Below are 57,333 nucleotides of genomic sequence, written 5' to 3'. Positions count from 1 at the left end.
CGGAGTCGCCGACCATCTCCGCCACCGCCCGGTCGTGCACCGGGGAGAACGGGCAGACGCCGCTGGCCAGTGCCGAGATCGACGACCGGTAGTAGGCGGACCAGCACTCCTCCCAGCTCGCGTCCCGGCAGGTCACGAGCGCGGTCACGGCCCGGTGGAACTCGTCGACGGTGTGCAGGACCCCGGTGGCGAGCAGGTCGCGGGCCATGGCCGGGATCAGCGCCTCGCTGACTTCGTCGTCGTCGAGGTCGTGCCCGATCCGCACCCGACGGTCGTCGGCGATCACGGTGAACGCCCCGAAGCGCCGGCCCGGTCCGCCCCGGATCGCCGAGATCGTCCGGCTCGTCCCGCGGGTCGCTGTGGTCTCCATGGGGGCAGACGGTAGGGCGAGCGGGAGGTCCGCGGCGAGAGGATTCAGTGGATTCCGGCAGGTCGAACGGGTCCGGCCCTGCCCGGTCGGGCAGTGGCCGCACGCGATCGGCTCGGGCCGGCCCGCGTGCAACGTTGCTGCAACCCCGCCGCGCATAGTGTCCTACATCACAGCGACGACCACGGGGGTCGCGCGGAGGAGAAGGAGGGGCACGATGCCCGTTTTCGCACAGCCCGGCGCCGATGGTTCGGTGATGTCCTACAAGAGCCGCTACGACCATTTCATCGGCGGCGAGTGGGTGGCACCCGTCAAGGGCGAGTACTTCGAGAACGTCACCCCGATCACCGGCCAGGTCTTCTGCGAGGTCGGCCGCGGCACGTCCGAGGACATCGAGGCGGCCCTGGACGCCGCGTGGGCCGCCGCCCCCGGGTGGAACGCCACCTCCGCCGCGGAGCGCTCGCTGGTCCTGCTCCGGATCGCCGACCGGATGGAGGAGAACCTCGAGGCCATCGCGCTGGCCGAGTCGTGGGACAACGGCAAGCCGATCCGCGAGTGCCTGGCCGCCGACATCCCGCTGGCGATCGATCACTTCCGCTACTTCGCCGGCTGCATCCGCGCCCAGGAGGGCGGGATCTCGCAGATCGACGAGGACACGGTGGCGTACCACTTCCACGAGCCGCTCGGCGTGGTCGGACAGATCATCCCGTGGAACTTCCCGGTCCTCATGGCGGTGTGGAAGCTCGCCCCGGCCCTGGCCGCGGGTAACTGCGTGGTGCTCAAGCCCGCCGAGCAGACCCCGGCGTCGATCCTGTTCCTCATGTCCGTGATCGGCGACCTGCTCCCGCCCGGCGTCGTGAACGTGGTCAACGGATTCGGCACCGAGGCCGGCAAGCCGCTGGCCTCCAACCCCCGCATCCGCAAGGTCGCCTTCACCGGTGAGACCACCACCGGACGCCTGATCATGCAGTACGCCTCGGAGAACCTCATCCCGGTGACCCTCGAGTTGGGCGGCAAGAGCCCCAACATCTTCTTCGAGGACGTCATGGACGCCGACGACGACTTCCGTCAGGCCGCGCTCGAGGGCTTCGCGATGTTCGGCCTCAACCAGGGCGAGGTGTGCACGTGCCCGTCACGCGCGCTCGTGCAGAGGTCGGTCTTCGACGAGTTCAGCGAGCTCGCGATCGAGCGCACCAACAAGATCACGCAGGGCAATCCGCTCGACACCGACACGATGCTCGGCGCGCAGGCCTCCAATGACCAGTTGGAGAAGATCCTGTCCTACATCGACATCGGCAAGCAGGAGGGCGCGGACGTCCTCACCGGCGGCGGACGAGCGGAGCTCGAGGGCGATCTCGCGGGCGGCTTCTACGTGCAGCCGACCGTCTTCCGCGGCCACAACAAGATGCGGCTGTTCCAGGAGGAGATCTTCGGGCCCGTGCTCTCCCTGAGCTCGTTCACCGACTTCGACGACGCCATGATGATCGCCAACGACACGCTCTACGGCCTGGGCGCCGGCGTGTGGTCGCGCAACGGCACCACCGCCTACCGGGCCGGTCGCACCATCCAGGCCGGCCGGGTGTGGACCAACACCTACCACCAGTACCCGGCCCACGCGGCGTTCGGCGGCTACAAGCAGTCCGGCATCGGGCGCGAGAACCACCGCATGATGCTCGACCACTACCAGCAGACCAAGTGCCTGCTGGTGAGCTACTCGGGCAAGCCGCAGGGCTTCTTCTGAGCCGCGGCGGATCAGAAGAGGAGGGACCGGTCATGGACGACGTCTGCGGGCTCCCCTCGGGCGGGAGCGTGCCCATAGCGGCGCGCGCCCTCCCGCCGGAGGGGGCGCCGCCCGGTCTCCCGCCGCGTGTCGTGGTCACCGAGCCGGCTGCCGAACTCATCCGTGAGCTCGTCGGCCGGCACGGCCCGGTGATGTTCCACCAGTCGGGCGGGTGCTGCGACGGGTCGGCCCCCATGTGTTACCCCGACGGTGAGTTCCGCGTGGGACAGCGCGATGTGCTGGTGGGGGAGCTCGACCTCGGCGCGGACGGTCCGTCCGGGACCGACCGGTCCGAACCTCCGGGCGACGACGACGAGGCGCGCACGCCATCCTCGTCGTCGTCGACCCGGGTGCGCGTGTGGATCTCGGGCACACAGTTCGAGACGTGGAAGCACACGCAGTTGGTGCTGGACGCCATCCCGGGCCGGGGCTCGGGGTTCAGTCTCGAGAACCCGACCGGCAGGCGGTTCCTGTCGCGGGCCCGGATGTTCGACGCGGCCGAGCAGGAGGCGTTGGCGGCGTTCCCGCCGCGCACGGGGGCGGACCTGGAGGACTAGGAGACTGCTGAACAAGCTGTGATCTTGGCCGCGAGAGCGGTGGGCGGGGTGGGGGCATGGCGGTGTGGCTTTTTCGCGGCTGCGGGGGCTGAGGTATCTGGTCCGGAGATGGGATCTGGCCGGTGGCCGCGGGTCGTGTTCGGCGGTCTGCCGCGGCGGGAGTCCTCGCCCGGGCGGGCTGGTCAGGCCAGGGCCCAGGTCCCGTTCTGGTTGGTCAGGCCCATCGAGAGCAGTCGGCGCAGGTTGAGGGCGGCAACGCGGTGGTGGAGCCAGTTGTTGTTCTTGTCGACCCCGCGGTACGGCACGCGGCGAGCGCCTCGGGTCAGCCAGGCGATCGAGCGTTCCACCATCGGTCGGTGCTGGCGATAGACGGTTTGGAAGTCCTCGCCGCTGGCGCGTTGGCGGTGCTGGCGTTGCAGCAGGTGGTGCTCACCGAGTTCTACTTTGCGGCCGGCGGCTGAGGTGGTGCATCGCTGGCGCAGGGGGCAACCACGACACGCCACGCCGAACGTGGCGTTGCCCTTCGCCGAGAGCCGTCGCGTGATGTTGCCGGGACAGGTCAGCGTGCCCGCCGCCGCATCGAAAGTGAAGTCATCGAGGGTGAACCCGCCCTCGACCGCGGGCCGTAGCGGCCACGGCTTAACCAGGGGCAGCCATCCTTTACCGGCGAGGGTGCCCAGCATGTCGCCGCTGGCATAGGCGGAATCGCCGAGCACCTCGATCTGCTCGCCGGCGCCGATGGTGGGATCGGCGGTGACCAGCCCCGCACCGACCGCAGCATCCGAGTTGGCCGGGCCGTTCGTCTTGGTCAGCGAGCACATCGTGGTCAGGCCGGTGTCGGGTTCGACCACGATGTGGGCCTTGAACCCGTCCTGGCGGCGTTGTCGGGTCTTGTGGGCGTGCCGGGCATCGGGGTCCACGGTGGAGATCACCCGATCCGGTGCGGTGCGGCGGGCGATACGCCACCGCCCGTCAGTGCCATCAGAACCGTCGGCCGGCTCGACGTCCTGGCCGGCCACCAACGCCAACAGCGCCACCGCCTCGGCCGGTCTGCCGCCGGCGGCGGTGATCGCCTGGGCATCCAGAGCCTCAAGCAGTGCCAGAGCATCGCCCACCAGGGCGGAAACGAGCTCGTCCCGGGCAGCCTGGTCATCCCAGGCGATGCGGGGCTTACCGGGCGCGGTGTAGTCCTGCCCGCACAGCGCCGCCAGCCGGGTGCACTCGGTGGAGATAAACTCTCTCGCCCCGGGCACCTCGCGGCCCACCCGGCGGATCTGCGCGATGAGCTGGGCGATCGTGTCCTGACGGGCCACCGCGTCATCCAGGACCGTCGAGTCCAGGGCGCGGCGGGTCTTGGTCTTGACCGCACCGGTCTCGGCGATGACCTGGCGTACCACCTCGAAGATCCGCTGCGGTCGGTCACTGGCGGCCAGCCGGCGCCGCCAATACGTCAACGTCGAGGAGTCGAAACCCTTCGCATCGACCGCGTACCCGCACGCGGCTTTCCACCGCAGGTCGAATGTCAACGCATCGACCGCCTCCCGATCGGAGTGCCCGAACAAGGCTTGCAGCACGATCACCGAGGCGATCACCTCACCCGGGATCGAGGGCCGGCCCCGGCCAGAGGGAAACAGGTCGGCGAACAACTCGCCCGGGAACAGGCGGTCACGATGCTCGGCCAGCAACGCGAACACACTGCCGGGCTCGAGCAGATGCCCCGCCACCGACTCCACATCCAACAGTTCCCGCTGCCGATCCGACTCACCCTGCATGAGACACATCATTTCAATGCCACCCCAACCCCGCGGGCCGGACACGCACTTTGTTCAGCAGTCTCCTAGGCGCGGCGGAAGCCGGTCCTGGTGCCGCAGTTGGTGATTCGCGCAGATGAGATGGGGTCCGGCGGTAGCATCGGGACATGGATACCGACCGTCCGGCACCCGTTGATCCCCTCGACGCCGAGGTCGAGTTCCTCACGCCCGGGCTGCGCTCGGATCTGCTCGAGCGGTGGAACGAACCGCGGCGTCGCTACCACAACGAGACGCACCTGCGCGCGGTGCTGCGTGCGGTCGACGCCCTGGAGTCGGACGGCGAGGCGTTCGACGGGACCGCCGTCCGGCTGGCCGCGTGGTTCCACACCGCGGTGTTCGACCCCACGGAGTCGGAGAACAACGACAAGTCGGCGGCGTTCACCGAGAAGGCTCTCGACCCGGCCGCCCCCGTCGGCGAGGTGGCGCGCCTCGTGCGGCTCATGGGCGGGCACCGGGTCGAGGCCGGGGACCTCAACGGCGCGGTCCTGTCCGATGCCGATCTCGCGGTCCTGGGGGCCGACCCGGAGACGTACGACACCTACACGCAGGACGTCCGCCACGAGTTCGCGCACGTGCCGGGCGAGCGGTTCGTGGCCGGGCGGATCGCGTCGCTGGAGGCGCTACTCGAGCGGAGATCGGTCTTCCTCACGCGGGCCGGCCGCGACGCGTGGGAGAAGCAGGCGCACGCCAACCTCAACCGCGAACTCGGACTGCTCAGGGCCGGCGCGTCGGCGTAGTCGCCGGTCCCCGCGCCCCCGCCGGGCCCCCGCCGGGCCCCGCCCGCAGCCGTCGGGAAGAGCGTTCCGCACACATCGGCCGAGTAGATCTGCGCGGAACGCTCTTTTCGATGGCGGGGCGGGGCGGGGCGGGGAGCAACAGGGGCGGGCAGGAGTGGGCAGGGGTGTGGTCAGAGCCCGGGGGGCGTGTAGGCGGCGGTGTGCTCGGCCGCGCCGCTCGCGGTCATGAGGTCGGCGATCCGGCGGATGTCGGCCGGGCCGGGCAGTCCCCACCCGGGTCGGTATCCGTAGATCTCCGCGAGCGTCGTCGAGTCCCGGGTGCCGTTGGCCAACTCCACGTCCTCGGGCCCGATCAGTGACGGGTGGGGCACGCCGACGGCGCCGGAGATCTTGACGAGATCGCGTCGCAGCGACCGGATGTAGGCCGCGCACCGCACGGCCTTGTTCGTGGGGTCCACTCCTCGGACCAGCCACGGGTTCTGGGTGGCCACCCCGGTGGGGCAGCGGTCGGTGTGGCACTTCTGGGCCTGGATGCAGCCGATGGAGAGCATGGCCTCGCGGCCGACGGCGATCATGTCCACACCGAGCGCGAACGCGACCGCCGCGTTCTCGGGGATGCCCAGCTTGCCGGAGCCCACGAACACCACGTCGTCGGTCAGTCCGGCCTCGGCGAAGACCCGGTAGACGCGGGAGAATCCCAACCGGAACGGCAGTGACACCGCGTCGGTGAAGACGAGCGGGGCGGCGCCGGTGCCACCCTCGCCACCGTCGATGGTGATGAAGTCGACGCCTCGCTGCCGCGGGATCATCGCGGCGGCCAGCTGCTCCCAGAAGTCCAGCTCGCCGACCGCGGATTTGATGCCCACCGGCAGGCCGGTGCGCTCGGCGATCTCCTCCACCAGGTCGAGCATGGAGTCCACGTCGTGGAAGGCGGTGTGCCGGGACGGGCTCGCACACTCGCGGTCGGTGGGGATGCCGCGGATCCGCCCGATCTCCGCCGTGACCTTGGCCGCGGGCAGCAGGCCGCCCAGTCCGGGTTTGGCGCCCTGGCTGAGCTTGATCTCGATCGCCCGGATCGGGTGCTTCTCGGTGAGGGCCACCAGAGCGTCGATGTCGAATCGGCCTTCGGCGTCGCGGACCCCGAAGTAGGCGGTGCCGATCTGGAAGACCAGGTCACCGCCCTTCTGGTGGTACGGGCTCAGCCCGCCCTCGCCCGTGTTGTGCAGAGCGCCCGCGAGAGCGGCGCCGCGGTTGAGGGCCTCGACAGCAGGTGCCGACAGCGCGCCGTAGCTCATCCCCGAGATCGACACCAGGGACTCGGGGCGGAACGCGCGGGCCCGGCCGCGGGCGGCGCCGAGGACCTTGGCCGGTGGGAGTTGGATCTGCTCGGCGGAGTGCGCGTGGGCCGACACCGTCACCCCGGCGAACGTGCGCGGCTTGACGATCGGGTAACCCTCGAGGAACTCGATGTTGTTGTCCGTGCCGAACCCGAACGTGGTGGCCCGTCCCTCCGCCGACTCCTGGATCCAGGCACGTTGGTCCCGGGTGAACGGCCGCTCCTCGTTGTTGCCCGCCACGATGTACTGGCGCAGTTCGGGACCGATGGAGCTCAGGGCCATCCGCGCGTGCCCCAGGACGGGGAAGGTCCGCAGGATCGGGTACCTGGTCTGTCTCAGGTCCGAGGCCGCGACGGCGGCCAGGGCGGCGACGGGGGCGCCGAGGAGCCACTTGCGCATGTCGACCTCCGGGGTCTGTCGGTGTCCCCATCATGGACCACCCGTCACCCGGCGTGCCCGGGACCGCCGCGCGGTGGGAGTACGTCTACAGTGGCCGGACCGTCGCGGGATACCGGAAGGGCGCGACGCGCCCGCCCGGACCGGACACGCGAGAGGACCATATAGATGACCGACCCAGTGCAGGATGACGGCCCGCAACCGCTTCCCCCTCCACCCTCGGCCGGATCGGGCTACTCCACCTCCCGCACGGTGCGAACGGGCGAGGTCGATCCCCTGCGCCGGCTGCGGTTGGACAGCATCGCCCGGTACCTCCAGGACGTGGCGGGCGACGATCTCGAGGCCACCGGTCACGCGCGGACCGACCCGTACTGGATCGTCCGGCGGACCGTGATCGACGTGATCGAGCCGATCTGCTGGCCGGCCACCGTCCACCTCCAGCGCTGGTGCTCCGGACTGTCCACGCGGTGGGCGAACATGCGGGTGCGACTGACGGCGGAGCACCGGGACGGCCCCGACGACGACGGGCCGCGACCCGACGGACTGGTGGAGACCGAGGCGTTCTGGATCAACGTCAACGCCCACGGCGTGCCCGCCCGCATCAGCGACGAGGGCTTCGCCACCCTCTCGGCCACCACGGAGACCCACCGCCTGCGGTGGGCCGCCATGACCACGCCCCCGCCCGCCGGGTCCCCCGGACCGGATCAGCCGGAGGACCGACCCCACATCCTCCGCAGCACGGATTTCGACCTGCTCCAGCACGTCAACAACGCCGCCTACCTCGACGCGGTCGAGGACGAACTCGTCGATCACCAGGACCTGCTGAGGCAGCGCCACCGCATCGTGATCGAGTACTCGCACCCCGTGGTCCCGGGGTCGTCCATGACGATCCGGCGTAGGCGGTCCGGACACCGGTTGCAGATGTGGATGACGGTGGACGACCGCGTCGCGGCGACGGTGACCGTCACGGGTCAGCCGGACGACCGGCAGGAGAGCTAGGCGAGCGGACGATCGTCAGGGCAGGATGCGCGAGACGACCTCCGCGGCCACGTCCTCCAACAGCGCGCCCGCGTTGGCCATCGACCTGGCCAGGTCCGGCTCCCGCTCGGTGAGGGCGGCCGCGGCCGCGAACCCGGCCTCCGCCACGCGGTCGGCACCCAGGTCCAGCCGTCCGCACACGGCCACCACCGGCACGGCGTGCGAGCGACACAGCGCCGCCACACCCATGGGGGTCTTGCCGTGCATCGTCTGGTCGTCGAGCCGGCCCTCGCCGGTCACCACCAGGTCGGCGGCGGACACCACGTCCTCGAGGCCGGTGAGGGTGCCCAGGACCTCGAATCCCGGATCCAGGGACGCGTCGAGCAGTTCGCGGGCCGCGAAGCCCACGCCCCCGGCCGCGCCGGAGCCCGGTGCGTCGGGATCCACCTCGAGTCCCTGGCCGCGCAGTACCTCGACCAGGCGGGCCAGTCCCGCCTCGAGGGCCTCGATCTGGTCGGCGGAGGCCCCCTTCTGCGGGCCGTAGACGCGGGCCGCCCCGAGCGGTCCGAGCAGGGGGTTGTCGACGTCGCAGGCGACCAGGATGCGTGAGGCGCGGACCGCGGGGTCGATCCCGTCCAGGTCGACGCGGTCGAGGTTCACCAGCGCGCCGCCGCCGTCGGGGAGTTCGGTGCCGCAGGAGTCGAGGAAGCGGGCGCCCAACGCGGAGAGCATCCCGCTGCCGCCGTCGGTGGAGGCGCTGCCGCCGATGCCGAGGTGGATGTTGCCGCGACCCGAGCGGAGCGCGGCCAGGAGGACCTCGCCCACACCGCGGCTCGAGGACTCGAGGGGCCGCATCCGGCCCCCGGGGAGTCGGAGCAGCCCACAGGCGTCCGCCATCTCCACGAAGGCGGTGTCCGGGTCGATGGCGGCGAACGAGGTCTCGACCGCCTCCCCGGTGGGGCCGGAGGCGGTCACGCGGACCTCACGGGCGCCACCGGCGACCATCACCTCGAGGCTGCCGCCGCCCCCGTCCGCGACCGGCCTGACCACCACATCGGTGTCCGGGTGGGCACGGCGAGCCCCTTCGGCAGCGTGATGGCATGCCTCGATAGCGGTGAGAGAACCCTTGAAGGCCCCGCATGCCACGACGATCGTCACCCCTGCATCATTCCCCATCGTGTCGGCGGACACACGACGGCCCGGGGTCGTGGCTCTGGAGGAGTCACGACCCCGGGCCGTGGAAGTGCATCCGGGGTGAGGGGATGCGCGCGTGTCAGCCCAGCGAACCGGCGGTCAGGCCCGCGTCGACGCCGACCTCCGCGCCGGCCTCGGCGCCGGAGCTCAGACCCGCGAGCGCGCCGCTCAGCGAGCCGGTGTCGGTGTCGGTGCCCTCGTCGGCGGAGCCGGAGACGGAGCCGGTGTCGGTGCCCTCGTCAGCCGAGCCGGAGACGGAACCGGTGTCGGTGCCCTCGTCAGCCGAGCCCGAGACGGAGCCCGTGTCGGTGTCCCCACCGAGCGAGCCGGTGTCCAGCGAGCCGGTGCCCGCGTCGGTGGCCCCGGCCGAGCCGCTGTCAAGGATGTCGCTGCCGGTGTTCGGGGAGACACCGAGGCTGCCGAACTCGACCGAGCCCGGGTTGGACGCCTCGGCGCCGAGGTTCAGGTTGAAGGCGAGGCTGCCCAGGTCGACGGCGAGGTCCGTGCCGAGATCGAGGTCGGCCAGGCTACCGTCCTCACCCGCGATCTCCGTGAGGCTGCCCGTGTCGCCCGCGAGGCCCTCGAGGCTGCCGCCGGGGGCTTCCTGGGCCGCGGCGAGGCCGGGGAACGCGATGGCGGCACCGATGCCGAACGCGCCGACGGCGGCGATCTTGGCGGTGGTGCGGTTGGTGGTCTTCCGGTGGGTGTTCGTCATGTTCTGAACAGCTCCCATCTTCATTGACCCCGATGTCTCTCATCGCGGACACCTCGATCGGAGCGAGGTGCGTCGGCGACCCTACAAGCGAAGTCCGGCGCTGTCAGGGGGGCGAAATGCTGAGTGTTCCTTGAGGTAACACTCCGGTCACCACAGGCGAGGGGGGCGTATCCGGCCGACTCCGCGGGTCGGCCGCGAACCGTGTCATGCCTGCCTAGGCTGGGGTTATGGACACCCCCGCGGATGCCGACCCGGTGACGGACGGAGGGCCGGCCGTCGTCGAGACGCACAGCGCTCTCATCGTGCTCTATGGTGACGAGGCTCACAAAGTGCGCAAGCGCATCGATCTCGGGTTCCTGGACAACACGTCGGTCGGGGCCCGCGCAGAACAGAGCCGCCGGGAGGTCGAGCTCAACAGCCGCCTGGCGCCGGACGTGTACGACGGTGTGCTCGAGGTGCGAGGTCCCGACGGCGAGGTGATCGACCACGTGGTCCGGATGCGCCGACTCCCCGCCGGACGGAGCCTGGACTCGCTGGTGCGGTCGCGGGCCTCGGGGACCGGCCGCTCCGACGATCCCGACCTCCTGGCGGGGGTGCGGGAGGTGGCCCGGCAGCTCGATCACCTCCACGCCGCGAGTCCCCGCTCGGAGGAGATCGACGCGGTGGGCACCGCGGACGCCGTGGCCGGGTTGTGGCGGGAGTCGATCGGCCACCTGCGGCGTCTGAGTGTGGGCGAGGACGCACCGGTGATCGTCGACGACGTGGAGTGGCTCGCGGGGGAGTATCTCCGCGGGAGGGAGCGACTGCTGCGGGCGCGAGTCGATGCGGGCCGGGTGGTCGACGGCCACGGTGACCTGCTCGCGGCGGACATCTATCTGGAGGACGACGGGCCCCGGGTGATCGACTGTCTCGAGTTCGACGACCGGCTCAGGTTCGGGGACGCCATGCTCGACGCCGGGTTCCTGGCGATGGATCTCGACAGGGTGGGGGCGCGGGACCTCGCCGAGGCCTTCCTCGCGGCGTATCGGGACTTCTCGGGGGATGACGCGCCGTCGTCCCTCGTGCACCACTACATCGGGTACCGCGCGCTGGTCCGGTCCAAGGTCACCGCGATCCGCGCCGAGCAGTCCCGGAGCGGTGGGGCGGACGCGCGGCACGCCCTCGAGCTGGCGGACCGGGCCGTCGACGCCCTCCTGCGCGCCCGCGTCCGGTTGGTGCTGGTGGGAGGGGTGTCGGGGTCGGGCAAGTCGACGTTGGCCGCGCCTCTGGCCGAGTCGCTGGGGGCCGAGCTGCTCCGCTCCGATGTGCTCCGCTCCGACGTGGTCACCCCGGATGTCCCTGCGGGCACGGGCGCCGGCGCCGGCGGCGGCGACGACGACGCCGGCGCGCGCCCGGTCGGCGGACGGTACTCGCATGAGGCGGTCTCCGCCGTCTACGCCCGGATGCTCGACCGGGCCGGGGACCTGCTCGCGCTCGGACGCAGTGTGGTCCTGGACGCCACCTGGCTGGACCCCCGCCGCCGCGCCGAGGCCGAGACCGTGGCCGCCGACGCCCACGCCGAGCTCGTGGAGATCTCGTGCACGGCTCCCCACGGGGAACTGGTCCGGCGGATCGAGGAGCGGGGGCGCGCCGGTGCGGACCCTTCGGAGGCGACCGTGGAGGTGCTCGGGAGCCAGCTCGCGGATCTGGCGCCCTGGCCCGACGCGATCGAGGTGGACACCACAGAACTGGATCCCCGCTCCGCCGACGCCGTGCGGGGCTGGGCGGAGCGGAACCTCGGGCCGCTGCCCTGGGCCTGAGCGGCCGGGGGCCTGAGCGGCCGGGGGCCTGAGCGGCCGGGGGCCTACGCGGCCGCGGACCTACGCGCCCGCGGCGGGTCGGTCCCCGGCCCGTGTCCCCGGCGGACGCGGGATGGACCCCACGAACTGCATGGAGCGGTACGGCCAGCCGGCGGGGCCCGCGGCCGAGTCGTGGGTGTTCCACTGGCTCACGACCACGTGCCACTCCTCGGGGGTGGACCCCGGGACCGGGCAGCCGCAGTAGAGCTGGGCGACGCGTGCCGGACCCGCGGCGGGATCTGAGCCGTCGGACTCGTCGCCCCAGGCACAGCCGTGCAGGAGCGTGGTGTGGGTCGTCACCGACCTGTCCAGTAGGTCGGCGCCGATGTGCGGGAAGGTGAGGCAGTCGATCCGGTAGTGCTCGGCGTCGAAGTAGGTGAGGGTCCAGAAGTCCTCGCACCGCCGCAGGTACATCTCGCCGATGCGGCCCGGAAGCACGATTGTCGTGGGATTGCCCCAGTCCCAGGCGCCCTCGCGGTAGCCCCACGTCTGCCACCCGTTGACGCCGGGATCCGCCAGGTGCTCCTGGCGGACCCGCATGAGGATGACCCCCTTGTCCCGCTGGAACCCGGTCGACATGACGTAGACGAATCCGTCCCCGCCTGTCTCCCACGTCCACAGCTGGCGGTGGCCGCCCTCGAGCCGGGGGGAGAACGTGACACCGGTCGGCTCCCAGGTGCTCCCGTCGTCGACCGAGCGGTGGATCTCGGTCCGGGTGACCGTCCCCAGCCCCTCGTTGACCATGACGTGGAGATACATCGTGTCGCCGAGGGTCAGGACGTCGCCGGGGAGGACGGTGGAACAGCCCCGGGCGTGGACGTAGTCGATGAGTTGCCCCGCGTAGTCCGGCGGGCCGGGACCGGCCGCGCCCGTCCACACCAGGCCCCCGCCCGGGGCGGCGTCGTCGGCGAACAGGCCGACGGGGGACCGCCAGTCGGGGTTGCCCGGCCCCGGTCGCTCGTCGGTGGTGGGGGAGCACTCGGCGATCCCCGGGTGGGGGCGCCCCACGTGGGGGGCTCCCATCCCCGCTCCCGCGAAGGTGTCGCCGAACACGGCGAGCAGGCGTCCGGAGGGCGTCCTGGCGGTGATCCCCAGATCGGTCCCCTCCATACCGAACGCGGTGGTGATCCCGGGTCCCGTGAGGTCGCGGAGCTTCCGGGTGCTGGTCGGCGGGGCCGGGGTCGGCGGGCGCGAGTCCGTCATCGCTCCGACGCTACCGTCACGGACGACGGGTGGAGAGCCGATCGTGGACGCATCACAATTCGGTTAATGCACGGGCGGACCGGGATCCGGCACGCGTATGGTCGTCCGCGTGACACACCCCTTCGCCCGGGCGGGGCGCGAGATCGTCCCCGGCCACTGGTTCGGCCCCGCGGCCGTCGTGGCCGTGGGGTGCGCGCTCGCCTGGACCATCGTGGGGTTCGGTCACGGCGCGGCACCGGCGCTGCTGGTGTTGGCGGTGACCGCGGTGGTGGCTCTGTGGAACTCGCCGCTCAGGGTCACCGGTCACGAGCCCCTGCAGTCGGTGCGCAGCTCCTGCGTGGAGCACGCCGTGGTGGTGTTGTGGCGCCCCGGGTGCCCGTACTCCTCCGCGCTGCGGCGGCGCGCCGCCCGGGAGGGGCTCGAGGTGCACTGGGTCAACATCTGGCGGGACGAGGACGCCTACGAGCTCTGCCGCCGCATCAACATGGGCTCGGAGGAGACGCCCACGGCGATGCTGCTCGACCCGTCGCTCTCCGGACCCGTCGTGATCCCCGCCTCCGTACCGGGCATCCGTGAGGCCACCGCCGCCAGGCTCCCCCGGGGTCGGGCGAGACGCGCGATCTAGGCGGGGGCACCCCCGGTGCTCACCTGACCACCTCGTCGTCGTCCCACCTCGTCGTCGTCGATCCCGTCCCGCTCCTCGCCCGGCCTCACCTGGAGCGCAAGGACCCCCGCACGTCCCCGCACTCCGCCCCGAGCGCCATGTCGGCGATCCGACCCGAGTCACGCAGTTCGACCAACCGCGGCGCGACCCGATCGCGCAGGGCCCACGGGTCGATCGTGTTGACGTAGATCCCGGTCGCCCCCTCGAATCCGGCGGGGTTCGAGATCCGCCACTTGAGCACGATCCGCCACGGCATCGCCGCGCCGACCCCCGGTGGCCGGGTGTGCCACTCCTCGTTGGTGGGCACCAGGGGGCCCGTGGCGGCGTGGCAGGCGTGCAGGAGGTCGGAGACCCCGCGGAGCTCGTCCGGGGAGTGCTCCCAGGGCTCGCTCGCGGCGGAGCGCGAATAGATGACGAGGGCGGGATAGCGGTGCCCCACCCCGACCACCGCCACCGCGTGCTCGTTGGCCGCCAGCACCAGCCCCTCCGAGGCCGCGTGGTCGACCCCGAGCGTGGAGTAGAGGTCCGGCTCCGAGGCGAGGGCGGCCACCTCGCGACCGGTCTTCGCCGGGACCTCGTCGATCGCCACGAGTTGCTTGTGCAGGTGTGCGAACGACGCGCCCGCGGGACGCAGCCAGTTCTGGAACACCGACACGTACCGGGCATGGGGGTTGTCGGTGTACAGGTTCCGCATGGCGCGGACGGTGAAGGCGATGAACTGCTGGTGCTCGTCCGGGTCGAGGCACCCGGAGGAGGCGTGGCGGTCGGAACTCGTGGCGCCGTCGGTGAGGTGGCGGCGGGCCACCACGACGTCGTGGCAGCCACCGAAGAAGCTCTCGGAGTGGGCGGCCAGCTCCGCGGTCGTCATGGACTCGGCGTCCGCCGGATCCCCCTGTGCGGCGGCGATCCTGGTGCGGACCAGAGCGCGGACGTGGTCGGCGCCCTCGTCGGTCCCGAGATAGGCGGTCTGGTGCGCGGCGGCCCGGGCCGGGATCCGGTATCCGTGGACCGCTCTCCAGTAGTCCAGCGACACGATCTCGAAGAGGTTGCCGAAGAGCCGGAACTCAGGGGTCGTGAGGCCGAGCTCGTGCGCGGCCACCCGGTCGAGCGTCGTCCACGTGTCGCCGTCGCGCACCAGCCGTGACTTCTCCGGAGTGGTCTCGCGCAGCCGGGTCACGCAGAACGCGCAGTACGCCTCGGCCGCGTGGGGGTCCACCGGGAGGACCTCGCCTGGCGGATGGTCGACGGGGCGGTGGCCGCGGCCGGGAACCGTCCAGACCTCGGTGCCGGTGAAGGGGTTGATCTGCTTGACGGTCCCGTCCGCCATCCGGCGGAGCGGCTGGCTCCGGAGCGGCCTGTTCAGGGCCGACGGGGAGTCTGGAGCGGTGGTCACCCGGCGAGCCTAGGTGGTCGGGGGGAACTCCCGACGACGACGAGAGGAGTTTTCCGCCGCACCGGTGGAACTGTGACGGAAGTAACACTATCCTGAGATTTCACGATGTGCATATCGAGTAGGAGAGCAAGTGCTAGTGGTCCTTCGGCGGCCTACGGCATACACGACGGAAAGAGGGACGACAATGTCATTTAAGCGTTCGCGTCATCTGAGAATGGCGGCGCTCGCTGGGGCGGTGGCGCTTGCCGCCGTCGGCTCCCCGGCGGTCGCCAATTCCCAGACGGGATCGGCGGATCTCGGTCTAGGTGCCGGTTTGGGATTGGGCCAGAGCTTGGGTCTCGCGCTGGACCTCGAACTTGCGCTGGGCTCGGGAGAGCCCGGGTCTCTCGACGAAGTTTCCTCAGGTTCGGAAGACGTCGGCCTGCCGGCTGGGTCGCTGGGACCTGGTTCCCTCGATCCGGTGTTCGCAGGCTCTGAAGCCGGGTCCGATGCGCTGGAGGGGTCCGTGGAGGGTTCTCTGGAGCAGCCGGGTTCGCTGGATGGTTCCCTGGAGCCCGGGTCTCTTGATCCGGTGTTCGCTGGTTCTGAGGCCGGGTCTGACGCGCTGGAGGGTTCGCTCGGCGGCTCGTTGGAGGGGTCGAGCGAACTCGGTTCGGCTGAGCTGGGTTCGCTCGTTGGGTTGGGCCTGCTGTTGGCGCTCGGGTCGTCGGGCGATGGATCGCTCGGGCCCGGGTCGCTTGACGGGTCTTTGGACGGTTCCCTGGGGCCTGGTTCCCTCGATCCGGTGTTCGCCGGCTCTGAAGCCGGGTCCGATGCGCTGGAGGGATCCGTGGAGGGTTCTCTGGAATCCGGGTCTCTTGATCCGGTGTTCGCTGGTTCTGAGGCCGGGTCTGACGCGCTGGAGGGTTCGCTCGGCGGCTCGTTGGAGGGGTCGAGCGAACTCGGTTCGGCTGAGCTGGGTTCGCTCGTTGGTTTGGGCCTGCTGCTGGCGCTCGGGTCGTCGGGCTCCGAGGCGGGCGACGGGTCCCTCGCCCCCGGTTCGCTTGCGCCGCTCTCGGCCGGGTCTGACGCCGGATCGTTGGAGGGCTCGCTGGAGCCCGGGTCGCTCGCTCCGCTGTCGGCGGGGTCCGAGGCCGGGTCGCTGGACGGCTCCCTCGAGGGCTCCCTCGAGCCCGGGTCGCTCGACGACGGTTCGTTGGAGGGCTCGCTCCCGATGGGGTCCCTGGAGCCGGGTTCGGTGGAGGGGTCTCTCGCCCCGATCGGTTCCCTGATCGCGTCACTCGCCCCGTTGGGTTCGACGGCCGCGTCGGTGGCCGGTTCGGTTCCGATCCTGCTCCCGGTGGTCCTCATCGGAGGCTCGATCGCCGCCGCCCCGATGATCGGGCAGTCCCTGATGGACCTGAACATCCAACTCCCAGAGCTTCCGGGATTCCCCCCGTTGGCAGGTTCGGCCATGCCGGGACCAGCTCCTTTACAGCCCGTCGTCGAGGCTCCACCGGCCCCGGGGCCACCCACCCCCAACGGTCGCGGTGGTGAACCGGGCGCCCAGGGTGGGGTCGCGGTCACCGCCAACGCGGCCATCGTCACCACGGGTTCGCTCGGCGACTACGAGGTGGCGCTGCCGGACGGCGTCACCCTGCCCCCGTTGCCGTTCATCCGGTGATCTGACACCCCAACTGCCCCGCTCCGAGTGGTCCACTCGGAGCGGGGCAGTTGCCATTTCGGGAGCGAGAGTGCCCGTGACCTGAGAGAAATCTCACAGGGTGGAATCCGTATCCCACGTCAGTCCGCGTCGATTGACGAAACCCAATTGTGCGGCTACCCCCTTTTCCCCATATTATTTGCGGGCCAGAGCACCACGGTGATCTGAGTGCGGGTGCTCCAGCCACCACGGAGTCCGCCCGTCGACAAACGAAGGCGAGCAGATGATGACGACTCCCGGCCCCAGAGGCCTGTACCGCCCTGAATATGAACACGATTCCTGTGGTGTCGCGTTCGTCGTGGACATGTACGGACGTCAGTCCCGGGACATCGTCGAGAAGGCGATCGCCGCGCTCGTCAACCTCGAGCACCGGGGCGCTGTCGGCGCCGAGGCGAACACCGGTGACGGCACGGGTCTGATGATCCAGGTACCGGACCGGTTCTTCCGCGAGGTGATGCGCGAGGAGCAGGACCTGGAACTGCCCGAGGCCGGTGCGTACGCGACCGGCCTCTGCTTTCTCCCCCAGTCACGGATGCTGGCGATGGACGCCAAGCGCCTGGTGGAGAGGATCGCCGCCGAGCAGGGCGTCACTGTCATCGGATGGCGTGAGGTCCCGGTCGACGACTCGACGGTCGGCGCGATCTCCCGCGACGCCCAGCCGACCATCCACCAGATCTTCGTCAAGGCCGCGGGTGCCGACGGCGCCCTGCTCACCGAGCTCGCACTCGAGCGCAAGTGCTTCGTGGTCCGCAAGCGGTGCGAGCACGAGCTCGGATCCAAGGGGCCCGGCAAGGGCGACCTGGGCTCGGAGACCGTGTACTTCCCGTCACTGAGCCCCCGGACCTTCGTCTACAAGGGCATGCTCACGGAGAAGCAGCTCCCCGAGTTCTACCTCGACCTGCAGGACGAGCGCGTGGAGTCCGCCCTGGGCATCGTCCACTCCCGCTTCTCCACCAACACCTTCCCGGCCTGGCCGCTCGCGCATCCGTTCCGCTACGTCGCGCACAACGGGGAGATCAACACCGCCCGCGGCAACGAGAACTGGATGCGGGCCCGTGAGTCGCTCATGTCGAGCGAGCACATCGAGGACCTGTCGGCGGCCCTGCCCATCTGCACCCCCGGTGGATCGGACACCGCGCGGTTCGACGAGGCGCTCGAGTTGCTGACCCTGGCCGGCCGCACTCTTCCGCACGCCGTGCTCATGATGGTGCCCGAGGCCTGGGAGCGTCACGAGACCATGGACCCCGCCAAGCGGGCGTTCTACGAGTACCACGCCTCGCTCATGGAGGCCTGGGACGGTCCGGCGTCGATCACCTTCACCGACGGCACCGTGATCGGAGCGGTCCTCGACCGCAACGGCCTGCGCCCCTCGCGGATCTGGGTCACCGACGACGGTCTCGTCGTCATGGCCTCCGAGGTCGGCGTCCTGGACATCCCGCAGGACAAGGTGGTCACCAAGACCCGCCTGCGGCCCGGCCGCATGTTCCTGGTCGACACCGCCGCGGGGCGGATCATCGACGACCAGGAGATCAAGGAGCAGCTCGCCGCCGAGCACCCCTACCAGCAGTGGCTCGACGAGGGCATGGTCCGACTCGGCGACCTCCCCCAGGTCAGCCAGGAGATCATGAGCCACGAGCGCGTGGTGCTGCGGCAGCGGGTCTTCGGCTACACCGAGGAGGAGCTCCGCATCCTCGTCTCCCCGATGGCCGGTGTCGGCGCAGAGGCGACCGGGTCGATGGGTACCGACACCCCGCTTCCCGTGCTGTCCCAGCGGGCCCGGATGCTGTTCGACTACTTCGCCCAGCGGTTCGCGCAGGTCACCAACCCGCCGCTCGACGCCATCCGCGAGGAGCTCGTCACGAGCTACGGGGTGACGCTCGGTCCCGAGGGTGACCTCATCAACCCCGGCCCGGACTCCTGTCGGCAGATCAAGCTCGACAACCCGATCCTGGGCAACTCCGAGCTCGCCACGCTGCGGGCGGCGGGGGAGTCCCGCCCGGCGCTTCGCGCGGTGACCGTCCGCGGTCTGTACAACGTCGCCCACGGCGGGCGGGGCCTGCGCATCGCGCTGGACCGCATCCGGCGCGAGGTCTCGGACGCGATCGAGGACGGTGCCGCCGTCATCGTGCTCTCGGACCGTGAGTCCGACGAGCGCAACGCGCCCATCCCGTCGCTGCTGTTGACCTCCGCCGTGCATCACCACCTCGTCCGCGAGAAGACCCGCACCCGGGTCAGCCTCGTGGTGGAGTCGGGCGACGCCCGCGAGGTGCACCACATGGCGGTGCTGTTCGGCTACGGAGCCAACGCCATCAACCCCTACATGGCCTTCGAGTCGATCGACGAGCTCGTCAAGACGGGCGACCTCGCCGGGATCGACACGGTCGAGGCCTGCGCCAACTACCGCAAGGCGGCCGCCAAGGGCGTGCTCAAGGTGATGTCCAAGATGGGCATCTCCACGCTCGCCTCCTACACCGGCGCCCAGCTGTTCGACATCACCGGGCTGTCGCAGGAACTGTGCGACGAGTACTTCACCGGCTCGGTCAGCCCGATCGACGGGATCGGCCTCGACGAGATCGCCGAGGACGTGGCCCGTCGGCACCGCTTCGCCTTCCTGCCGCGTCCCGAGGAGGCCGCCCACCGCGAGCTCGAGATCGGTGGCGAGTACCAGTGGCGGCGCGAGGGCGAGTACCACCTGTTCAACCCGGACACGGTGTTCAAGCTCCAGCACTCCACGCGGTCCGGCCGATACGAGATCTTCAAGGAGTACTCGCGGCTCGTCGACGACCAGTCGGAGCGTCTCGCCACGCTGCGCGGTCTGTTCGAGCTCAAGAGCACCCGCCCGCCGGTGTCGATCGACGAGGTCGAGCCGGTGTCGGAGATCGTCAAGCGGTTCTCCACCGGGGCGATGAGCTACGGCTCCATCTCCGCGGAGGCGCACGAGACCCTCGCGATCGCGATGAACCGCCTGCACGCCCGGTCCAACTCGGGTGAGGGCGGCGAGTCGATCGCCAGGTTCAGCCCCGACCCCAACGGGGACTGGCGCCGGTCGGCCATCAAGCAGGTCGCCTCCGGCCGGTTCGGTGTGACCAGCAACTACCTGGCCAACTGCACCGACATCCAGATCAAGATGGCCCAGGGCGCCAAGCCGGGCGAGGGCGGCCAGCTGCCGCCGGGCAAGGTGTACCCCTGGGTGGCCGAGGTCCGTGGCTCCACGCCGGGCGTCGGGTTGATCTCGCCCCCGCCGCACCACGACATCTACTCGATCGAGGACCTGGCGCAGCTCATCTATGACCTGAAGAACGCCAACCCCGAGGCTCGGATCCACGTCAAGCTCGTCGCCGAGCAGGGCGTGGGAACCGTCGCGACGGGCGTGTCCAAGACACACGCCGACGTGGTGCTGATCTCGGGCCACGACGGTGGCACGGGTGCCTCGCCGCTGACCTCGCTCAAGCACGCCGGTGGACCGTGGGAGCTGGGCCTGGCCGAGACCCAGCAGACGCTGCTGGTCAACGGGCTCCGCGACCGCATCGTCGTCCAGGTCGACGGGCAGCTCAAGACGGGGCGCGACGTGATCGTGGCGGCGCTGCTCGGTGGCGAGGAGTTCGGGTTCGCCACCGCGCCGCTCGTCGTGGCCGGCTGCGTCATGATGCGCGTCTGCCACCTCGACACCTGCCCGGTGGGTGTGGCCACCCAGAACCCGGTGCTGCGCGAGCGGTTCAACGGCAAGGCCGAGTACGTGGTGAACTTCATGGAGTTCGTCGCGGAGGAGGTCCGCGAGTACCTCGCCGAGCTGGGCTTCCGGTCCCTCGACGAGGCGATCGGACACTCCGAGTGCCTCGACAAGTCCCGTGCGTTCGCCCACAACAAGCGGGCGGCCAAGCTGGACCTCGAGCCGGTCTTCGCCCAGGCGGACTCGCCCTTCATGCACCAGGACCTGCGCTGCACCAAGCAGCAGGACCACAAGCTGGAGGGAGTGCTCGACCGCACGCTCATCGAGGACTTCCGTTCGGTGCTCGTCGACCCGTCGTCCGGCCCGGCCACCGGTCGGTACCCGATCTGCAACGTCAACCGCTCGGTCGGCACCATGCTCAGCCACGAGATCTCCAAGGCGCACGGGGCCGCAGGCCTGCCGGACGGGTCCATCGACCTCACCTTCACCGGTTCGGCGGGCAACTCGTTCGGGGCGTTCCTCGCCGCCGGCGTGACCCAGCGTGTCTTCGGTGACGCCAACGACTACGTGGGCAAGGGACTGTCGGGTGGTCGGATCGTGGTCCGGCCCGCCCTGGACGCGGCCCCGGACTTCGTGGCGGAGGACAACATCATCGCCGGCAACGTGATCTGTTACGGCGCGACCAGCGGTGAGATCTACCTGCGGGGAATGGTGGGCGAGCGCTTCTGCGTCCGCAACTCCGGCGTCACCGCTGTGGTCGAGGGCGTGGGTGACCACGCGTGCGAGTACATGACGGGTGGCCAGGTCGTGGTGCTCGGGTCGACCGGGCGCAACGTGGCCGCCGGCATGTCGGGCGGTGTCGCGTACTTCTACGACCCGGACGGGCAGCTGCCCGTGAACCTCAACGACGAGCTCGTCGAGATCGAGGAACTGCTGACGGAGGACGTCGAGTTCCTGCACCGGATCGTCGAGCGGCACGCCGCCGAGACCGATTCGACCCGGGCGCGGGAGATCCTGTCCGGTTGGGCGCAGAACGTGAATCACTTCGTCAAGATCATGCCGCGCGACTACAAGCGCGTGCTGCTCGCCATCGAGCAGGCGGAGAAGGACGGACGCAACGTGGACGAGGCGATCATGGAGGCCGCAAATGGCTGACCCGAAGGGCTTTCTCAAGCACACCGAACGGGAGCTCCCCGAGCGTCGTCCGGTGGATCTGCGGATCATGGACTGGAAGGAGGTCTACGAGTCGACCACCCTCCCGGAGGACGACCTGAAGACCCAGGCCAGTCGCTGCATGGGCTGCGGCATCCCGTTCTGTCACCAGGGGTGCCCGCTCGGCAACATCATCCCGGAGTGGAACGACCTCGTGCACCGCGGGCGGTGGGACGCGGCGGTGGATCGTCTGCACGCCACCAACAACTTCCCCGAGTTCACGGGGCGGCTCTGCCCGGCCCCGTGTGAGGGCTCCTGCGTCCTGGGCATCAACCAGCCGGCGGTGACGATCAAGCAGATCGAGGTGGAGATCGCCGAGAAGGCATGGGAGGACGGTCCCATGGATCCGGTGATCCCCTCGTTCCGCACCGGCCAGTCGGTGGCGGTCGTGGGTTCCGGCCCGGCGGGGTTGGCGGCCGCGCAGCAGCTCACCCGCGCCGGGCACTCGGTGACGGTCTTCGAGCGCGATGACCGTATCGGTGGTCTGATGCGCTACGGGATCCCCGAGTTCAAGATGGAGAAGGAGATCATCGACCGGCGCCTCGCCCAGATGGAGGCGGAGGGCACGGTGTTCCGCGCCGGCGTCAACGTGGGCAAGGACATCACCGCCTCGCAGCTGCGCGGCGAGTTCGACGCGGTCGTCCTCTGTGGCGGCGCCACCATGCGACGGGATCTCCCGGTCCCGGGCCGCGAGCTCGACGGGATCCACCAGGCGATGGACTACCTGCCGCTGGCCAACAAGGCCGCGGTCGGTGACCCGGTGGTGGACTCCGACGGCCTGCCGGAGATCCACGCGCGGGATAAGCACGTGATCATCATCGGCGGCGGCGACACCGGCGCCGACTGCCTGGGAACGGCCACCCGCCAGGGTGCGAAGTCGGTCAAGAGCTTCGAGATCATGCCCAGGCCGCCCGCCACCCGTGCCGCCTCGACCCCGTGGCCCGTGTACCCGCTGATGTTCCGCACGGCGTCTGCGCACGAGGAGAACGGCGAGCGGGTCTACAGCGTCTCCACCGCCGAGTTCCTCGGCGAGGGCGGCCATGTGACAGCGCTCAAGGGTTCCGAGGTCAAGATGGTCGACGGGCGCTTCGAGCCGGTGCCCGGCACCGACTTCGAGTACCCGGCGGACCTGGTCCTGCTGGCCATGGGGTTCACGGGCGCGCAGAAGACCGGATTGTGCTCCGACCTGGGCGTGGACTTCAGCGACCGGGGCAACGTCGACAGGGACGACACGTACGCCACCAACGTCGACGGTGTGTTCGTCGCCGGGGACATGGGACGTGGCCAGTCCCTGATCGTGTGGGCGATCGCCGAGGGGCGCGCCGCCGCGGCCTCGGTCGACCGCTTCCTCATGGGGGAGACGGCCCTCCCGTCGCCCGTTCGACCCACGGACGTCGCACAGCGCTGACCGGGGGACGCGCGCCCGGGGGAGCACGGCGGGGTATTGTTTCGCCTTAATAGAACCTAAGATGTGAGGCAATTCGATCCAGGCCACCCCGGCCGCCGTCACGGAAGGCATACATGGTCCGCCGTCGCCCTGCCGCCGTGTCCGGTGCCGTGTTCGTCGGCCTGGTCGTGGCGCTCGTGGTCGCGCTGTGGCTGTCGGTCGCGATGATCGGTGGGCCCGCGGCCTCCGCACAGGGGACCGGCTCCGGGGCGAGGGTCGAGGTGACCGATCTCCCGGTGCTCAGCGAACTCCCCCCGCTCCCGGTGGAGGGGGACTCGCCGGACGCCGGGGACGGCCCGGACTCGTCCTCCCTGGGCATCTCCGGGGTGCAGACCGTCGCGCTGGGCCTGGCCGCCGCGGTCCTCATCGCCGGCGGGATGGGTCTGGCACTGGTCACGAGGCGTGGTCGTGCGGTGCCACCGGAGGAGCAGGCCCCACCCTCTGGTCCCGCCCCCTGACGACGGGGCCGATAGGCTCGGCGGTATGAGCCGCCATATCGCAGGACGCGGACGGGCCGCGCGGGTGACACCGCCGGCCGGTCCACCAGTGGACGACGTCGAATGTGATCTGGGCAGCAAGCTCACGCTCGGCCAGTTCCTCAAGCTGGCCTCGCTGCTCGATTCGGGGGCGGAGGCCAAGGACGCCGTCGCGGCGGGCGCGGTCAGGGTCAACGGGGAGGTCGACGTGCGGCGCGGTCGCGGACTGGCCGACGGCGACGTGGTGGCGTTCGGTGGCCGCGCGGCCCGCGTGGTCGCCCGTGACGGGCAGGGGAGGCCTCAGTGAACGAGATGACGTCCGGCGCCGTGCCGGCCCCGGTGGTGCTGCACGACGACGACCCGGGGGCCCGCCGCTACGCGGACTGGGTGGCGGAGGAGTTCGACGCCCGCAGCTCCCACCACGACGCCGTGGATCCCGCCGAGCTCGTGGTGGCCGGGACGGTGGTCCTGGTGACGGGCATGCGTCCGGGTGGCGGTCTGGGCGGCTCGGGGTTCATCAAGGACAACTGGGAGGCGCTCGTGGAGGCCGGTCGCCGGGTCGCCGTCGTCATGGTGGGCCCCACCCCGGTCACCGACGACGCCCGGATCGACCTGATGTCGAGCGAGTTCTCCGCCGACCAGCTCCGGGACCTCAAGCTGTTCCAGTTGCGCGGCGTGGTGACCCCCGACCAACTCGGGTTCCGGCAGCGGCTGGGGATCAAGACCGCGCTGGCGGCACTGCGCCGCAAACCGGATCTCACCCCGGAGGAGCAGTCGATGCTCGAGCTGGGCGGGCTGGATCTCACCGACCGGGTCTCCCTCGGCCCGCTCCTGCGGTGGATCAGACGCGAGGCATGACCCGTCCGGGGCGCCGGTCGCGGACGGTGTGATACCCGTTACACTTCGTGAGGACAGCCCCACGCCCGGGTGGGGTGCCTACCCGGAGGTTTCCTGACATGCGCACCACCCTGCTCGCCGCGGCGTCGTCCGCTCTGATGGCCACCGCCCTTCTCTCCGGGGCCGGGTCGGCGACGGCGGCGCCCGAGGAGCCGACGGACCCGTTCTGCGTGTGGATCCAGACGATGAACGGCGCCCGGTGCATGTCGGTCGATCCCGCGACCATCGACGCGCTCGGCAGTCTGGGCTACGGCTCCCTCGGCACAGGCTCGCTGATGAACCTGCTGACGACGCTCATCAACACCGGGTCCGTCGTCCTCTCCGTCGACGTGCCCAACTCGACCGGGTCGTACGCGCCCGGGTCGTTGGGCAGTTACGGGCCGGAGGCCTCGATCGGCGAGCTGTCGGTCGGCTCGGTCGGCACCTTCGCGGGCGCGTCCTGATCCGCTGACCGCTCGGCGACCCCGTCGGCCGCCACGCCCCGGCGTGGGGTGCGCGCCGGGGTCAGCGCACCACGATCCCGTCGGAGTCCGCGTAGAGCATGTCGCCGGGGACGAAGTCGACCCCGCCGAAACTCACGGTGACATCCCGCTCCCCGGCGCCCGTCTTGGACGACTTGCGGGGGTTGGTCCCGAGGGCCTTGCACCCGAAGTCCATCGTGCCGATCACCGCGGAGTCGCGGATCGCGCCGTGGACCACCACGCCGGCCCATCCGTTGGATCGACCGAGTTCCGCGATGAGGTCGCCGACGAGCGCCGTGTGCACACTGGCATCACCGTCGATCACCAGGACCCGACCCTCTCCGGGCTCACCCAGAACGCTCTTGAGCAGCGCGTTGTCCTGGAAGCACCGGACCGTGGAGACCGGGCCGAAGAACTCGGTGCGGCCGCCGAGGTCGCGGAACTGGGTGTCGCAACTCCGGACGCCCTCGCCGATCTCGTCGACGAGGTCGGCGGTGGGGACGAATCCGGTGGGGGTGTCGGTCATGGCGGGCCCTCCTGGTCTGAGTTCGGTCTCCCTCCACGCTATCCGGCGACGCTGCCCCGGAAGACCTCGGCCGTGGGGGACAATGACGCCCGAGGGTGTCACAGAAATTTGTCTAGACGTAGGAGGACCGATCCGTGGCCAGGTACGAGCTCCTGATCCACGCCCGCCGCGCCGTGGTCGACGGTCGTATCCAGCAGACGGCGGTCGCGGTGGACGGCGGCGTGATCTCCTCCGTGCGGACCGGGTCCGAGGCACGGGACATCGGGTTGGCGGGTGATCACACGATCGATCTGGGTGACGACGTCGTTCTGATGCCCGGGCTGGTGGACCCGCACGTGAGCACCGAGGACGTCGCGGTGGGCACCCGTTCGGCCGCCCTCGGGGGGATCACCACCGTGGTCGACTACGGGACGAACGGCGACCCGTCGGCCACCGACCCGGAGCAGGTGGACCGGTGGCGGGAGGGGGTGACCGGCGAGTCGTCCGTCGACGTGGGCCTGTGGGGCGCCGCGGTGCCCGGGAACCTCGGACGGCTCGGCGCGTTGCTCGACCGGGGGGTGTTCGGGATCTCCGCCGTGGCGGACGGGAAGGGCGTGGCGGGAACCCCCACCCTGAACAGTGAGGACCTGGCGGCGGCGGCGGAGGAGGTCGCCGGCCGCGGCGGGCTCTTCGCCGCGGACGCCGGCGTCGAGGACCTCCCGGTACTGCTGGACGTCTGTCGCCGGACCGGTGGTCGGCTGCACCTGCGGGCGGTCGCCGACGCCGAGGAGCTGCCGCTGCTGCGGGGGGCCAAGGCCGAGGGGCTGCGCGTGACCGCCTCCACGAGCCCGCACCTGCTCGCCCTGGTCTCGGAGGTCACCCACGGGGGCGCGGCCGCCGCCGACCTTGATCCCCCGATCCGGGACGCCGCCACGCGCGAACTCCTCTGGGACGCCCTCCGCGACGGCACCGTCGACGCGATCGCCTCCGCCCGACTCGGTCTCTCGGTGGTGTGGACGGAAGCACGCCGGAGGGGGTGTGATCTCTCGGACGTGGCCGGCTGGATGTCCGGGACGACGGCCGCGATCGTCGGTCTCGAGGACCGGGGGGAGATCCGGACGGGTCTGAGGGCCGACTTCACCGCCGTCGCGGACGACGAGGCGTTCGTCGTCCTCCCCGGTGCCCGGGAGCTCGGTTCCGCCGACTCGGTGTACGCGCAGAGGGCCCTGGCGGGAGTGGTCCGCTGGACCATGACCGACGGCCGGTTCGTCGATCCCCGCTCCCTGCCCCGGGGCGCCGTCCTGTCCCGATCCGCCACATGAACCCCGCCGTCGACCGACTGGCGTTCCTCCCGTTCCCGGCGGGCGTGACCTCGGCCCTGCTCATCACCGAGTACGCCATCAAGATCCTCGCCCTGGGCATGGTGCCGGAGAATCGGCAGCCCTCCTCCTCTCAGGCCTGGTTGCTGGCGATCCTGTTCATCCCGATCGTCGGCGTGCCGCTGTTCCTGCTGCTGGGAAACCCGTACATCACCGGCCGACGGCACGTCATCCAGGCCGAGGCCAACCGGCTCTACGAGGAGGCGCTGGAGAAGTGGCCCACGGTCCCCGACAGCGTGCGGATCCCGCCCGGGGTGCGGACGGTTCTCGAGATGAACCGGAACCTCACCGCGATCCCGTGCATGTCCGGCGAGTTCGTGGGGCTGTACTCGGACTACGCGGCCTCGCTCGCCACGATGACCGACGCGGTTCGGTCCGCCCGGGACCACGTGCACATCGAGTTCTACGCCCAGTCCTGGGACGACGAGACCGACGAGTTCTTCACCGCCGCGGTCGAGGCGGCGGAGAGGGGGGTGACGGTCCGGGTGCTGGTCGACCACCTCGGGTCCCTGCGGTACCGGGGCTTCAAGGTGCTACGACGGAGGTTGCGCCACTCGCCGGTCGAGATGCACCTCATGCTGCCGATCAACCCGTTCGTCGGGAGGTTCCGCCGGCCCGACCTGCGCAACCACCGCAAGATGCTCATCGTCGACGGCGACCACGGGTTCATCGGCTCGCAGAACCTCATCGCCCGGAACTACGGCAGCCCCCGCAACACCCGCCTCGGCCGGGAGTGGGTGGACCTCATGATGGAGGTCCGGGGTGAGATCGTCCAGGCGATGAACGGGGTGTTCGCGGTGGACTGGTACTCCGAGAGCGGTGAGGTCATCGAGACCTTCGAGGAGCTCTCCCGCGGCACGTCGGTCGGTGCCGGAGGCGCGGGAGGCGACCCCACCGCCGGCGACCCGGTCAGCGCCTTCCAGCTCGTCCCCTCGGGGCCCGGATACCGCACGCAGCCGAACCTGCGCATGTTCACCCAGCTCATCGGCCAGGCCGAGCACAGGATCAGGATCGTCAGCCCGTACTTCGTCCCGGACGAGGCGTTGCTCCACTCGATCACCTCCGCGTCCTACAGAGGTGTCGACGTGGAGTTGTTCGTCCCCGAACACGCGGACCAGTTCATGGTCCACCACGCCCAGCGGTCCTACTACCGTGCACTCCTCGAGGCCGGGGTGCGGATCAACAGGTTCCGCTCGCCGGCGGTACTGCACACCAAGATGATGTTGATCGACGACTACGGCGGTGTGGTGGGGTCGAGCAACATGGACCAGCGGTCGTTCAACCTGAACTTCGAGATCAGCCTGCTGGTGCTCGGCGGGGAGGCGCTGACCGAGATGAACGACGCGGTGGACGCCTACCTCGAGGAGAGCACGCCTCTCGGCCTGGATACCTGGCAGCGCCGTCCCTGGCCGGGGCGGTACGTCGACAACGTCGCGCGACTGAGTTCGGCACTCCAGTAGGGGCCGGCCCCGCGGCGGGGCCCGGCCCGGCAGTCCGGATCGGCCCTGTAGTAGTACGCTTTGCGTGCGTGGGCCGGTAGGGCCCTGCTCATGACGAGAGGCCAGCACAGATGCCCCAGAACCGTGGTTCCGGACTCCGGACCAGGCGCATCGGCGCCGTCGTCGCCGCGACCGCCCTGGCGGCGGTCGCGACCCCGGCTGTGGTGCACGGCCAGGAGGCCTCGGGTTCCGACTCCTCGGTGCCCACCCAGACCGGCAACAGCAGCGTCGACGGCTTGACCGGCCTGATCCCCGAGGAGATCGTGGTCGGCAACCCCGGCTTCGGCGCGGGATCCGAGGGGTTGCGGGACATCGGGAGCGGAGTGGTGCCGGACACCGCGCTGTCCGTCGGCCAGGTCCTGGGCTCGGTGGCGCCGCTCGAGGCGCTGGGGTCGGCGGGCGGATCCGCGGTGGCCTCCGTGGCCTCCTCCGGCAGCCTGCCCGGGTCCGTCTACGTCAACCCGACCGGCTCGATCGGGTCGGGCACCATCGGGCTCGGCTCGCTCTCGATCCCCGAGTACATCTTCCCGGTCCTCAGCGTGCAGTTCGCCGGCGGGTTCTTCGCCGCCCTGGCCGAGCGCCAGGAGGCCGGAGAGCTCTACCCGCACGAGCTGACGTTCTGGAACGACGTGGTGGTGGGCTCGGCCGAGGCCGGCGGGTTCCTCGAGGACGCCGCCGCCGACGCCGGCACCGAGCTCCCCGGCGCACTGGCCGGAAGCATCGACGCGGTGCAGCGTTCCGCGTTGCAGGACCCGTTCGAGGAGAACGAGCGGCGCAGGGCCATCGCGGAGGCCGCCGCGGAGGCGGAGGCCGCGGGCGAGGCGGGGGCCGACACCGACGGGGCCGATGACGCGGCCGGTGCCGAAGGTGCCGGCGACGAGGCGCGCGACGGGATGCCCGCCCTGGCAGACGCCGCGGACACGGGGTCACCCGCGATGCAGGCCCAGCAGGTGCAGGTCCAGCAAGCGCAGGGCGCCCCGGCTCCGGGTGACGAGGTCCCGGGTGCCCGGGCTCAGGCCTCGGGCCCCGCGACCCTGGCCGCCACCGGCGTGGAGACCACCGCGATCGCGGGTCTGGCCACGGTGAGTCTGCTGCTGGGGGCCCTGTTGCTGGCGGGCTCCAGGCGCCGCGGCTGAGCCGCGAAAGTGCCGTGGCGGCTGAGCCGCGAAGGTGCCCGGTGGCTGAGCCGCGAAAGTGCCCTGGCGGCTGAGTCGCGGGCCGGGCTCAGCTCGTCGTCACCGCGCCGCTGTCATCTCCGCGCACCGATCCCACAGGGCCGCCGCCACCGCGCGGTCGTGCGAGGCGCGGGTGGAGTCGACGATCTTCGGGTATCCGCTGAGCTCACCGAAGCCGTCGGGACCCACGTACGCGCCGCCGGGAACGGAGTCGACGGTGGCGGCGTAGAGCTGGGGAAGGGCCCCGCGCTCGGCCGGCTGGACGAGGAACGGGACCTTCTCCGCGACCCGCATCATCAGGTCCTGGACCCGGCTGCCGCTGCGGTACTGGAGATTGGTGGCCGAGTACCCGGGGTGGGCGGCCACGGCCTTCAGCGGTGACCCCGCCGCGTCGAACCGACGCTGCTGCTCGTAGGCCAGCATGACGCAGGCGAGCTTGGTGGCCGCGTAGACCCCCATCGGCGAGTACTTGCGGCGGGTCCAGTCGAGGTCGTCCGGATCGACGGTGCCCCTCTTGTGCATCATCGAGCCGAGCCACACCACCCGATCGGTGAGCACGGGGACGAGCTGCTCGGTGAGCGCGAAGTGGCCGAGCACGTTCACCCCGAACTGCATCTCGTGGCCCTGGGCCGTGCGCGACTGCGGGATGTTCATCAGTCCGGCGTTGTTGATCAGCACATCGGGTCGGTGGTCGGCCAGCACCCGACCGGCGGAGCGGACCGAGTCCAGATTGGCCAGATCCAGCTGGACGACCTCCGCCCGATCCGGGTGCGCCAGGCCGGCCCGGGCGGCCTCGGCGCGGGTGGTGTCCCGGCACGCCATCAGAACCCGGGCTCCCGCCGCGGTGAGCGCCCGGGTGGACTCGAGCCCGAGGCCGGCGTTGGCGCCGGTGATGACGAAGGTCCGGCCCGTCTGGTCATGGATGTCGGCTGTGGTCCATCGACTGGTCATGCGTCCAGGGTACGCACGACCGGCCTCTCGTCGGCCGAGTCGCGCGCCCGGAATGGACCGTCCGGGGCGCGTGACCGGTCGCGATCCGGACGAACACGCAGCGCGATCCGGGAGCGGATCGGTGAGGGACTACCGGGATCAGTCCCACGTGGCGGTGTCGGGGTCCACACCGTGCGCGCGGGCGTCGGCCTCGACAGCGGCTTCGATCCACCCGGTCAGGCCCGGCTCGAGCGAGTCGTACGTCTCGCTGAAGCGAGGGTCCTGCCGGTACATGCGCGCCAGCAGCACCTGCATCGAGCGCGTGCAGTCGTAGAACGTCGAGATCGACGCACGATGCCGCTCGACCAGCTCCGCGGCCCGGGGTGAGGCGGGGTCCACCCCGGCCCGCTTGGCGGCGGCCAGGTCGGCGTTGAGCGAATCCGTCTCGGCCTTGACCCGGCGCCAGTCCTCCTTGGACATCGTGCTCGTGCGCTGTCGCGACTGTTCCCACTGCGGGGTGTCGCCCCACTGCTGCTGCGCCTCGGCCTGCCAGTCCTCGTTCCAGTCGGTGCCGAAGATCTCGGCCCGATCCGCGGGTGTCAGTGGTGTGTTCACGGCGATCGCCTCCTTCAGGCGGTCTACTGCGGAGACCATCTCCTGCAGGTGCGAGATGCGGTCGAGGAGCAGCTCGCGCTGCCGGGACAGGTGGGCGCCCTCGTCGACGTCGGGGTCGTCGAGCAGCACCCCGATCTGCGCCAGCGGGAGGCCCAGCTCGCGGTAGACCAGGATCCGGTGGATGCGCGCGACGTCGTCGTCGTCATACACGCGGTAGTCCGACCACGTCCGTCCACTCGCCGGCGCCAGCCCGATCCGGTCCCAGTGGTGCAGGGTCCGGATACTGACGCCGACGAGGTCGGCGACCGCGCCCACGGTGAGCCCGTCACTGCTCGTCATCGCTCCAGCATCTCTCACATCGACCACCCTGGGCCCTGACGCGACGTCAGGGTCAAGGGCGAGTCGGTACCGCGTCGGCTTACTCGTCGGTAACGTCGGGGCATGAGCCGACCCACGCCCCGTGTCTACGACCGACTCCGCGACCTGGTCGCGATCCCCGAATTCCGTTCCGATCCCTCGAGTCGGGAGTCAGCCGTCATCGAGGAGGTCTTCACCGGCGAGCCGCTCGCCGAGATCCCCGTGGGCACCGCCGACGACGTGCTGGCCGCCGTCGAGCGGGCCCGCGCCGCCCAGATCGCGTGGGCCGACCGCGAGCCCGCGGACCGCGTCGCCGTGCTCAAGCGCTTCGCCTCCCTGGTCATGCGCGATCGCGAGCAGCTCATGGACATCGTCCAGGCGGAGACCGGGAAGAGCCGGGCCTCGGCGCAGGAGGAGGTCCTGGACTGCCTCATCACCGCACGTCACTACGCCAAGACGGCCCCGGGGCTGCTCGCCCCCAAGCGGGTCCAGGGCATGCTGCCGGGCCTGACCAAGGCCGTGGTCCGACGCCACCCCAAGGGCGTCGTGGGTGTGATCGCGCCGTGGAACTACCCGCTCAACCTCGCCGCCACGGACGCACTGGCGGCCCTGGCCGCGGGTAACGCCGTGGTGATCAAGCCCGCCTCCATCACGCCGTTCTGCGCCCTGGCCGCAGCGGACCTGCTGTACCGCGCGGGTCTGCCCCGCGACCTGTTCCAGGTGGTCCCCGGTTCGGGCCGCACCGTCGGCGGGGCGATCGTGGAGAACGTGGACTACCTCATGTTCACCGGCTCCACGGCCACCGGCCGCACGCTCGGTCGCCAGTGCGGCGAGCGGCTCATCGGGTTCTCCGCCGAGCTCGGCGGCAAGAACGCCATGATCGTCGCGGCGGGCGCCGACCTCGACGAGGTGGCCGAGGTGGCAACCCGCGCGTTCTTCTCCAACTCCGGCCAGCTCTGCATCTCGGTGGAGCGCGTGTACGTGGAGAGGTCGGTGGCCCCCCAGCTCATCGAGAAGCTCACCGCCCGCGTCCGGTCCATGAGTGTGGGCCCGGGCTACGACTTCGAGGCGGAGATGGGCAGCCTGATCTCCCGGGATCAACTGGACACCGTGACCGCCCACGTCGACGACGCCGTGGCCAAGGGCGCCCGCGTCCTGGCCGGCGGTCGCCCCCGCCCGGACCTCGGCCCCCTGTTCTACGAGCCGACACTGCTGGCCGACGTCCCGGAGGACGCCACCTGCTTCGGCGAGGAGACGTTCGGCCCGGTCGTGTCGATCTACCCGGTCGACTCGGTGGACGAGGCCGTGGCCAAGGCCAACGACACCGAGTACGGGCTCAACTCCTCGGTGTTCGCCGCGTCGGACTCGGAGGGCGAGGAGATCGCCGCGCGGCTGCGGACCGGCACCGTCAACGTCGGCGAGGGCTACGTCGCGGGCTGGGGTTCGGTCGCGGGCCCGATGGGCGGCATGGGCGCCTCCGGTGTGGGCCGACGCCACGGCGACGAGGGACTGCTCAAGTACACCGAGGCGCAGACGATCGCCACTCAGCGCGTCGTGCACATGGGCGGGCCGTCGTTCCTGCCCCGCACGCGGTGGCAGCAGTTGCTCGCGCCCGCCACCGACGCCATGCGCTTCCTGCCGGGGCGGTAGGCGGGCGGCCGGCGCGGGCGGGTGGCCGGCGCGGGCGGTGTCCGGCCGCCCCGGCCCGCCTCGTGGTGCTGCCGCTCGCCCTCCCGATACAGCCGCGTCCGGGCATGGCGTCTCGCGCGCCCCGAGGGGCAGGCCAGACACCATGCCCGGACGCGGCTGTGGCTGACGTGTACAGGCGCGGGAGCGAGACGCCGGACGGGGGAGCGGCTGCACCGCTTTGCGGGCCCGCCCGTCAGTTACCGCGGCGCAGCAGGACGAACGCGCCGCCGATGAGCAGGATCGCCAGACCGCCGACGACCCAGATCGCGGGATTGATGCCGGTGTCCTCACCCGAGGTCTCATCGGCGACGTCCGCCTCGTCGCCGGCCCCGGTGTCGGACCCGCCAGCCGGGGAGGCGTCCCCGCCGGCCCCGCCCGCCACGGTGAAGACCGATGACCCGCTCACCACGTGACCGTCGGACGAGGTCACCCGGTATCCGACGGTGTAGGGGCCGGGCTCGAGTTCATCGACGTCGACAGTGACGGTCTCGCCCGCCACCGAGGGGTCGCCCACGACCCGGTTGGCCCGGTTCTCCCCGGCGGTCACGGCGACGGAGGCGAAGCTCTGGTTGATCTCCTCGTTGAAGGTCAACACGATCTCGTCGGGCGGGGTGTCCAGCTCGGACCCGTCCTCCGGATCGATGGAGACCAATACGGAGTGGGCGACAGCGACCGGGGCGAGCACCACCGCGGGCGCGGCCGCGCCGCCGACCAGGGCGGCAGCGACCGCCACGGACGCCACGCGCCCCCGCAGTGCCGTCACGCCTTGACGCCCAGGCGGGCGAAGATGTCCTTGTTGATGCGGTCGAGCTCGCCCGAGATCGACGAGTGGATCTCGCGCCGCTGCGCGGTGGGCGTGGTCTCGGCGGTCTCGACCGCGGTCCGCAGGTCGGTGAGCCGGGTCCGGGTGGAGGCGATGAAGTCCTTGACCTCCCGCTCGCTCCCGCGGCTCGTGTCGAGCTGGTCGAGGGTCTGCTCGAGGCGGACGATCCGCACGCCGAGGGCGGCGCCGGGACCGGTGGCGTTGATGCCGGCGGCCTCGAGGTCCACGCCTCCGGGGCCGGAGGGCTTGCCGGCCGATCCCTGCACGTTGGAGACGGCCTTGTAGACCATCGGCAGCAGCACCGGGGTGGCGACCTTGGCCATGCTCAGCCACCGCTGCAGGTCATCCTTGTTGAGCTTGGTGCCCTCGAGCTTCTTGAGTTCCATCTCGGCGAGCTGGTACTCGTGCTTGCGGCCGGCGGAGTCGATCTTCTCGGCGAGCTTGCGGTCCTTGGCCAGCAGCTTGGCCTCGCGCTTGATGGTGGCGCGTTCCTGCTTGGCGTGGACCTTCTCGTTCTTGCGGTTCCGCTTGGCGGATCTGCGGTCGAGCTTGTCACGCTTCTCGGCCCGCTTCTCGGCGCGCCTCGCCTTGCGGTCGGCGTTCTTGCGCTCGAGCTTGGCGCGTTCCTTGGCCTCGGCCAGTTCCACGCGGTGCGCCTCCTTGGCCTTCTTCCGCGTCTCCTTGGCCGCGAGCTTGGCCTCCTTCATGGCCGTGGACTTGAGCGCCGAAGCATGGGCGCGGAGTTCGGCACGCTTGTCGCGGTAGGTCGTCAGCTTGCCCATGGGCGTCGATCCTTCTCTCGTCGCGGACATCAGGTCTCCAGCCTAGGCGAATCGGCCCGCACTGAGGACCGGACCGTCGTGTGGGCCGCGGCTGGGCCATGATGGACGGCGATGGAGGACGCCGGCAGCACCACGTACCGCGCCCCCGATGCGGCGGTGGTGGGGCCGGCCTCGGGGGCCAGATGTCTGCACCGCGTGGCCCGGGAACGTGATGCGCGACCGGGGTGGTGGCGGACGGCGCCGCTCGACGAGGGCGTGCGTCTGCGGGCGATGGCGGCGGCCGATCGACGCGCGGGCCTGCGGGAGCGCGCGTTGCGGGACGCGCGCCCCGACGCCGTGGTGGTGGACGTGGTGGGGGATCACTGGACCGATCTGCCGGGGGACGTACCGGGCGACGACGACGAGAGCGCGACACTCCGGGCCCTGGCCGACGGGGCGACGCTGGTGTGGGGCGCGGCTCTTCCCGCCGATCCGCACGAGGGCCGGGCGGGCCTCCGGTGCACCCTGGCGACCGTGCCCGGCGGCGGGTACGCGCCGGTGCTGGTGGTCAATCACAAGGTGGTCGATCCGCGGCGGGGGAGGAGCGCGTCGACGGCGACGGTGACCCGCTTGCTCGACTGGTCCCCTGCGCCCGACCCCGCTCTCCGGGTGCGGCGTCACCCCGCGGATCTGGACCGGCTCGTCCACGCGTGGCGGCTGCTCGCCGCCGTGGGGCACGCGGCGGAGTCCCCGGTGGGCGCGGTGCTGGGGCTGGGCTCGGCGCGCGCGGTGGTGCACGACCTGGGGCCGGTGCTCGACGCCGCAGACCGCACCCACGCCACGCGGCTGGCGGTGGTGCGCGGTGAGCTCGACACCGAACCCAGCCGGATCGGCGAATGCCGCACCTGCCCCTGGTGGGAGGGCTGGGACGATCGGGACGGGCCCGTCGAGGGCTGCCGTGACCGGCTCGTCGTGGCCGATGACGTCAGTCTCGTCGTCGGCGGCGGACAGGTCGGGTCGCTGAGGGCCCGGGGGATCCGGACGGTCGCGGAGTTGGCGGAGGCCGGACCGGACCGGCCCACGGACTGGAACGGCGAGCCGTTCTCGGACGCGGTCCTGCGGGCGAGGGCACACCGCGACGGTGAGGTGGTGGTTCCCAAGGTGGCGCGGCCGAGCATTCCGCGTGCGGATATCGAGGTGGACGTCGACCTGGAGAGTCACCTCGACGACGGCGCCTATCTGTGGGGGACCCTGCTCACGCTGAGGGACGGGCGGCCCCTGGAGGCCGAGGGCTACAGGCCGTTCGCCACCTGGGCGCGGTTGCCGGATCCGGACGAGGGGCGGTCGTTCGCGGAGTTCTGGCGCTGGCTCACCGGCATCCGCGACCGGGCGGCCGGGCAGGGGCGGTCGTTCCGGGCCTACTGCTATTCACGGTCCGCGGAGAACGGGTGGCTGCTCTCGTCGGCCGGCAGGTTCGGCCCGGCGGGCACCGTCGCCGTCATCAAGGGGGTCCCCTCGGTCGCCGAGGTCCGGCGCTTCATCTCCTCCCCGCTCTGGGTGGACGTCCACGAGGCGGTCACCACCCAGCTCGTCTCCACCTCGGGCCTCGGGCTGAAGGTGGTCGCCCCGGCCGCCGGGTTCGCGTGGCGAGATCCCGAGGCCTGCGGCGAGGCCTCGCTCGGGTGGTACCGCGACGCGCAGGCGGCGCGGGGCGTCGAGCGGGATGCCGGCCGGAACCGCATCCTCACCTACAACGAGGACGACGTCCGGGCCACTCGCGCTGTGCGGGAGTGGATCTCCCGCTCGAGCTGGGGCGGCCACCAGCTCTGAACGTATGTCTACTTCGGCGTTGGACCCCTCATGCGCGGGCATTCTCCCGGTGGTCGCGCGGGGTGTTCACGGCGGAATGATAAGAATTGTTAAGTATCGCCGAAGTGTCGGCGTTTCTCCAGAAAGGAATACTGACTTATGACGAGGCACATCCGCGCCGCCGCGGCCCTTGGCGTCTCCGCGCTCGCCCTGTCCGGTGGAGTGGGGCTGGCGCACGCTCAGTCCTCCGCCCTCGGCTCGGCCGAGGAGGAAACGGGGGTCGTCGACCCCGGACTGATCGACACCTCGGGCTCCGCGCTGCTCGGCGAGCCGACTTTCGGCAGCCTCGCCCCGGTCGTGTCGCAGGGCGTGGGCTCGGTCAACGAGGCAACGGGTTCCGACGCAGTGAGTCCCGCGCCGGGTACCGGGTCGGTGGACACCACCGGTTCCGTCTTCGGTGAGCCCACCTCGGGGTCGCTGACGCCGGCCGTGGCGTCGGTGGGCGGCGCACTGGGCTCCGGTGAGGGTCCGGCGATCGTCATCGGCTCCGATGGCGGTACGGATTCGCTCGGAGGATCCGGTTCGCTCGGGCCGGTGCTGCTCGTCGGCGGTTCCGCCGCCGTCATCGGTGCGGGCATCTACTTCGCGCCGCAGATCGAGCAGGCGTTGGCGGGCGCGGGCATAGCGCTCCCGCCTTTGCCCCGGGCCTGATCGCCTGATCGTCGGCACCTAGTCAGTCAGGCACCACCGCGCGCCGAGCGGGGCTCGCTCCTCAGATTGATGGGGGACCCGCTCGGCGCTCGCAACAGTTCGTGGGGCGAGTCCGAGGCTTGGGTTTTCCCCGCTCCTCCGGTAGTAGCCCTGAGCTCAGTAGTAGCCCTCAGTTCCGTCAGGGCGACTCAAGCGCTGCAAATCCTCGCGCCATAGACGATGGTCACTTCAGGTCATGCATCTGCCGCCCAAGCGGTTATGAGAACACACCCTAACTAATTTTTAATTAAGTTCACGCCGTTCAATGCCTGAAAAGACGGTTAGAGTGTGGCGAGTACGGTCGGGACCGGTCCGCGTAACACTGTTCCGACACCGTCAAGCCCCCCCCGGGGTGGTCCGGCCACGAGCCTCCGCGCCTGGGAGCACTTTCCACACGAGGAGACACAATGACGTTCACCCCCCGCAAGGCCGCTGCCGTCGCCGCCGCCGCTGCTCTGGCCATCTCGGGCGCTACTGGTGTCGCCAACGCACAGTCACTGGGTTCAGGCGAGGATTCGACGGGCTCGGGTGGCACGGGTTCGCTAGCCGCCTACGGCCTTTCCCCCGATTCGGGTTCGCTGCTGCAGCCTGTCGACGCGACCGGTAACGGCTCCCTCGACACCGAGGGGTCCCTCATCGGCGAGCCGACCACTGGCTCGCTGGCGGGTTCGCTTTCCGAGGCCATTGCCTCGTCTGGTGTCAATTCCCTTAGCCCTGCTACCGGCACTGGCTCCGTCGACACCACGGGTTCCGCGTCCATCGGGGAGCCCACCACCGGCTCACTGGCCCCGATCTATGCCCCCGTCGCGGGCTCGCTCGGAATTGACCAGGGGATTACCACGGTCCTGGGTTCGGTCGAGGGCTCCGTCGGGAGCACGGCCGGGTCGCTCCCCGGCGGGTCCCTCGGTGCCGGGTCCCTGCCGGGCACGGGCTCGCTCGTCCCCGTGACCCTCGGTCTCGGCTCGGTCGCCGCTGTCGGTGCGGGCATCTACTTCCTCCCAGAGATCCACGCGTCGCTCACCGCCGCCGGTATCGCCCTGCCCCCGCTGCCGCCGCTGCCGTGGGCCCCGGCCCCCGCCGCCGCACCGGCACCGGCTCCGGCCCCCGGCCCCGCGATCGACAACGGCCGCGGCTGACCCCGGTTCACGCCGACTGATCCAGGCGCAGCACTGAGGCCCGCCCCCGTCGCAGGGGGCGGGCCTCAGTCGTACCGAACCGGGGGCCGGAAGCGGAGTCCGGCCCCCGGGCAGGCTGTTAGCGCGGCGCCATGCGCAGGGCGCCGTCCATGCGGAAGCTCTCGCCGTTGAGGTAGTCCTGTTCGACGATCGCGTTCGCCAGCTGCGCGTAGTCGGACGGGCGGCCGAGGCGCGACGGGAACGGGATCGCGGCCTCGAGAGACTTCTGGAACTCCTCGGTCAGACCCTTCAGCATCGGGGTCTCGATGGTGCCCGGGGCGATGGTGTTGACGCGGATACCGAACTGCGCGAGGTCGCGCGCGGCGCAGATGCCCATCGAGTACACGCCACCCTTCGAGGCGGCGTAGGCGATCTGGCCGACCTGGCCCTCGTAGGCGGCGACGGAGGCGGTGTTGATGATGACGCCGCGCTGGCCGTCCTCGTCCACGGTGTCCTGGGTGGACATGGCCTCGGCGGCCAGGCGCAGCACGTTGAACGTGCCCACGAGGTTCACCGAGATGCAGGTCTGGAACAGGTCGAGCGCGTGCACGCCCTTCTTGGAGACGATGCGTGCGGCCGGGGCGATGCCGGCGCAGTTGACCACCACGCGCAGCGGCGCGGCCTCGGTGGCCTTGGCGATGGCGGCCTTGACGTCGTCTTCGCTGGTGACGTCGGCGGCGATGAGGGTGATGCCCTCATCGATGCCCTGCTCGACGGCCTTGTCGATGGACTGCTGGAGGTCGAGGCCGAACACGACCGCGCCCTTCTCGGCGAACGAACGCGCGGTGGCGTTGCCCAGGCCGGAGGCGGCACCGGTGACGATGACGGAAGCACCCTTGATGTCCACGGGCGATGTCCTTTCTGTTGACGACGCAAGCACTAGGAAGCGCAAGCATTAGCGTCTCCAGTGTCCCAGACCGGTCGTCAGCGCACGTCGAAGGCCGGGCTCTCCCCCCTAACGGGGAACGGGCGCCCGTCGATCCCGCGTCCCGACGCCGTGTACACCACGCGGTACGCGCCGGCCGGGGTGCCGGGCGGGATGTCCCAGGTGACGAGCGCGTTCGTCACGGTGAGCAGGCCCTCGAACACGATCATCGTGGACCAGTCGCCGTCGTCGTGGACCCGTACCCACCGGTCGCCCTCCCGGCGCTCGATCGCGAGGTAGGTGTCTCCGCGGCGCAGGTCGGAGTTGGGGTGGGTCCCGCAGAACCGGACCAGCACGCGCTGGCCCACGCGGTACTCCGCGAGCGGCGGGTCCAGGACGTCGCCGAAGTTCCGCAGCGGCGCGGGGGTGTCGACGAGCGGGTTGCCCAGCGGGGAGACGGGGATCTGCCCGGTGAGGTCCCGCTCGGAGGTGCCGGGGTCCAGCGGGGTCCCGGCCCGCATCGAGCGGGCGAGGTCGGCGGCGACCTGCTGGATCGCCGGCAGAGTCCACGGGCCGAACGCCGTCGCGCCGCCCTCATAATTCTGCGCCGAGTACTCCTCGGGGGTGGTGACGTAGTGCCCGTAGGCGTTGGAGTACCCCTGGACGGTGACGTGGTCCTCGGGGACGGCGAGTTCGGCCGCCAGGGTGCGGCGCAGGCGCAGGCCCGCCACGACGGTCGGCTCGAAACCCAGGCTGAACAGGTAGTGCCCGCCGAGCCGGACGAGGTGGAACGGATACACGCGTTGGATGGCGTGCGGCACAAGACCGACGGGAAGCAGCACGTCCTTGGCGCCGTGCGCCTCTCGTAGCCAGGCGGGGATCACGAGCTCGGAGATGGCTCTGACCTCCGGGTTCCCGCCCCGGTCACCCTCGTTGAAGGGCAGCTCCTCGGCGCCCCCGCCGTCCTCCTGGCTGCCGGCGGCGAACGCCGCGCCGAGGGCCGCCACCGCGGTCCGGTGCGTGCGGCCGTCGCCGGTGAACTCCGGCCGCACGTCGACCGCCGACATGTCGACCCAGCGGTGGCGGACGTCGATCCCGCCACCGAGCGGGCGGACGTTCCGGCCCACCTGGTCGCGCGCGGCGGCGAACTGCCGCTCGCCGTTGATACGGGTGTTGAGCCACTCGTCCGGCGTCGGCCCCCGCCCGGGTTCGAGGTCGAGGTTGGGGCTGACGTCACCGGGGTTGGTCTGAGCGAAGGCGGTCACCAGTGCCGGGGTCCCGCCGGCCAGGTAGTCCTGGCCCGCGGCCTCGCGCTCCCAGTACCAGGCGGCGTACCCCTTGTTGTCCGAGGAGGACAGTGCGTTGGCGGCGGTCATGGACGTGGCGTGCGAGGCGAACCAGTTGATCACCCCGACGAGCCGTTCACCCCTGGTGATCTGCAGGGACTGTGACCGGGGGTCGATGCCGGTGGGGAAGTGCGCGCGTTCGTCGGCGGTGTCCCGGTCGAACGAGCCGCGGGAGCGGTTGACCCCCGCGTCGTACAGGTGGCCCGTGGTGACCCCGACGCTCGACGGGGCGAGGTCGTGGTGCGCCATTCTGACGGCGTCGACGATCCCGGCGCAGTTGGCGTCGAAGGTGACGGGCCGGAACCCGAGCATCGACAGGTCGACCATCGGGTGACCGGACGTCCCGCCGGGTGCGGCGTGGGTGTGCGTGGCCGTGATGACCACGTTCCCCTCGTGATAGGTGTCGCCGAACTCCGCGGACAGGCGTCGCAGGACCTCCTGTTGGATGGACTGGAAGATCAGCCCGATCTCGGCGGTCACGTGGACGAACCTGGGTGACGACGGCGAGTCGGCGAAGACGAACGCCCGGGCCCGCTGCCGCAGATGCAGACCCACGGAGTGCTGCTCGGTGTCGGCATACCCGTTCATCCCGGCCCCGAGGGATTCCCCGGTCATGTCGCCGATGCCCCGCCCCACGTACATCCGGGTGGCCTGCGCGGGCGCGACCGCGGGCAGGACGGAGTGCAGTGCGACCACACTGCCGAGGGCGGCGGCCCCACCGAGGACGGTGCGGCGCCGGATGCCGCGATGACCGGCTCCGTGGCGGTCGGTGACGTGGTGAGACATCGGCATCGGGCTCCCAGGGTGCTCGGGCGGCTGGTGACCTTGGTCACCTCATGGGACGTCAGAGTACCCAACTGGACGCTTGACCGGGGAGGGCCCCGGGTGGACGAGGACGGGTACCCGGGCGACGAGGACGGGTACCCCTGTGAACGAGGACGGGCCCCCGCGCGGCTGCACGGGGGCCCGTTCGTCGTATGGGGGTGGTCAGCTCTTGGCGGCGGCGTAGCGCTCGGCGACGTCCGCCCAGTTCACGACGTTCCACCAGGCCTTGACGTAGTCCGGCTTGACGTTCTTGTACTGGAGGTAGAAGGCGTGCTCCCACATGTCCAGCATGAGCAGCGGGGTCATGTTGATCGAGATGTTGCCCTGCTGGTCGGTCAGCTGCTGGATGATCAGGCGCTGTCCGATGTGGTCCCAGCCCAGGACCGCCCAGCCGGACCCCTGCAGGGTGGTGGCGGCGGCGTTGAAGTGGGCCTGGAACTTGTCGAACGAACCGAACTCGGCGTCGATCGCGGAGGCCAGCTCGCCCTCCGGCTTGTCGCCCCCGTCGGGCGACATGTTCTGCCAGAACACCGAGTGGTTGGTGTGGCCACCGAGGTGGAAGGCCAGGTTCTTGCTGAGCAGCGGAGCCTTGGTGGAGATGGTGCCGTCCTCGCGCGCGGCGGCGAGCTGCTCGAGCGCGTCGTTGGCGCCCTTGACGTAGGTGGCGTGGTGCTTGGAGTGGTGGAGCTCCATGATCTCGGCGGAGATGTGCGGCTCCAGCGCGCCGTAGTCGTAGGCGAGGTCGGGAAGAACGTACTCGGCCATAGTGGTGAGTCCTCTCAGTTGGGTGACGGGCTGCGCGTGGGACCTGCCCATGGCGCCCGTCACGACGTCCGGTTCCCACCATAGTGATCGCACACCGGCGGTGTCGGCCACCGGCGCAGCGGCTCCGTGGGTACCCGCCCGACCTGCCATGATCGGAGGCGTGGATCATTCCGGTTCGACCCCTGTCCGCGTCATCTCCGTCTCCGCGGTGGTCCTGACCCGGCCGGACGGGGCCGTGGTGACCGTGCGCAAGACGGGCACGGACCGCTTCATGCTCCCCGGAGGCAAGTGGGAGCCGGGGGAGTCCCCGCTGGCCTGCGCGGTCCGCGAGCTCGGGGAGGAACTGGGGTTGACGATCGCCCCGGAACTCCTGACCCCGCTCGGGCGGTTCGACACCGCGACGGCGAACGAGCCCGGGTTCAGGCTGGTCTCCGAGGTGTTCGCCGCGGAGACGGAACAGGACATGGAGCCCCGGGCGGAGATCGCCGAGGCCCGCTGGCTGACGTCCGCCGAGGTCCGGGGCGTCGCGCAACTCCCGGAAGACCGTTGCGCGCCATGGGCTCCGCTACTGGTCAGGGTCGCTCGCGAGGGCTTGGCGTGACGGGGTGGCCGCCGATCAGACGGCGAGGATCGCGATGAGTGCGAGGAGCAGCAGGGCGGCGGTGAGGACGCTGACGGCGAGGTTCCGGTGACTGACGTGCTCACTGCACCCCGACCCCTCGAAGGGCTGGGACGAGCCGCGGTCGAGAATGTCGTGCAGCTGCTGTGCGGCGGGCTTTGAAGCGGTCACGTCGAGCTCCCCACTGGTCGATCTGCGGCCCACCCTATCGCGAAGTATGGTGTTCGTCACATCACGTCCGGATCACGCGGCCGCCGCGGGGTTACCCTGGCCCCATGGGCTGGCTACAGGACGCGATCAGACAATCGACGATGCGCACGGCGACCGAGGTGATCGACGCCGACTCGGCTCTGCCGGGCAGATCCGAACCGGTCGCCGTGGCGCCGACCAACATCGTCACCGGCAACCCGATGGTGCCGCCGTTCCCCGAGGGGTACGAGACCATGGTGCTGGGGATGGGCTGCTTCTGGGGTGCGGAGAAGATCCTCTGGCAGCTCGAGGGGGTGTGGACCACGGCCGTCGGCTACGCGGGCGGATGGACACCCAATCCCACCTACGAGGAGACGTGTACGGGGGCGACGGGCCACACCGAGGCCGTCCTGGTGGTGTTCGACCCCGAGGTGTTGCCGGTCGAGCGACTGCTCGCCACGTTCTTCGAGTGGCACGACCCGACCCAGGGCATGAGGCAGGGCAACGACATGGGGACGCAGTACAGGTCCGCGGTGTTCGCCACCACGACCGCGCAACTGGAGACGGCCCGTCGACTGGGGGCCGCCTATGAGAAGGAACTGGACGCGGCCGGCCGCGGGCCCCTGACCACCGAGTTCGGGATGCTCGGAGAGATCCGGTCCGGCGAGTTCGCCTACGCCGAGGACTATCACCAGCAGTACCTGGTCAAGAACCCCGGCGGTTACGACTGCCACGTCCGTAGCGGCGTGGCCTGCCCCATCTGAGGTCCCGGGGCCGGCCTTCTCGGCCCTTTCCGCCCCGCGCCTGCCCCTGCCGTCCCCGCTCGCCCCCTCGGCGGCGGCAGGCGCTCCCGCGGATGATCGCCTCGGCGCGATCCGCTCCCGGGCATGAACTCCGGCGTGAGCCGTGGGGCGGGCCGCTGTTCATGGCCAGGGGCGGATGGCATCCGCGCGCGCGGATGACGGGGAGCAGGGGCGGATGGCAGACACACCCTGTGGTGGGGAGGCGGTCCCGTCAGCGGGTGTGTGCTCGGGACATGCGGAAGGGCCCGGCCGGGATCTCTCCCGGGCCGGGCCCTTCACGTCGATGCGGCGTCAGATCTCTCTGACGTCAGATCACATCGGGGTGATGTTCTCCGCCTGCAGGCCCTTGGCGCCCTGCGCGACGTCGAAGGAGACCTGCTGGTTCTCCTCGAGCGAGCGGTAGCCCGAGCCCTGGATGGCGGAGAAGTGCGCGAAGACGTCGGCGGAGCCGTCGTCGGGGGCGATGAAGCCGAAGCCCTTGTCGGCGTTGAACCACTTCACGGTGCCGGTAGCCATATTGGCGTCCTTTCGAGAGTCGGTACTCCGCTTGTCGGAGTACCAGATGATGCAGCAGAGAGCGTGCTGTGTGTTTCCCTGCGGTGCCGCATCGTTCTCTCGCAAGAACGGTGGATCTACAGAAATACAACGTACGTTTTCAACTACTGAGCAGAACCCTACAGTCTCAGAGCCGGTCCGTCACCCCCACGGGGTGTCCGGCAGGTGAATTCGCCGTTCCACCTCGGTTCCCGGGCGTCCCGACGGGCCTCCGACGGCGAGACTGGGCGGGTGTACTCCGACCTGACCCGCGAACTCGATTCCCTCCTGGGAGACCTCGGCCCCGGCCGTGCCGGACGGGCACGGGACATGGAGCGGGTGGACCCGACCCACCGTGGGGGCGCCCTGAACCTCGTCGACTACGCGACCCTGCGCCGGCACGACCTCCGGGATCTGCAGGACCGACTGCTCGACGCCGGCGTGTCCCCGCTCGTCGGCTGCGAGGACGACGTGGAGGCGGCACTCCGGGCCGCCCGTGCCGCTCTGGCCGCGCTCGGGGGGCAGGACCCGACGCGCTTCGTCGACCGTCACACCACGGCTGCGGCGCGTGCCGCCGGCGACGCGGCGTTGGCGGCCCACGCGGACGCCCTGTTGGGAACTCCCCGCCCCGGCCGGTCGGGGCGGGTGATGGTGACGTTGCCGTCGTCGGCCGCCGACGACCCCCGCCTGGTCCTGGACCTGGCCGTGCGGGGCATGGGGCTGGCGCGGATCAACTGTGCCCACGACGACCCGGCGCGGTGGGAGGCGATGATCGACGGGGTCCGCGCGGCGGAGCGGGCCGTCGGCAGGAGGATCCCCGTCTCCATGGACCTGGCCGGACCGAAACTGCGGACGGGGCCCGTGGCCCTCGGCGCGCCGGTGGGCCGGGCGCGGGTCACCCGGGACCCGGGGGGCGGGGTGGTCGACCCCGCCCGGATCTGGTTCACCCGCCAGGGTCCCGATCCGGACGACACGCCCGCGCCGCCCCCGACGCGTGGCCACCCCCCGCTGTGCGTCCGGGTGGACCCTCGGTGGCTCGCGGCGCGGGCCCCGGGGGACGTGATCGAGGTCCCCGACGCACGACGGCTCAGGCGGCGGTTCGCCGTGGTGTCCGCGGGGGCCGACGGCGTGCTGGCGGAGGGCGACCGCAACGCGTGGGTGCGCGACGGGACGCTGATCGACTGCGACTTCGAGCACACCCGGGTCCGCGGCATCCCCGCTGTGCCGCGCCGGATCCGCGTCCACCGCGGGGACCCGATCCTGCTCACCGTGGACATGGAACCGGTGGAGCCGCCGCGGTCCGGCGAGGAGATCCGACTGGGGTGCGCGCTCCCCGCGGTCGTGGAGGCCCTGTCGGTGGGGGACCGCGTCCTGTTCGACGACGGAGTCATCTCCGCGGAGGTCGTCGCGACCTCGATGCCGGGTCAGGAGGGTGGGCCCTGGGCCCGGCTGGAGGTGGTGCGCTGTCGCGAGGGCGGCCGATGGCTGGGGTCGGAGAAGGGCATCAACGTCCCCGGGCTGGAGGTGGACACCCCTGCACTGACCGACGAGGACCGGCAGTGCCTGCGCTTCGCGTCCCGGCACGCGGACGTCGTGGCGCTGTCCTTCGTGCGGACGAGGGGGGACGTCACCGACGCGGTGGAGGCGCTCCGGGCGGAGCGCGCGGCATCGGGGCGGGAGCTGGGGTTGCTGCTCAAGGTGGAGACCAGGCAGGCCTACCGCGCGCTGCCGGACCTGGTGCTGGAGGCCATGCGCCACGACCGGATCGGGGTGATGATCGCGCGCGGTGACCTCGCCGTCGAGATGGGTTTCGAGTCGCTCTCGGAGATCCCGCGCAACATCACGCTGATGTGCCAGGCGGCCCGCGTGCCGGTCGTACTGGCGACGCAGGTGCTGGAGTCGCTCGCGAAGACCGGGATGCCGTCGCGCGCGGAGATCTCCGACGCGGGCTCGGCGCAGCGGTCCGAGTGCGTGATGCTCAACAAGGGGCCCTACGTGGCGGAGGCGATCGAGACCCTCGACGCGATCCACTCGCGGATGGGCCGGATCCAGCGGAAGGCGTTGCCGTTGATGCGCCACGTCGACAGTTGGGACTGAACTCCGCCAGCCCCACCGCCACGCCGCGACCGCCGGCACCACCACGCCGCGACCGCCGGCACCACCACCGCGGTCGCGCGCCGCACCTGCTGTGCCAGCATGGTCGGCATGACCTCACCGCGGCGGACCGGCCAGTGGCGCTGGGTCGCGCATCCGCCGTGGCGTCCGCCCGTGGAGGGGACGAGACCTCCGGCACCCAGGTACCGCTCGGGACCGGCGTGGGGGGACCGGACCCCGGCCTACCCCGCGACCCCGAGGTGGGGTCTCCCGCTGGTCGCGATCCCTCGTCGGCTCGAGCACCCCGTCCGGCCGGCGCGCCCACGGCTGGCCGCGGCCGCACCCGGGATCGTCGGGGTGGCCGGGACGTGGTTCGCGGCGACCGCCGTGGTCCACGGACTGCGGTACGCGGTGCTCGCGTGGTACGTCGAGCGCCTCGCCCCGTGGTGGGTGGAGGCCACCACCACCGCGCTGGTGTGGGTGGCGGGAGTGGTGGCGATCGCCGTCGGGGTGGCGGCGGCGGTCGCGGCGACCGCGTGGCTCGTCGAGACCCGTCGCCGCGTGTACTCGCCCGCCCCGGACCCGCGGAGTCGGGCGGGGCTCTGGGTGGGATGCCTCCTCCCCGTCGTCAACTGGTTCCGGATCCCCGTCTACCTCGCCGAACTCCGCCTGGCCTCGCCCCGCGCGCCCACCAGGTCCGGACTCCTCCGGTGGTGGGTGGCCGTCGCCGTGAACGGGATCGCGGTCGCGCTCGCACTGTGGCGGGGCACGGGTGAGGGCTCGCAGGCCGCGGCGGACACGGTTCTCCTCACCGCGCTCGCGGCGGCCGCCGCGGTGTGGGCGGCGCGTGAGACCCGGACCGTCATGCGGAGTTTCGATGAGCCTTCCCCGCGGTTCACCCGGCGGCTTCTCCCGCGGGGCATCGTGGAGACGTCCCCGGCTCGAGAGGAGTGAGACGTGACGGTCCCCGCGACCACACATCTGCGGTCCACGGTGTCCACCGGGAGCGGGGTCGTCGCCCACAGAGGGGCCTCGGCCGAGTTCCCCGAACTCACGCTCGTCGCCTACGAGAAGGCCCTCGAGCAGGGCGCAGAGGCGCTCGAGGTGGATGTGCGGCTCACCTCCGACGGTGTCCCGGTGCTCCTGCACGATCCCCGGACCGCGCGCGTGGCGGACCGCGACGTCTGGGTCCACTCCAGCACCCTGGACGAGCTGTCCGCCCTCGACCTGGGCTCCTGGCATCCGGTGCACCGCCGGCCCGAACCACTCCTCACGCTGCGCAGTCTCCTGGTGATGGCCGAGGCGTACCCGCACGTGAAGCTGTTCCTGGAGACCAAGCACCCGGTGCCCACCGGCGGCCGCGTCGAGGTCGCGCTCCGGGACGAGCTGAGGTACTTCGGTCTGGACCGGCCCGCCTCGCACGCCGAGTCCCGCGCGCTCATGATGAGCTTCTCCGTGATGGCGGTGCGACGGTTCAGGCAACTGGCCCCGCAGGTGCCGACCGTGCAGCTCCGCGAGCGCGGCAACGTCCTCAAGTCGTGGCCGGCCGAGGGGTTCGGCGCCCAGTTGATGGGCCCGAGCATCGGCGCGCTCCGGGCGCGGCCGTGGTTGGTCGAGTACTGGAGGTCGCGGGGGATGGGGACCTACTGCTGGACCGTCGACGACCCGGCGGACATGCTCCTGTGCCGCGACCTGGGCGTGGAGTGGGTGGCCACCAACGTCCCGACACGGGCCCGGGGCGTCCTGGACGGGCCCACGCGTCGCGACTGACCCCGCCACGCCCGGCCCGATCCTGGGCCCCCGTGCGATGACGGCACCAGAGTGCGATGTCCGGGGGCGGGCCGCGCGGGCGCACCGTATCGTGGTGCCCGTGGGTAGACGTCAGCGCCATAATGAGCCCAAGTCCGGCGGCAACCGCCAGGCCAAGATCGCCGCTCGCGCGGCCGAGCGTGAGGAACTGAGCACGGAACCCCGGCCGTTCGCCGGGTTCGCCGGTGAGTGCGACATGGTCGCGATGCGCGAGTTCGTGCCGTCGGCGACCGCGCGACTCACCACCACCGCCGAGAAGCGGGAGATCATCCTGGCGACCGTCCTGCCGGGGGCCATCGCCGGCCTGGTGCGCGACGACGAGCTGGGCGGTGAGGCCATGGTGGGTCTCCAGGTGCAGGTCCACGGACCCGATCCGGCGGCCGACCTGGCCTACGCGGTGGACTGGGCCTCGCGTGCCGGGGGAGGGGAGACCCTGACGTCCTCCCACCCGGACGAGTCCACCCCGGCGTTGGAGGACGTCGTGGTCGCCGACGCCCCGCTCGAGATCGCGGTGCACGGCGACTTCTCCTGGTGGCTCGCCGAGGGCGCCCAGGTCAGGCCGGAGATCGCCCAGGCCATCAAGAACGCCAACGAGGTCATGATGCCCTCCGCCCGGGTCGCGGCCGACGGCATCGAGGCGGCCTGGTGGGTCGACGCGGGCGAGAAGGCCCACGTCCGCTGGGTGCGCCCGGAGGACGAGGATGCGCTGTTCGAGGCACTCGCGCGCGTGCACTCCGCCGGCGGCCTCCACCTGGGCGAGGGGTCCCGGTTCGCCGGGTCGTTCCGTACCCACGGGCTGCTCGTGCCGGTGTTCGACCTGGACCCGGAGATGCACCATCAGGAGTGGGCGCCGGGACTGCTGGAGCTCGACGCGCGACTGGGCGAGGCCCTGGCGAAGGACGGTCCGCTCAGCTCCGACGAGCGCGCGTCGCGCGACGGCCTGAGGGCACGTCAGGTCACCCTGCGCTGACCCGGCACCGGCCCCCGACGGGGCCCACGGGCCTCTAGTATCCCCTCGGGCGACCACCGGGTCGCCGGCCGGACGTGTGGCGGAGGGGGTGTGGCCGGCGTGGCCGACCGACCGAGACGGGGCGACGACGACGAGGCGGCGCCCTCCGAGGTGACCGTTCCCCCGTGGCTACGGACCGGGCCGACGCCCGGACAGGAGGCCGCTGCCGCTGCCGCAGCCTCGGAGTCGGCCCCGGCCGCGACAGCCCCGGCCGCGGCGTCGGACCCGGCGCGGTCATCGACATCGGGAGACGGACGCGGCGACGAGGTCCCGCGGCGTGCAGGCGCCGGACCGCAGGGCCCCTCGCGGGAGATCACCCCGAACCGCATCAGGTTGGGTCGGGGAGGGCCGGCCGACGAGCCGGCCCGAGAGCCCACCACCCGGCCCGACGCGGGGAGCGGCGGGCGTCGGTCGCGGGACCTGTCCTCCCTGCCCCTCGGGGCGGACCGGCCGGTCACCGAGCGACCCGTGGGCGCGGGGACCGGACCCACCGCGTCCCCGGGCCACGGCGGTCGCGCACGCCGGGTCGCGGTGTTCGCGGCGGCCGGGGTGGCGGTCCTGGCCGGCTCGGCGGTGATCGGATTCCTCCTCACCCGCGGGGCTCTCTCCCCGACCGGTGAGGAGGCGGCGGACTGCGCCCCGGTCTCCGAACCCGGCCACGTGGTGGGCGACGGCCCGGGGTCGCTGGACTCGCCGTTGGGGACCGTGTTGGCCTTCGATCACGCCTACTACGTCGAGCGCTCGGCCGAGAAGGCGTTCGAGGCGGTCTCGCCGTCGAGCCGGATGACGCCGGACCGGCTGCGCGTCGAGGGGGTGGACCGGGTGCCCGAGGGCACCACCCACTGTGTGGACGCGCGGGAGCTGTCGCCCACGCTCCTCGAGGTGAGCCTCACCGAGTCCCCGCCCGATGCGGAGCCGGTGGTGATCCGGCAGCGTGTGCGGGTGGCGGAGAACCCCGACGGCACCTGGGGGATCGTCTCGATCACGCCCGCGGGATGACCAGCCGGTACCCGTGAGCCGGGGGGCGGGCTCAGGGGCCGGGGTCGAGGTACTCCTGGGCCGGGGTGCGGCCCGAGGCGACCGCGTCGAAGAACCCCGTGGTGCTCGGGCCCCACACGAGGTACGAGCCCACGGAACCGGAGGCCATGCCGTCGTAGGGGGCGGTCACGGTGAGCGGATCGCCCCTGAGCTTCCACATCACCGACGCGAGGTTCCAGATGTGGTCCCCGGAGTCGACCGTGACGGCCTCCGAGGCCGCGTCGACCAGTGACACCGCGGTGAACGGGTTGAGCAGGTTGCCCGGGGACATGGTCTCGCTCATGAGCGCGCCGAGGAACTGCCGCTGGTTGCGGACCCGCTGGAGGTCCTGCTCGGCGAACCCGTAGCGGGTGCGGACGAAGCCGAGGGCCTGCGGCCCCGCCAGGGTCTGGCAGCCGGCGGCCAGGTCGAGGCCGGCGAGCGGGTCGTTGATCGGCTCGTCGATGCAGATGTCCACGCCACCGACCGCGTCGACGATCCCGGAGAAGCCGCCGAACCCGATCTCCGCGTAGTGGTCGATCCGCATCCCGGTCTGCTGCTCGAGCGTGCGGGTCAGCAGCGCCGGACCGCCGAAGGTGTAGGCGGCGTTGAGCTTGTTCTGTCCGTAGTCCGGGATGTCGACCAGCAGGTCCCGCGGGAGGGAGATGAGCATGGTCCGGCCGCTGTCCCGCGGGGTGTAGACCAGCATCATGGTGTCCGTGCGTTTGCCGCCGGCATCGGACTCCGACCCGGTGGACAGCTGGGCCTGTTGCTCCGGGGTGAGTCCCTCGCGGGAGTCGGTCCCCACCAGGAGGGTGATGCTGCCCGGGGTGTTGCCGCCCCGGCCGGGGTAGTCGGGCAGCGCGTCGATCCGCTGGAGCCTGGAGTCCGCCCACAGGACGCTCACCACGCCCAGTGTCAGGATCACCACGAGCACCAGACCCAGGATCCGCATCGGGCCGAGGCGCCGTCTACCGGGTGCCCTGCGGGAGCGGCGATCGCGTGTGGACCCGTACCCCGCCCGCGACGGCCGTCGGGCGGACCGGGGATCGCGCGGGTCGACCGGTTGCCGGCGGGGGTCCCGCACGCCGGATCGTGCCCGGGACGGGTCGCGGCTCGGGTCACGACGGGGGTCGCGGCCCGCTCCCGCCCGTCCCGCGTACCGGGCCCGCTCCTCGGGGGAGAGGGGCTCGGGCTCCTGGCGGGGTTGGTACCCGCCGGGGGCGGCGGCCCGATCGCGACCGGGTTCCACCGGGCGCCGCGGTTCGCGACCGGACGCACGACGAGGATCCGGCGTGCCGCGCGGGTCGCGGCGGGGGTCACGACCCGGCTCTCGGCGCGGTGCGGACTCGCGCGGTACGCCGGGGTCGGCGTACCCGCGGCGCTCACGCGCCCGGCGCCGGAGCTCGGCGGCTTCCTCAGGGGTGAGGTGCCGGCGCCTGGAGTCGTCGGTCATGGGACCGGACTCTACTTGGCCACCGGTCCGGTCGGCGTCCCGCACCACGGCGTCGGAGAGGTCGCCCGAGTCGGAGGGGAGGCGCGGAAGGGCGGCGGGCGCGGAGCGTCAGAGCCACGTCACGTGTGGCGCGAGCAGCGCGTAGCCCACGAAGGCGACCACGTCCAGGAGGGTGTGCGCCAGGATGAGCGGCCACAGTCGACGGGTCCGCATCCACCACAGGGCGAACACGATCCCCATCGCGAGGTTGCCCAGCCCCCCGCCGAAGCCCTGGTAGAGGTGGTAGGACCCCCTCAGCAGCGCTGTGCCGGCCAGCGCGACCACGGGCGGGACACCGAGTTGGCGCAGGCGCACGAGCAGGTACCCCACCACCAGGATCTCCTCGGCGGCGCCGTTGCCCACGGCGGCCAGGACCAGGACGGCCGGGCGCCACCACGTCTCCGTGAGCCCGGAGGCCGCCACCTGCAGGTTGACTCCCGCCGCCACCGCACCCAGGTAGAAGGCGAGACCGGGGATCCCGATCACGGCGGCCAGGCCGAACCCCCAGGCGATCTGTCGGCCGGCCCGATCGCGCACGAGCCCGACCGCCCTCGGCCCGATCCCGGTGTGGGCGAGCAGGACCAGCGGCAGCACCGACCACGCCATCAGCCGCAGCACCCCGAGCACCTGGTAGGCGGCGTCGAGCCACTCGTGGGTGGACCGCGAGGGGTTGAGGGTGGCGGTCTGGCCCGCCAGGGGTTCCGGGGCGAGGAGCGCCGAGGTGAGGTCGAGGACCGAGTAGAGGCCGGCCAGGCCGAAGGTCACCAGGAGGACGACGACGACCTCGACCGTCAGCAGCCGGCGGGTGCGGGGGTCGGTCACCGGGTCGAACCCGGAGGCGTAGCACCGGAACGCCTCCCGCGGGGAGAGCGCCCGACCCACGCGGCCCGCCGCGGGGACGCGGTGCCCCCGGCCGGTCACCCGGGCAACCGCACGTCGCCGACGATCCGGTCCATCCAGCGGGGACCGGGGGTCGATTGCTGGGCCGTCGTCACGTACGCCACCCACCACCGCCGTCCCTCGGACCCGAACACGGCCGCGTAGACCAGCCCACCGGCGGTGGCCTCCTCGGGGTCGTGGGGGACCAGGACGTAGGAGACCGCCACACCCTCGCCGGCCTCGTTGCGGACGTCGGTGACGCGCAGTTCGTCCCGGGTCCCCGAGACCCCCATGAGGTAGAGCTGGATGATCTCCGCCAGCGCGGTGGCGGCACCCTGGTCGTCGGCGATCGCGGCGGCGGCGATCCCGGGTTCGAGCACACCGGCGAGGATCCGGGTGTCGAGTGCGTGGCCGGAGCCCACCGGCACCATCTGGATGGAACCGATCTCCGGTCGACCGACGATCTGCCACCCGATGGGGACGGCGATCTCCAGCCCCGACTCCTCGTCCAGGTGGTGGGCACCGTGCAGCGTGGAGTCCCGGGGCAGGACCGCTGCGGGATTCGTCGCCACCGCCACGATCAGGAGGGCCGCCAGCATCGCCAGGGCCACGTGGATCGTGCGCGGCCCGCGCTTCTCCTCCGGGGTCAGGTGAGAAGCGTCGGGGGCGTCGTCCGGGGCGGGGGCGTGATCGGGGGCGGGGGAGTCGTCGGAACCCATCGGGGGAGAGACTAGCAACGCCGCGGTGTAGACCTGTGATCATGACGGTCTCACTCGAACTGCTCAGCCGCGGTCCCTCCCGGCCCGATCTCCTCGAGGATCTCGTGGTGACCGCGTCGGGTCTCGCGACCACGCTGTCCCGGTGGTCGGTTCCGGACCCGGTCGAGGTGCCCGCGGAACCCGACCCCGGTCTCCCCGTGCCCGACGCCGTCGCCGCGGTGTTGGCGGCCGACACCGCGGCCGTGATCGACGTCGCGCCGGGTCTGGGTGGGCAGGGGCCCGCGGCCGACCGGCTGGTCGATCTGTTGGCGCTGGCCGCCCACTCCGGCGTCGGCTTCGGGTCGGGCCTGATCCCCCGGTGCACGGATGCCGGTCAGGTGTGGGCCCTGCTCGCGGGCGCGGTCGCGGCGATGACGGGCGGAGACGTCCGGTCCGCACTCTCCGCCCCCGACCCGGCTGCGCTCGTCGCCCTGTCGAGGTCCGCGCGGGAGGCGATCCGGGACGTCGTGACGTGCGTCCTGGTGCCGGAGGGCTCCCTGCACGAGGTCTCCGCGGACCTCGCGTCCGCTCGGCGCCGCTGACGCTGGCTAGTCTTGTCGTCGTGGTCACCGTCGCCTACCTGGGCCCGCCCGGGACGTTCACCGATGCCGCGCTGCACCGTCTCCGCGCGGCCGCGCACACCTCGGCGCTGCTCGCCGGCGCCGAGGCCGTCCCGGCCGGCACACCGGACGAGGCGTTGGCGATGGTCAGGGACGGTGCGGCCGACTACGCGTGCGTACCGTTCGAGAACTCGGTCGACGGCACCGTCAACCCCACCGGCGACGCGCTCGCCGCGGGGCGGCGGTTGCAGATCTTCGCCGAGACGGAGCTGGACGTGGTCTTCTCCATCCTCGTCCGGCCCGGCACCGCCGCCGACGAGGTCCGGGTCCTGCGGACCCATCCGATCGCCGCCGCGCAGGTGCGCCGCTGGGTCGGCGTGAACCTGCCGCGGGCCCACATCGAGACCACCACCTCCACCGCGGCCGGGGCCGAGCAGGTGGCGGCGGGTGACGCCGACGCCACCGCCGCGCCCGCGCGAGCGGGGGAGATCAACGGCCTCGTCCCGCTCGCGGAGAACGTGGCCGACGTGGGTGGGGCGCGCACCCGGTTCGTCCTGGTGGGCCGCCCGGGGCCTCCACTCGGGCGCACCGGACACGATCGGACCTGCGTGGTCTTCGGGCTTCCCCACGAGCCGAACTCACTGGTCCAGGCCCTCACGGAGCTGTCGATCCGCGACATCGACCTCACCCGGATCGGTTCCCGACCCACCCGCGTCGAGCGGTTCACCTACCTCTTCCACGTCGACCTCGTCGGGCACATCGACGACCCCGTGGTGGCCGAGGCGTTGGCGGCACTGCACCATCGGACCGCCGACCTCCGCTTCCTCGGATCGTGGCCCGTCGCCGACGGTGTCGGCGCCGGCTCCGCGCCCCCCGACCGATCCGGGGCGCTCGACTGGATCGACGGTCTCCGGCGCGGGGTCGATGAGCACGGGACCGGCGAGCGCGGGACCGGCGACCGGTGAGCGCGCGGCTGCACCTGGTCCGGCACGGTCAGACCCCGTCCAACGTCGCCGGTGCCCTCGACACCGCCCTGCCCGGCGCCCCCCTCACCGACCTCGGGCGGGACCAGGCGCGGACGGTGGGCGCCGAGCTCGCCGCCTCCGGCATCTCGCCGAGCGTGATCCTCAGTTCCGAGGCGGCGCGCGCCCGCGAGACCGCCGGCCTGATCGCCGACGCGACAGAACTGCCCACCCGGGCCGTGCCGGGGGTGTACGAGGTACAGGCCGGACAGTACGAGATGAGGACCGGCACCGAGGCGCTGCTGGCGTACAACCGGCTCGTGCGGGACTGGCTGGAGCACGGTGACCTCTCCTCGTGCCTGCCGGGGGGAGAGAGCGCGCTGGACGTGCAGGAACGCGCGATGCCGTTGGTGACGGAGCTCCGCGAGAGCCACCTCGACAACGGTATCGACGTGGTGCTGGTGGTGCACGGCACCCTCATGCGGATGATCGCGGTGTTCGCCGGCGCCGTCCCCTCACAGTGGGCGCTGGTCAACCGGATCCCCAACTGCGGGGTCATCGAGTTGGCGCCGGACCGCGGTGGGTGGTCCTGTGAGCGGTGGGGCGACCACCTCGGACGCCCGCCGTTCTGACCGGCGGTGCGCCGGGCCGACCACCTTTCGCGCCCCGTCCTCCCCTCTGTTCGTGAACTGACCACTCCGACCAGAAGTCGCGCCCTAGTGTCAGACCCACCATGACCCTCAGCCCCGACATCCTCGCCGTCGCCCTCAAGACCGCGACGTCGTACGTCGTCAACGCGATTGAGGTCCTGCGTTTCGGCGGTCTCCAGACTGACGAGGAGTTCTCGCCGTTCGAGATCGCCACCCGTCGGCCGATGTTCCGGCTGCGCCGCTACTACGCGCCGGTGGCGGGGGTCGCGGAGCACGGACGTGTCGGCGGTGATGCGGAAGAGAGACCGCGCCCGCCGATCGTGCTCGTGCCCCCCATGATGATCTCCGCCGACGTCTGGGACGTCTCCCCGTCGACGAGCGCGGTGGCCGCGCTGCACGCGGCCGGCATGGATCCCTGGGTGATCGACTTCGGCTCCCCGGACCTCGAGGACGGCGGACTCGAACGCACCCTCACCGACCACGTGGTCGCCGTGAGCGACGCCGTCGACCTCGTCACCGCGGCCACGGGTCGCTCGGTGCATCTCGCCGGGTACAGCCAGGGTGGCATGTTCTGCTATCAGGCCGCGGCATACCGGCGCTCGCGCGACCTCGAGAGCGTCGTGACGTTCGGCGCGCCCGTCGACGTCCGCGGTAACGCCCCGCTCGGCGTACCCGAGGACCTGATCGTGAACGTCGCCCGCTTCGTCGCCGACCACGTCTTCAGCGACCGCTCGCTCCCCGGGTGGATGGCCTCAGCCGGGTTCCGTCTGCTCGACCCGATCAAGACCGCGCGTGCGCAGGTGGGTTTCCTGCGTCAACTCCACGACCGCGAGGCGCTGATCGGACACGAGCGGCAGCGCCGCTTTCTCGGCGGCGAGGGATTCGTCGCGTGGTCCGGACCGGCGATCGTCGACGTGCTCCACCAGGTGATCATCCAGAATCGGATGATGGTCGGCGGCTTCGTCGTCGGAGATCACGTCGTGTCCCTGGCCGACATCACCTGTCCCGTCCTCGCGGTGCTCGGGGAAGTCGACGAGATCGGCGTCCCGGCGGGCGTCCGGAAGATCGCGGCCGTCGCCCCCGGCGCGGACGTCTTCGAGTTCCCGGTCCGCGCCGGGCATTTCGGACTCGTCGTCGGCTCGACCGCCTCCTCGCTGACATGGCCTGCCGTCGCCGACTGGATCGACTGGAGAGAAGGCACCGGAGATCGTCCGAAGGGCATCGTCGAGGTCGGGCCCGACTCCGGTGGTGACCCGTCTCCGGGCACGGCGGTGATGCTCGCGACGGAAGGGGCGACGCAGATCGCCGGGGTGGGGGTCGGTGTGGTGCGCGGTGCCGGCCACCTCGCCGTGGGCACTCTGCGGACGACGCGGGCCCTGGGATACGAGGCGCTGCACGCCGCGCCGCGCCTGGTGCGACTGGGGCAGATCCAGACGGGGACACGCATCTCGTTCGCCAAGATCATGGCCGAGCGTGCGCGGACGCAGCCTGATGACGCGTGCTTCCTGTTCTCCGACCGCGTCCACACGTACTCGGCCGTCGACGCCCGGATCACGAACGTGGTGAGGGGGATGATCGAGGTCGGGGTGCGCCAGGGCGACCACATCGGTGTGCTCATGGAGACCCGGCCCTCGGCGCTGGTCGCGATCGCCGCGCTGTCGCGTCTCGGCGCCGTGGCCGTGGCGTTGCCCCCGTCCCGGGATCTGGCCGAACTGTTGACGCTCAGTTCCGTGTCCGAGGTGGTCGTCGACCCGGAGCACGCCGCCAGGGTCACCGACGCCGGGGCGCGGGCGCTCGTCCTCGGCGGCGGCGCGGACCGCGACCTGCCCGGAGACCTCGGCGCAGGGCTGGT

Annotated in this window: 51 protein-coding genes (1 of these 51 running past the window's edge); 31 read left to right on the top strand and 20 right to left on the bottom strand. The window is 71.4% G+C overall.

The genetic code is table 11. The features are described from left to right. Window positions 1-370: the 5' end (the start) of a mycofactocin oligosaccharide methyltransferase MftM gene (gene mftM, locus ABD250_RS12935; protein WP_344392658.1), read on the bottom strand. It extends 464 nt beyond the left edge of the window; only the first 370 of its 834 coding nucleotides appear in the window; it begins with the start codon at window positions 368-370; its stop codon lies beyond the left edge, outside the window. Window positions 371-584: 214 nt separating this feature from the next. Between mftM and exaC the strand changes: the two genes are divergently transcribed. Further along, window positions 585-2,108 carry an acetaldehyde dehydrogenase ExaC gene (gene exaC, locus ABD250_RS12930; RefSeq protein ID WP_179524183.1) on the top strand — a complete coding sequence of 508 codons (1,524 nt, stop codon included), beginning with the start codon at window positions 585-587 and terminating at the stop codon, window positions 2,106-2,108. A 32-nt stretch (window positions 2,109-2,140) separates the two neighbouring features. After that, the gene (locus ABD250_RS12925; RefSeq protein WP_344392654.1) at window positions 2,141-2,704 is read left to right on the top strand and encodes a DUF779 domain-containing protein; all 564 of its coding nucleotides are present in this window, start codon (window positions 2,141-2,143) and stop codon (window positions 2,702-2,704) included. A 182-nt stretch (window positions 2,705-2,886) separates the two neighbouring features. On the opposite strand, the gene ABD250_RS12920 is transcribed toward ABD250_RS12925, so the two are convergent. Next, window positions 2,887-4,476 (bottom strand): IS1182 family transposase, encoded by a 1,590-nt coding sequence (locus ABD250_RS12920; RefSeq protein ID WP_344392651.1) that lies wholly within the window; start codon window positions 4,474-4,476, stop codon window positions 2,887-2,889. A 146-nt stretch (window positions 4,477-4,622) separates the two neighbouring features. Between ABD250_RS12920 and ABD250_RS12915 the strand changes: the two genes are divergently transcribed. Beyond that, on the top strand, window positions 4,623-5,252 hold the full coding sequence (locus ABD250_RS12915) for an HD domain-containing protein (protein WP_179524185.1): 630 nt from the start codon (window positions 4,623-4,625) through the stop codon (window positions 5,250-5,252). A 170-nt stretch (window positions 5,253-5,422) separates the two neighbouring features. Here ABD250_RS12915 and ABD250_RS12910 read toward each other — a convergent pair whose 3' ends face one another. Then, window positions 5,423-6,988, bottom strand: a complete 1,566-nt coding sequence (locus tag ABD250_RS12910) for an FMN-binding glutamate synthase family protein (protein WP_182659029.1) — start codon at window positions 6,986-6,988, stop codon at window positions 5,423-5,425. Window positions 6,989-7,153: 165 nt separating this feature from the next. Here ABD250_RS12910 and ABD250_RS12905 point away from each other — a divergent pair, with 165 nt between their 5' ends. Continuing rightward, window positions 7,154-7,984: an acyl-[acyl-carrier-protein] thioesterase gene (locus tag ABD250_RS12905; RefSeq protein WP_182659030.1), complete on the top strand. Its 831-nt coding sequence runs from the start codon at window positions 7,154-7,156 to the stop codon at window positions 7,982-7,984. A 15-nt stretch (window positions 7,985-7,999) separates the two neighbouring features. Here the strand turns inward: ABD250_RS12905 and ABD250_RS12900 are convergent, their stop codons facing one another. Continuing rightward, window positions 8,000-9,121 (bottom strand): glycerate kinase, encoded by a 1,122-nt coding sequence (locus ABD250_RS12900; protein WP_182659031.1) that lies wholly within the window; start codon window positions 9,119-9,121, stop codon window positions 8,000-8,002. A 115-nt stretch (window positions 9,122-9,236) separates the two neighbouring features. After that, entirely contained in the window at window positions 9,237-9,872 is a 636-nt protein-coding gene (locus tag ABD250_RS12895) for a hypothetical protein (RefSeq protein WP_344392646.1), read from the bottom strand. A 227-nt stretch (window positions 9,873-10,099) separates the two neighbouring features. On the opposite strand from ABD250_RS12895, the gene ABD250_RS12890 reads away from it, so the two are divergent. Beyond that, entirely contained in the window at window positions 10,100-11,671 is a 1,572-nt protein-coding gene (locus ABD250_RS12890) for a bifunctional aminoglycoside phosphotransferase/ATP-binding protein (RefSeq protein ID WP_344392644.1), read from the top strand. 60 nt (window positions 11,672-11,731) lie between these two features. Here the strand turns inward: ABD250_RS12890 and ABD250_RS12885 are convergent, their stop codons facing one another. Then, on the bottom strand, window positions 11,732-12,913 hold the full coding sequence (locus tag ABD250_RS12885; protein ID WP_182658832.1) for a DUF4185 domain-containing protein: 1,182 nt from the start codon (window positions 12,911-12,913) through the stop codon (window positions 11,732-11,734). 109 nt (window positions 12,914-13,022) lie between these two features. Between ABD250_RS12885 and ABD250_RS12880 the strand changes: the two genes are divergently transcribed. Next, a complete protein-coding gene (locus ABD250_RS12880) occupies window positions 13,023-13,538 on the top strand; it encodes a thioredoxin domain-containing protein (protein WP_259845726.1) in 516 nt (171 codons plus the stop codon). An 85-nt stretch (window positions 13,539-13,623) separates the two neighbouring features. On the opposite strand, the gene ABD250_RS12875 is transcribed toward ABD250_RS12880, so the two are convergent. Further along, window positions 13,624-14,904 (bottom strand): DUF4921 family protein, encoded by a 1,281-nt coding sequence (locus ABD250_RS12875; protein ID WP_182618251.1) that lies wholly within the window; start codon window positions 14,902-14,904, stop codon window positions 13,624-13,626. A 526-nt stretch (window positions 14,905-15,430) separates the two neighbouring features. Between ABD250_RS12875 and ABD250_RS12870 the strand changes: the two genes are divergently transcribed. The 7 genes from ABD250_RS12870 (at window position 15,431) to ABD250_RS12840 (ending at window position 24,817) form a co-directional block, all read left to right on the top strand. Beyond that, entirely contained in the window at window positions 15,431-16,633 is a 1,203-nt protein-coding gene (locus tag ABD250_RS12870) for a hypothetical protein (protein WP_344392640.1), read from the top strand. Between the two features lie 262 nt (window positions 16,634-16,895). Further along, window positions 16,896-21,497, top strand: coding sequence for a glutamate synthase large subunit (gltB, locus tag ABD250_RS12865; RefSeq protein ID WP_182658834.1), 4,602 nt, complete (start codon window positions 16,896-16,898; stop codon window positions 21,495-21,497). Beyond that, entirely contained in the window at window positions 21,490-22,962 is a 1,473-nt protein-coding gene (locus tag ABD250_RS12860; RefSeq protein WP_182609888.1) for a glutamate synthase subunit beta, read from the top strand. Before gltB ends, ABD250_RS12860 begins: the two co-directional genes overlap by 8 nt. Window positions 22,963-23,075: 113 nt before the next feature. Continuing rightward, entirely contained in the window at window positions 23,076-23,459 is a 384-nt protein-coding gene (locus ABD250_RS12855) for a hypothetical protein (RefSeq protein ID WP_182609887.1), read from the top strand. Between the two features lie 88 nt (window positions 23,460-23,547). Next, entirely contained in the window at window positions 23,548-23,784 is a 237-nt protein-coding gene (locus tag ABD250_RS12850) for an RNA-binding S4 domain-containing protein (protein WP_338404201.1), read from the top strand. A gap of 5 nt (window positions 23,785-23,789) precedes the next feature. After that, the gene (locus tag ABD250_RS12845; RefSeq protein ID WP_182609893.1) at window positions 23,790-24,335 is read left to right on the top strand and encodes a hypothetical protein; all 546 of its coding nucleotides are present in this window, start codon (window positions 23,790-23,792) and stop codon (window positions 24,333-24,335) included. 98 nt (window positions 24,336-24,433) lie between these two features. Beyond that, on the top strand, window positions 24,434-24,817 hold the full coding sequence (locus tag ABD250_RS12840) for a hypothetical protein (protein ID WP_182609885.1): 384 nt from the start codon (window positions 24,434-24,436) through the stop codon (window positions 24,815-24,817). A gap of 61 nt (window positions 24,818-24,878) precedes the next feature. Here the strand turns inward: ABD250_RS12840 and rraA are convergent, their stop codons facing one another. Next, complete coding sequence (gene rraA, locus ABD250_RS12835) at window positions 24,879-25,361, bottom strand: ribonuclease E activity regulator RraA (RefSeq protein WP_179524199.1); 483 nt, start codon at window positions 25,359-25,361, stop codon at window positions 24,879-24,881. Window positions 25,362-25,495: 134 nt separating this feature from the next. Between rraA and ABD250_RS12830 the strand changes: the two genes are divergently transcribed. The 3 genes from ABD250_RS12830 to ABD250_RS12820 all read left to right on the top strand — a co-directional run bounded on the left by ABD250_RS12830 (window position 25,496) and on the right by ABD250_RS12820 (window position 29,354). After that, the gene (locus ABD250_RS12830) at window positions 25,496-26,662 is read left to right on the top strand and encodes a dihydroorotase (RefSeq protein ID WP_344392635.1); all 1,167 of its coding nucleotides are present in this window, start codon (window positions 25,496-25,498) and stop codon (window positions 26,660-26,662) included. Further along, a complete protein-coding gene (locus ABD250_RS12825) occupies window positions 26,659-28,179 on the top strand; it encodes a phospholipase D-like domain-containing protein (RefSeq protein WP_182610356.1) in 1,521 nt (506 codons plus the stop codon). Before ABD250_RS12830 ends, ABD250_RS12825 begins: the two co-directional genes overlap by 4 nt. Window positions 28,180-28,289: 110 nt before the next feature. Beyond that, the gene (locus ABD250_RS12820) at window positions 28,290-29,354 is read left to right on the top strand and encodes a hypothetical protein (RefSeq protein WP_344392631.1); all 1,065 of its coding nucleotides are present in this window, start codon (window positions 28,290-28,292) and stop codon (window positions 29,352-29,354) included. Between the two features lie 99 nt (window positions 29,355-29,453). On the opposite strand, the gene ABD250_RS12815 is transcribed toward ABD250_RS12820, so the two are convergent. Then, window positions 29,454-30,344, bottom strand: a complete 891-nt coding sequence (locus tag ABD250_RS12815) for an oxidoreductase (protein WP_182659105.1) — start codon at window positions 30,342-30,344, stop codon at window positions 29,454-29,456. Window positions 30,345-30,482: 138 nt separating this feature from the next. Then, the gene (locus tag ABD250_RS12810; RefSeq protein ID WP_182639101.1) at window positions 30,483-31,277 is read right to left on the bottom strand and encodes a MerR family transcriptional regulator; all 795 of its coding nucleotides are present in this window, start codon (window positions 31,275-31,277) and stop codon (window positions 30,483-30,485) included. A gap of 102 nt (window positions 31,278-31,379) precedes the next feature. Between ABD250_RS12810 and ABD250_RS12805 the strand changes: the two genes are divergently transcribed. Continuing rightward, window positions 31,380-32,945 (top strand): succinic semialdehyde dehydrogenase, encoded by a 1,566-nt coding sequence (locus ABD250_RS12805; protein WP_182659104.1) that lies wholly within the window; start codon window positions 31,380-31,382, stop codon window positions 32,943-32,945. 232 nt (window positions 32,946-33,177) lie between these two features. Here ABD250_RS12805 and ABD250_RS12800 read toward each other — a convergent pair whose 3' ends face one another. Beyond that, window positions 33,178-33,747 (bottom strand): copper resistance protein CopC, encoded by a 570-nt coding sequence (locus tag ABD250_RS12800; RefSeq protein WP_182659430.1) that lies wholly within the window; start codon window positions 33,745-33,747, stop codon window positions 33,178-33,180. After that, on the bottom strand, window positions 33,744-34,589 hold the full coding sequence (locus ABD250_RS12795) for a DUF6474 family protein (RefSeq protein ID WP_182659431.1): 846 nt from the start codon (window positions 34,587-34,589) through the stop codon (window positions 33,744-33,746). The genes ABD250_RS12800 and ABD250_RS12795 overlap by 4 nt, the downstream gene beginning before the upstream one ends. 111 nt (window positions 34,590-34,700) lie before the next feature. Between ABD250_RS12795 and ABD250_RS12790 the strand changes: the two genes are divergently transcribed. From ABD250_RS12790 to ABD250_RS12780, 3 genes are all read left to right on the top strand, one after another. Beyond that, window positions 34,701-36,398 carry a TM0106 family RecB-like putative nuclease gene (locus ABD250_RS12790; protein ID WP_344392627.1) on the top strand — a complete coding sequence of 566 codons (1,698 nt, stop codon included), beginning with the start codon at window positions 34,701-34,703 and terminating at the stop codon, window positions 36,396-36,398. A 138-nt stretch (window positions 36,399-36,536) separates the two neighbouring features. Next, the gene (locus ABD250_RS12785) at window positions 36,537-37,088 is read left to right on the top strand and encodes a hypothetical protein (protein ID WP_182659552.1); all 552 of its coding nucleotides are present in this window, start codon (window positions 36,537-36,539) and stop codon (window positions 37,086-37,088) included. A 446-nt stretch (window positions 37,089-37,534) separates the two neighbouring features. Then, window positions 37,535-38,263: a hypothetical protein gene (locus ABD250_RS12780; RefSeq protein ID WP_344392625.1), complete on the top strand. Its 729-nt coding sequence runs from the start codon at window positions 37,535-37,537 to the stop codon at window positions 38,261-38,263. 118 nt (window positions 38,264-38,381) lie between these two features. On the opposite strand, the gene ABD250_RS12775 is transcribed toward ABD250_RS12780, so the two are convergent. The 3 genes from ABD250_RS12775 to ABD250_RS12765 all read right to left on the bottom strand — a co-directional run bounded on the left by ABD250_RS12775 (window position 38,382) and on the right by ABD250_RS12765 (window position 42,103). Then, window positions 38,382-39,149, bottom strand: a complete 768-nt coding sequence (locus ABD250_RS12775; protein ID WP_119193494.1) for an SDR family NAD(P)-dependent oxidoreductase — start codon at window positions 39,147-39,149, stop codon at window positions 38,382-38,384. A 77-nt stretch (window positions 39,150-39,226) separates the two neighbouring features. Beyond that, window positions 39,227-41,299, bottom strand: coding sequence for a neutral/alkaline non-lysosomal ceramidase N-terminal domain-containing protein (locus tag ABD250_RS12770; protein WP_344392620.1), 2,073 nt, complete (start codon window positions 41,297-41,299; stop codon window positions 39,227-39,229). Between the two features lie 201 nt (window positions 41,300-41,500). After that, entirely contained in the window at window positions 41,501-42,103 is a 603-nt protein-coding gene (locus ABD250_RS12765) for a superoxide dismutase (protein ID WP_031265000.1), read from the bottom strand. Window positions 42,104-42,263: 160 nt separating this feature from the next. On the opposite strand from ABD250_RS12765, the gene ABD250_RS12760 reads away from it, so the two are divergent. Next, a complete protein-coding gene (locus ABD250_RS12760; protein WP_259848389.1) occupies window positions 42,264-42,704 on the top strand; it encodes an NUDIX hydrolase in 441 nt (146 codons plus the stop codon). A gap of 15 nt (window positions 42,705-42,719) precedes the next feature. Here ABD250_RS12760 and ABD250_RS12755 read toward each other — a convergent pair whose 3' ends face one another. Further along, complete coding sequence (locus ABD250_RS12755) at window positions 42,720-42,893, bottom strand: hypothetical protein (protein WP_182611188.1); 174 nt, start codon at window positions 42,891-42,893, stop codon at window positions 42,720-42,722. Window positions 42,894-42,997: 104 nt separating this feature from the next. On the opposite strand from ABD250_RS12755, the gene msrA reads away from it, so the two are divergent. After that, window positions 42,998-43,675: a peptide-methionine (S)-S-oxide reductase MsrA gene (gene msrA / locus ABD250_RS12750; protein WP_182658253.1), complete on the top strand. Its 678-nt coding sequence runs from the start codon at window positions 42,998-43,000 to the stop codon at window positions 43,673-43,675. Window positions 43,676-44,026: 351 nt separating this feature from the next. On the opposite strand, the gene ABD250_RS12745 is transcribed toward msrA, so the two are convergent. Next, window positions 44,027-44,230 carry a cold-shock protein gene (locus ABD250_RS12745; protein WP_007629661.1) on the bottom strand — a complete coding sequence of 68 codons (204 nt, stop codon included), beginning with the start codon at window positions 44,228-44,230 and terminating at the stop codon, window positions 44,027-44,029. Between the two features lie 270 nt (window positions 44,231-44,500). On the opposite strand from ABD250_RS12745, the gene ABD250_RS12740 reads away from it, so the two are divergent. From ABD250_RS12740 to ABD250_RS12720, 5 genes are all read left to right on the top strand, one after another. Next, window positions 44,501-46,345: a pyruvate kinase gene (locus ABD250_RS12740; protein WP_344392609.1), complete on the top strand. Its 1,845-nt coding sequence runs from the start codon at window positions 44,501-44,503 to the stop codon at window positions 46,343-46,345. Window positions 46,346-46,453: 108 nt separating this feature from the next. Then, window positions 46,454-47,296: a DUF4328 domain-containing protein gene (locus ABD250_RS12735; protein ID WP_344392608.1), complete on the top strand. Its 843-nt coding sequence runs from the start codon at window positions 46,454-46,456 to the stop codon at window positions 47,294-47,296. 3 nt (window positions 47,297-47,299) lie between these two features. Further along, window positions 47,300-48,112: a glycerophosphodiester phosphodiesterase family protein gene (locus ABD250_RS12730; protein ID WP_182639950.1), complete on the top strand. Its 813-nt coding sequence runs from the start codon at window positions 47,300-47,302 to the stop codon at window positions 48,110-48,112. Window positions 48,113-48,212: 100 nt separating this feature from the next. Continuing rightward, window positions 48,213-49,121, top strand: a complete 909-nt coding sequence (locus ABD250_RS12725; protein ID WP_182617326.1) for a DUF5926 family protein — start codon at window positions 48,213-48,215, stop codon at window positions 49,119-49,121. A gap of 99 nt (window positions 49,122-49,220) precedes the next feature. Beyond that, window positions 49,221-50,159 (top strand): DUF8176 domain-containing protein, encoded by a 939-nt coding sequence (locus ABD250_RS12720; protein WP_344392606.1) that lies wholly within the window; start codon window positions 49,221-49,223, stop codon window positions 50,157-50,159. Between the two features lie 31 nt (window positions 50,160-50,190). Here ABD250_RS12720 and ABD250_RS12715 read toward each other — a convergent pair whose 3' ends face one another. From ABD250_RS12715 to ABD250_RS12705, 3 genes are all read right to left on the bottom strand, one after another. Next, window positions 50,191-51,633 (bottom strand): LCP family glycopolymer transferase, encoded by a 1,443-nt coding sequence (locus tag ABD250_RS12715; protein ID WP_344392605.1) that lies wholly within the window; start codon window positions 51,631-51,633, stop codon window positions 50,191-50,193. Between the two features lie 108 nt (window positions 51,634-51,741). After that, window positions 51,742-52,554 carry a CPBP family intramembrane glutamic endopeptidase gene (locus tag ABD250_RS12710; protein WP_344392716.1) on the bottom strand — a complete coding sequence of 271 codons (813 nt, stop codon included), beginning with the start codon at window positions 52,552-52,554 and terminating at the stop codon, window positions 51,742-51,744. A gap of 35 nt (window positions 52,555-52,589) precedes the next feature. Beyond that, complete coding sequence (locus ABD250_RS12705) at window positions 52,590-53,270, bottom strand: hypothetical protein (protein ID WP_179524217.1); 681 nt, start codon at window positions 53,268-53,270, stop codon at window positions 52,590-52,592. 41 nt (window positions 53,271-53,311) lie between these two features. On the opposite strand from ABD250_RS12705, the gene ABD250_RS12700 reads away from it, so the two are divergent. From ABD250_RS12700 to ABD250_RS12685, 4 genes are all read left to right on the top strand, one after another. Next, window positions 53,312-53,851 (top strand): hypothetical protein, encoded by a 540-nt coding sequence (locus tag ABD250_RS12700; protein ID WP_344392602.1) that lies wholly within the window; start codon window positions 53,312-53,314, stop codon window positions 53,849-53,851. Window positions 53,852-53,871: 20 nt separating this feature from the next. Next, on the top strand, window positions 53,872-54,834 hold the full coding sequence (pheA, locus tag ABD250_RS12695; protein ID WP_344392600.1) for a prephenate dehydratase: 963 nt from the start codon (window positions 53,872-53,874) through the stop codon (window positions 54,832-54,834). Then, window positions 54,831-55,463, top strand: coding sequence for a histidine phosphatase family protein (locus ABD250_RS12690; protein ID WP_344392598.1), 633 nt, complete (start codon window positions 54,831-54,833; stop codon window positions 55,461-55,463). The genes pheA and ABD250_RS12690 overlap by 4 nt, the downstream gene beginning before the upstream one ends. A gap of 101 nt (window positions 55,464-55,564) precedes the next feature. Then, window positions 55,565-57,333: AMP-binding protein (locus ABD250_RS12685; protein WP_344392713.1), on the top strand; the 1,769-nt coding region annotated here is incomplete at its 3' end.

The sequence above is a fragment of the Dietzia cercidiphylli genome (assembly GCF_039531545.1).
In the GTDB taxonomy this organism is placed as follows: domain Bacteria; phylum Actinomycetota; class Actinomycetes; order Mycobacteriales; family Mycobacteriaceae; genus Dietzia; species Dietzia natronolimnaea.
The sequence above is the reverse complement of the archived record's forward strand: the minus strand, read 5'-3'. Positions and strand labels throughout refer to the sequence as shown.

Bases quoted from the DNA above. Each gene is read 5' to 3' on its own strand.
- ABD250_RS12745 (WP_007629661.1), bottom strand. From the start codon at position 44,230: ATGGCTACCGGCACCGTGAAGTGGTTCAACGCCGACAAGGGCTTCGGC.
- rraA (WP_179524199.1), bottom strand. From the start codon at position 25,361: ATGACCGACACCCCCACCGGATTCGTCCCCACCGCCGACCTCGTCGAC.
- ABD250_RS12810 (WP_182639101.1), bottom strand. From the start codon at position 31,277: ATGACGAGCAGTGACGGGCTCACCGTGGGCGCGGTCGCCGACCTCGTC.
- ABD250_RS12840 (WP_182609885.1), top strand. From the start codon at position 24,434: ATGCGCACCACCCTGCTCGCCGCGGCGTCGTCCGCTCTGATGGCCACC.
- ABD250_RS12780 (WP_344392625.1), top strand. From the start codon at position 37,535: ATGACGTTCACCCCCCGCAAGGCCGCTGCCGTCGCCGCCGCCGCTGCT.
- ABD250_RS12770 (WP_344392620.1), bottom strand. From the start codon at position 41,299: ATGTCTCACCACGTCACCGACCGCCACGGAGCCGGTCATCGCGGCATC.
- ABD250_RS12735 (WP_344392608.1), top strand. From the start codon at position 46,454: ATGACCTCACCGCGGCGGACCGGCCAGTGGCGCTGGGTCGCGCATCCG.
- ABD250_RS12910 (WP_182659029.1), bottom strand. From the start codon at position 6,988: ATGCGCAAGTGGCTCCTCGGCGCCCCCGTCGCCGCCCTGGCCGCCGTC.
- ABD250_RS12805 (WP_182659104.1), top strand. From the start codon at position 31,380: ATGAGCCGACCCACGCCCCGTGTCTACGACCGACTCCGCGACCTGGTC.
- ABD250_RS12790 (WP_344392627.1), top strand. From the start codon at position 34,701: ATGGAGGACGCCGGCAGCACCACGTACCGCGCCCCCGATGCGGCGGTG.
- ABD250_RS12885 (WP_182658832.1), bottom strand. From the start codon at position 12,913: ATGACGGACTCGCGCCCGCCGACCCCGGCCCCGCCGACCAGCACCCGG.
- ABD250_RS12785 (WP_182659552.1), top strand. From the start codon at position 36,537: ATGACGAGGCACATCCGCGCCGCCGCGGCCCTTGGCGTCTCCGCGCTC.
- ABD250_RS12845 (WP_182609893.1), top strand. From the start codon at position 23,790: ATGACGTCCGGCGCCGTGCCGGCCCCGGTGGTGCTGCACGACGACGAC.
- ABD250_RS12715 (WP_344392605.1), bottom strand. From the start codon at position 51,633: ATGACCGACGACTCCAGGCGCCGGCACCTCACCCCTGAGGAAGCCGCC.
- ABD250_RS12905 (WP_182659030.1), top strand. From the start codon at position 7,154: ATGACCGACCCAGTGCAGGATGACGGCCCGCAACCGCTTCCCCCTCCA.
- ABD250_RS12700 (WP_344392602.1), top strand. From the start codon at position 53,312: ATGACGGTCTCACTCGAACTGCTCAGCCGCGGTCCCTCCCGGCCCGAT.
- ABD250_RS12895 (WP_344392646.1), bottom strand. From the start codon at position 9,872: ATGACGAACACCCACCGGAAGACCACCAACCGCACCACCGCCAAGATC.
- ABD250_RS12820 (WP_344392631.1), top strand. From the start codon at position 28,290: ATGCCCCAGAACCGTGGTTCCGGACTCCGGACCAGGCGCATCGGCGCC.
- ABD250_RS12855 (WP_182609887.1), top strand. From the start codon at position 23,076: ATGGTCCGCCGTCGCCCTGCCGCCGTGTCCGGTGCCGTGTTCGTCGGC.
- ABD250_RS12825 (WP_182610356.1), top strand. From the start codon at position 26,659: ATGAACCCCGCCGTCGACCGACTGGCGTTCCTCCCGTTCCCGGCGGGC.
- ABD250_RS12765 (WP_031265000.1), bottom strand. From the start codon at position 42,103: ATGGCCGAGTACGTTCTTCCCGACCTCGCCTACGACTACGGCGCGCTG.
- ABD250_RS12705 (WP_179524217.1), bottom strand. From the start codon at position 53,270: ATGGGTTCCGACGACTCCCCCGCCCCCGATCACGCCCCCGCCCCGGAC.
- ABD250_RS12795 (WP_182659431.1), bottom strand. From the start codon at position 34,589: ATGGGCAAGCTGACGACCTACCGCGACAAGCGTGCCGAACTCCGCGCC.
- gltB (WP_182658834.1), top strand. From the start codon at position 16,896: ATGATGACGACTCCCGGCCCCAGAGGCCTGTACCGCCCTGAATATGAA.
- ABD250_RS12925 (WP_344392654.1), top strand. From the start codon at position 2,141: ATGGACGACGTCTGCGGGCTCCCCTCGGGCGGGAGCGTGCCCATAGCG.
- ABD250_RS12875 (WP_182618251.1), bottom strand. From the start codon at position 14,904: ATGGCGGACGGGACCGTCAAGCAGATCAACCCCTTCACCGGCACCGAG.
- ABD250_RS12860 (WP_182609888.1), top strand. From the start codon at position 21,490: ATGGCTGACCCGAAGGGCTTTCTCAAGCACACCGAACGGGAGCTCCCC.
- ABD250_RS12915 (WP_179524185.1), top strand. From the start codon at position 4,623: ATGGATACCGACCGTCCGGCACCCGTTGATCCCCTCGACGCCGAGGTC.
- ABD250_RS12815 (WP_182659105.1), bottom strand. From the start codon at position 30,344: ATGACCAGTCGATGGACCACAGCCGACATCCATGACCAGACGGGCCGG.
- msrA (WP_182658253.1), top strand. From the start codon at position 42,998: ATGGGCTGGCTACAGGACGCGATCAGACAATCGACGATGCGCACGGCG.
- exaC (WP_179524183.1), top strand. From the start codon at position 585: ATGCCCGTTTTCGCACAGCCCGGCGCCGATGGTTCGGTGATGTCCTAC.
- ABD250_RS12890 (WP_344392644.1), top strand. From the start codon at position 10,100: ATGGACACCCCCGCGGATGCCGACCCGGTGACGGACGGAGGGCCGGCC.
- ABD250_RS12920 (WP_344392651.1), bottom strand. From the start codon at position 4,476: ATGCAGGGTGAGTCGGATCGGCAGCGGGAACTGTTGGATGTGGAGTCG.